Annotated in this window: 56 protein-coding genes, 1 other RNA gene and 1 other annotated feature (2 of these 58 only partly in view); of the genes, 4 read left to right on the forward strand and 53 right to left on the reverse strand. The window is 39.8% G+C overall.

Going from position 1 to position 57671, the window contains the following annotated elements; translation table 11 throughout:
• The 5 genes from M3Z76_RS02510 to M3Z76_RS02530 all read right to left on the reverse strand — a co-directional run.
• A protein-coding gene (locus M3Z76_RS02510; RefSeq protein ID WP_293920617.1) for a PTS sugar transporter subunit IIC crosses the window boundary here: on the reverse strand, nucleotides 1-355 show its 5' end (the start). The gene continues 905 nt to the left of window position 1, outside the view; only the first 355 of its 1260 coding nucleotides appear in the window; its start codon is at nucleotides 353-355; its stop codon lies beyond the left edge, outside the window.
• 102 nt (nucleotides 356-457) lie between these two features.
• Nucleotides 458-778, reverse strand: a complete 321-nt coding sequence (locus tag M3Z76_RS02515; RefSeq protein WP_293920620.1) for a PTS lactose/cellobiose transporter subunit IIA — start codon at nucleotides 776-778, stop codon at nucleotides 458-460.
• 12 nt (nucleotides 779-790) lie between these two features.
• On the reverse strand, nucleotides 791-1102 hold the full coding sequence (locus M3Z76_RS02520) for a PTS sugar transporter subunit IIB (RefSeq protein ID WP_293920623.1): 312 nt from the start codon (nucleotides 1100-1102) through the stop codon (nucleotides 791-793).
• Nucleotides 1103-1377: 275 nt separating this feature from the next.
• Nucleotides 1378-2556, reverse strand: coding sequence for a GNAT family N-acetyltransferase (locus M3Z76_RS02525; RefSeq protein ID WP_293920624.1), 1179 nt, complete (start codon nucleotides 2554-2556; stop codon nucleotides 1378-1380).
• 18 nt (nucleotides 2557-2574) lie between these two features.
• Nucleotides 2575-3297 carry a GntR family transcriptional regulator gene (locus M3Z76_RS02530; protein WP_293920625.1) on the reverse strand — a complete coding sequence of 241 codons (723 nt, stop codon included), beginning with the start codon at nucleotides 3295-3297 and terminating at the stop codon, nucleotides 2575-2577.
• A gap of 168 nt (nucleotides 3298-3465) precedes the next feature.
• On the opposite strand from M3Z76_RS02530, the gene M3Z76_RS02535 reads away from it, so the two are divergent.
• Nucleotides 3466-4290 carry a hypothetical protein gene (locus M3Z76_RS02535; RefSeq protein ID WP_293920626.1) on the forward strand — a complete coding sequence of 275 codons (825 nt, stop codon included), beginning with the start codon at nucleotides 3466-3468 and terminating at the stop codon, nucleotides 4288-4290.
• Between the two features lie 29 nt (nucleotides 4291-4319).
• Here M3Z76_RS02535 and M3Z76_RS02540 read toward each other — a convergent pair whose 3' ends face one another.
• From M3Z76_RS02540 to M3Z76_RS02625, 18 genes are all read right to left on the reverse strand, one after another.
• On the reverse strand, nucleotides 4320-4658 hold the full coding sequence (locus tag M3Z76_RS02540) for a YpoC family protein (RefSeq protein WP_293920629.1): 339 nt from the start codon (nucleotides 4656-4658) through the stop codon (nucleotides 4320-4322).
• Nucleotides 4655-5314: an endonuclease III gene (gene nth, locus M3Z76_RS02545; RefSeq protein WP_293920632.1), complete on the reverse strand. Its 660-nt coding sequence runs from the start codon at nucleotides 5312-5314 to the stop codon at nucleotides 4655-4657. Before nth ends, M3Z76_RS02540 begins: the two co-directional genes overlap by 4 nt.
• A gap of 12 nt (nucleotides 5315-5326) precedes the next feature.
• Entirely contained in the window at nucleotides 5327-6028 is a 702-nt protein-coding gene (locus tag M3Z76_RS02550; RefSeq protein ID WP_363319823.1) for a DnaD domain-containing protein, read from the reverse strand.
• Nucleotides 6029-6138: 110 nt separating this feature from the next.
• Entirely contained in the window at nucleotides 6139-7434 is a 1296-nt protein-coding gene (gene asnS / locus M3Z76_RS02555; RefSeq protein WP_293920634.1) for an asparagine--tRNA ligase, read from the reverse strand.
• A 27-nt stretch (nucleotides 7435-7461) separates the two neighbouring features.
• Nucleotides 7462-8652 carry a pyridoxal phosphate-dependent aminotransferase gene (locus tag M3Z76_RS02560; protein ID WP_293920637.1) on the reverse strand — a complete coding sequence of 397 codons (1191 nt, stop codon included), beginning with the start codon at nucleotides 8650-8652 and terminating at the stop codon, nucleotides 7462-7464.
• Nucleotides 8653-8667: 15 nt separating this feature from the next.
• Entirely contained in the window at nucleotides 8668-9150 is a 483-nt protein-coding gene (locus M3Z76_RS02565) for a cell wall elongation regulator TseB-like domain-containing protein (RefSeq protein WP_293920640.1), read from the reverse strand.
• Between the two features lie 8 nt (nucleotides 9151-9158).
• A complete protein-coding gene (locus M3Z76_RS02570) occupies nucleotides 9159-9329 on the reverse strand; it encodes a YpmA family protein (protein ID WP_074432957.1) in 171 nt (56 codons plus the stop codon).
• A gap of 19 nt (nucleotides 9330-9348) precedes the next feature.
• The gene (dinG, locus tag M3Z76_RS02575; RefSeq protein ID WP_293920647.1) at nucleotides 9349-12132 is read right to left on the reverse strand and encodes an ATP-dependent DNA helicase DinG; all 2784 of its coding nucleotides are present in this window, start codon (nucleotides 12130-12132) and stop codon (nucleotides 9349-9351) included.
• A gap of 452 nt (nucleotides 12133-12584) precedes the next feature.
• On the reverse strand, nucleotides 12585-13124 hold the full coding sequence (locus tag M3Z76_RS02580) for a GNAT family N-acetyltransferase (protein ID WP_293920649.1): 540 nt from the start codon (nucleotides 13122-13124) through the stop codon (nucleotides 12585-12587).
• Nucleotides 13121-13528, reverse strand: a complete 408-nt coding sequence (locus tag M3Z76_RS02585; RefSeq protein ID WP_293920651.1) for an aminopeptidase — start codon at nucleotides 13526-13528, stop codon at nucleotides 13121-13123. The genes M3Z76_RS02580 and M3Z76_RS02585 overlap by 4 nt, the downstream gene beginning before the upstream one ends.
• 113 nt (nucleotides 13529-13641) lie before the next feature.
• Entirely contained in the window at nucleotides 13642-14817 is a 1176-nt protein-coding gene (locus tag M3Z76_RS02590) for an amidohydrolase (RefSeq protein ID WP_293920654.1), read from the reverse strand.
• A 40-nt stretch (nucleotides 14818-14857) separates the two neighbouring features.
• Nucleotides 14858-16036: a M24 family metallopeptidase gene (locus M3Z76_RS02595; protein WP_293920686.1), complete on the reverse strand. Its 1179-nt coding sequence runs from the start codon at nucleotides 16034-16036 to the stop codon at nucleotides 14858-14860.
• Entirely contained in the window at nucleotides 16033-17022 is a 990-nt protein-coding gene (locus M3Z76_RS02600; RefSeq protein WP_293920687.1) for an ABC transporter ATP-binding protein, read from the reverse strand. The genes M3Z76_RS02595 and M3Z76_RS02600 overlap by 4 nt, the downstream gene beginning before the upstream one ends.
• A complete protein-coding gene (locus M3Z76_RS02605) occupies nucleotides 17015-17995 on the reverse strand; it encodes an ABC transporter ATP-binding protein (protein WP_293920688.1) in 981 nt (326 codons plus the stop codon). The genes M3Z76_RS02600 and M3Z76_RS02605 overlap by 8 nt, the downstream gene beginning before the upstream one ends.
• Nucleotides 17996-18003: 8 nt before the next feature.
• The gene (locus M3Z76_RS02610; protein ID WP_293920689.1) at nucleotides 18004-18897 is read right to left on the reverse strand and encodes an ABC transporter permease; all 894 of its coding nucleotides are present in this window, start codon (nucleotides 18895-18897) and stop codon (nucleotides 18004-18006) included.
• A gap of 9 nt (nucleotides 18898-18906) precedes the next feature.
• On the reverse strand, nucleotides 18907-19824 hold the full coding sequence (locus M3Z76_RS02615) for an ABC transporter permease (RefSeq protein ID WP_293920690.1): 918 nt from the start codon (nucleotides 19822-19824) through the stop codon (nucleotides 18907-18909).
• Between the two features lie 164 nt (nucleotides 19825-19988).
• Nucleotides 19989-21563, reverse strand: a complete 1575-nt coding sequence (locus tag M3Z76_RS02620) for an ABC transporter substrate-binding protein (protein WP_293920692.1) — start codon at nucleotides 21561-21563, stop codon at nucleotides 19989-19991.
• 12 nt (nucleotides 21564-21575) lie between these two features.
• Complete coding sequence (locus M3Z76_RS02625) at nucleotides 21576-22010, reverse strand: MarR family winged helix-turn-helix transcriptional regulator (protein ID WP_293920694.1); 435 nt, start codon at nucleotides 22008-22010, stop codon at nucleotides 21576-21578.
• A 295-nt stretch (nucleotides 22011-22305) separates the two neighbouring features.
• Between M3Z76_RS02625 and M3Z76_RS02630 the strand changes: the two genes are divergently transcribed.
• Nucleotides 22306-22638, forward strand: a complete 333-nt coding sequence (locus tag M3Z76_RS02630; RefSeq protein WP_293920695.1) for a DUF4288 domain-containing protein — start codon at nucleotides 22306-22308, stop codon at nucleotides 22636-22638.
• A 46-nt stretch (nucleotides 22639-22684) separates the two neighbouring features.
• On the opposite strand, the gene M3Z76_RS02635 is transcribed toward M3Z76_RS02630, so the two are convergent.
• From M3Z76_RS02635 to hisS, 10 genes are all read right to left on the reverse strand, one after another.
• Complete coding sequence (locus M3Z76_RS02635) at nucleotides 22685-23446, reverse strand: tRNA threonylcarbamoyladenosine dehydratase (protein WP_293920698.1); 762 nt, start codon at nucleotides 23444-23446, stop codon at nucleotides 22685-22687.
• A 130-nt stretch (nucleotides 23447-23576) separates the two neighbouring features.
• Entirely contained in the window at nucleotides 23577-24281 is a 705-nt protein-coding gene (locus M3Z76_RS02640) for a glucosamine-6-phosphate deaminase (protein WP_293920701.1), read from the reverse strand.
• Nucleotides 24282-24297: 16 nt separating this feature from the next.
• Nucleotides 24298-26001, reverse strand: a complete 1704-nt coding sequence (gene ptsP / locus M3Z76_RS02645) for a phosphoenolpyruvate--protein phosphotransferase (RefSeq protein ID WP_293920703.1) — start codon at nucleotides 25999-26001, stop codon at nucleotides 24298-24300.
• A 1-nt stretch (nucleotide 26002) separates the two neighbouring features.
• Nucleotides 26003-26266 (reverse strand): HPr family phosphocarrier protein, encoded by a 264-nt coding sequence (locus M3Z76_RS02650; RefSeq protein WP_293920706.1) that lies wholly within the window; start codon nucleotides 26264-26266, stop codon nucleotides 26003-26005.
• A gap of 12 nt (nucleotides 26267-26278) precedes the next feature.
• Entirely contained in the window at nucleotides 26279-26995 is a 717-nt protein-coding gene (locus M3Z76_RS02655; protein ID WP_293920708.1) for a sugar isomerase domain-containing protein, read from the reverse strand.
• A 146-nt stretch (nucleotides 26996-27141) separates the two neighbouring features.
• The gene (gene nagA, locus M3Z76_RS02660) at nucleotides 27142-28281 is read right to left on the reverse strand and encodes an N-acetylglucosamine-6-phosphate deacetylase (protein WP_293920710.1); all 1140 of its coding nucleotides are present in this window, start codon (nucleotides 28279-28281) and stop codon (nucleotides 27142-27144) included.
• Nucleotides 28282-28293: 12 nt separating this feature from the next.
• Nucleotides 28294-30192 (reverse strand): N-acetylglucosamine-specific PTS transporter subunit IIBC, encoded by a 1899-nt coding sequence (gene nagE / locus M3Z76_RS02665; RefSeq protein WP_293920713.1) that lies wholly within the window; start codon nucleotides 30190-30192, stop codon nucleotides 28294-28296.
• Nucleotides 30193-30321: 129 nt separating this feature from the next.
• Nucleotides 30322-30516: non-coding RNA, 6S RNA (gene ssrS / locus M3Z76_RS02670), on the reverse strand.
• A 174-nt stretch (nucleotides 30517-30690) separates the two neighbouring features.
• Nucleotides 30691-32463: an aspartate--tRNA ligase gene (gene aspS, locus M3Z76_RS02675; RefSeq protein ID WP_293920714.1), complete on the reverse strand. Its 1773-nt coding sequence runs from the start codon at nucleotides 32461-32463 to the stop codon at nucleotides 30691-30693.
• A gap of 17 nt (nucleotides 32464-32480) precedes the next feature.
• Nucleotides 32481-33749 carry a histidine--tRNA ligase gene (gene hisS / locus M3Z76_RS02680; protein ID WP_293920715.1) on the reverse strand — a complete coding sequence of 423 codons (1269 nt, stop codon included), beginning with the start codon at nucleotides 33747-33749 and terminating at the stop codon, nucleotides 32481-32483.
• A gap of 56 nt (nucleotides 33750-33805) precedes the next feature.
• Nucleotides 33806-34047, reverse strand: a binding site (T-box leader).
• Between the two features lie 137 nt (nucleotides 34048-34184).
• Here hisS and M3Z76_RS02685 point away from each other — a divergent pair.
• Complete coding sequence (locus M3Z76_RS02685; RefSeq protein WP_293920717.1) at nucleotides 34185-35750, forward strand: N-acetylmuramoyl-L-alanine amidase family protein; 1566 nt, start codon at nucleotides 34185-34187, stop codon at nucleotides 35748-35750.
• 183 nt (nucleotides 35751-35933) lie between these two features.
• On the opposite strand, the gene M3Z76_RS02690 is transcribed toward M3Z76_RS02685, so the two are convergent.
• The 11 genes from M3Z76_RS02690 to M3Z76_RS02740 all read right to left on the reverse strand — a co-directional run bounded on the left by M3Z76_RS02690 (nucleotide 35934) and on the right by M3Z76_RS02740 (nucleotide 49094).
• Nucleotides 35934-36509 carry a hypothetical protein gene (locus M3Z76_RS02690; protein WP_293920720.1) on the reverse strand — a complete coding sequence of 192 codons (576 nt, stop codon included), beginning with the start codon at nucleotides 36507-36509 and terminating at the stop codon, nucleotides 35934-35936.
• The gene (locus M3Z76_RS02695) at nucleotides 36502-37743 is read right to left on the reverse strand and encodes an AAA family ATPase (protein ID WP_293920722.1); all 1242 of its coding nucleotides are present in this window, start codon (nucleotides 37741-37743) and stop codon (nucleotides 36502-36504) included. The genes M3Z76_RS02690 and M3Z76_RS02695 overlap by 8 nt, the downstream gene beginning before the upstream one ends.
• Before the next feature lie 141 nt (nucleotides 37744-37884).
• Nucleotides 37885-38325 (reverse strand): D-aminoacyl-tRNA deacylase, encoded by a 441-nt coding sequence (gene dtd, locus M3Z76_RS02700; protein WP_293920723.1) that lies wholly within the window; start codon nucleotides 38323-38325, stop codon nucleotides 37885-37887.
• Nucleotides 38326-38338: 13 nt separating this feature from the next.
• Nucleotides 38339-40528 (reverse strand): RelA/SpoT family protein, encoded by a 2190-nt coding sequence (locus tag M3Z76_RS02705; protein ID WP_293920724.1) that lies wholly within the window; start codon nucleotides 40526-40528, stop codon nucleotides 38339-38341.
• Nucleotides 40529-40701: 173 nt separating this feature from the next.
• The gene (gene lepB / locus M3Z76_RS02710) at nucleotides 40702-41358 is read right to left on the reverse strand and encodes a signal peptidase I (RefSeq protein WP_293920725.1); all 657 of its coding nucleotides are present in this window, start codon (nucleotides 41356-41358) and stop codon (nucleotides 40702-40704) included.
• A gap of 229 nt (nucleotides 41359-41587) precedes the next feature.
• Complete coding sequence (locus M3Z76_RS02715) at nucleotides 41588-42100, reverse strand: adenine phosphoribosyltransferase (protein ID WP_293920727.1); 513 nt, start codon at nucleotides 42098-42100, stop codon at nucleotides 41588-41590.
• A gap of 3 nt (nucleotides 42101-42103) precedes the next feature.
• A complete protein-coding gene (gene recJ / locus M3Z76_RS02720) occupies nucleotides 42104-44404 on the reverse strand; it encodes a single-stranded-DNA-specific exonuclease RecJ (protein ID WP_293920729.1) in 2301 nt (766 codons plus the stop codon).
• A gap of 91 nt (nucleotides 44405-44495) precedes the next feature.
• On the reverse strand, nucleotides 44496-44900 hold the full coding sequence (locus M3Z76_RS02725) for a LapA family protein (RefSeq protein ID WP_293920730.1): 405 nt from the start codon (nucleotides 44898-44900) through the stop codon (nucleotides 44496-44498).
• Between the two features lie 113 nt (nucleotides 44901-45013).
• Entirely contained in the window at nucleotides 45014-46069 is a 1056-nt protein-coding gene (locus M3Z76_RS02730; protein WP_293920731.1) for an SMI1/KNR4 family protein, read from the reverse strand.
• A gap of 83 nt (nucleotides 46070-46152) precedes the next feature.
• Nucleotides 46153-48417: a protein translocase subunit SecDF gene (secDF, locus tag M3Z76_RS02735; protein ID WP_293920732.1), complete on the reverse strand. Its 2265-nt coding sequence runs from the start codon at nucleotides 48415-48417 to the stop codon at nucleotides 46153-46155.
• A 371-nt stretch (nucleotides 48418-48788) separates the two neighbouring features.
• Nucleotides 48789-49094: a post-transcriptional regulator gene (locus M3Z76_RS02740; protein ID WP_293920734.1), complete on the reverse strand. Its 306-nt coding sequence runs from the start codon at nucleotides 49092-49094 to the stop codon at nucleotides 48789-48791.
• A gap of 82 nt (nucleotides 49095-49176) precedes the next feature.
• Between M3Z76_RS02740 and M3Z76_RS02745 the strand changes: the two genes are divergently transcribed.
• Nucleotides 49177-50679 (forward strand): putative polysaccharide biosynthesis protein, encoded by a 1503-nt coding sequence (locus M3Z76_RS02745; protein ID WP_363319825.1) that lies wholly within the window; start codon nucleotides 49177-49179, stop codon nucleotides 50677-50679.
• On the opposite strand, the gene M3Z76_RS02750 is transcribed toward M3Z76_RS02745, so the two are convergent.
• The 9 genes from M3Z76_RS02750 to M3Z76_RS02790 form a co-directional block, all read right to left on the reverse strand.
• Nucleotides 50653-51300: a DUF421 domain-containing protein gene (locus tag M3Z76_RS02750; protein ID WP_293920739.1), complete on the reverse strand. Its 648-nt coding sequence runs from the start codon at nucleotides 51298-51300 to the stop codon at nucleotides 50653-50655. The two genes, M3Z76_RS02745 and M3Z76_RS02750, sit on opposite strands and share 27 nt — an antisense overlap.
• Before the next feature lie 76 nt (nucleotides 51301-51376).
• Entirely contained in the window at nucleotides 51377-52186 is an 810-nt protein-coding gene (locus tag M3Z76_RS02755; RefSeq protein WP_293920740.1) for an SH3 domain-containing protein, read from the reverse strand.
• 168 nt (nucleotides 52187-52354) lie between these two features.
• Entirely contained in the window at nucleotides 52355-52603 is a 249-nt protein-coding gene (yajC, locus tag M3Z76_RS02760) for a preprotein translocase subunit YajC (protein ID WP_293920785.1), read from the reverse strand.
• A gap of 126 nt (nucleotides 52604-52729) precedes the next feature.
• Nucleotides 52730-53875 carry a tRNA guanosine(34) transglycosylase Tgt gene (gene tgt, locus M3Z76_RS02765; protein WP_293920741.1) on the reverse strand — a complete coding sequence of 382 codons (1146 nt, stop codon included), beginning with the start codon at nucleotides 53873-53875 and terminating at the stop codon, nucleotides 52730-52732.
• A gap of 105 nt (nucleotides 53876-53980) precedes the next feature.
• Nucleotides 53981-55018: a tRNA preQ1(34) S-adenosylmethionine ribosyltransferase-isomerase QueA gene (queA, locus tag M3Z76_RS02770; RefSeq protein ID WP_293920742.1), complete on the reverse strand. Its 1038-nt coding sequence runs from the start codon at nucleotides 55016-55018 to the stop codon at nucleotides 53981-53983.
• Nucleotides 55019-55034: 16 nt separating this feature from the next.
• The gene (ruvB, locus tag M3Z76_RS02775) at nucleotides 55035-56036 is read right to left on the reverse strand and encodes a Holliday junction branch migration DNA helicase RuvB (RefSeq protein ID WP_293920744.1); all 1002 of its coding nucleotides are present in this window, start codon (nucleotides 56034-56036) and stop codon (nucleotides 55035-55037) included.
• A gap of 12 nt (nucleotides 56037-56048) precedes the next feature.
• Entirely contained in the window at nucleotides 56049-56669 is a 621-nt protein-coding gene (gene ruvA / locus M3Z76_RS02780; protein ID WP_293920746.1) for a Holliday junction branch migration protein RuvA, read from the reverse strand.
• Between the two features lie 109 nt (nucleotides 56670-56778).
• Nucleotides 56779-57603: a phosphotransferase gene (locus tag M3Z76_RS02785; RefSeq protein ID WP_293920749.1), complete on the reverse strand. Its 825-nt coding sequence runs from the start codon at nucleotides 57601-57603 to the stop codon at nucleotides 56779-56781.
• Nucleotide 57604: 1 nt separating this feature from the next.
• A protein-coding gene (locus M3Z76_RS02790) for a LysM peptidoglycan-binding domain-containing protein (RefSeq protein WP_293920751.1) crosses the window boundary here: on the reverse strand, nucleotides 57605-57671 show its end. The gene runs 809 nt beyond the window's last position; 67 of the gene's 876 nt are visible here — the last part of the coding sequence; its start codon lies beyond the right edge, outside the window; it ends in the stop codon at nucleotides 57605-57607.

The raw sequence follows: 57671 nt of genomic DNA on the forward strand, positions 1-57671 counted from the left end.
CATACGTTGCGAATGTCATATAACTCGCAAGACCGATTGCCCCACCTGCTAATGCATCTTTCCCATAGCTTTTGGTTAAGTTGTAGGCGATTGTAAATGAGATTAATAGTGATACAATGGCAAATGTAGCACCCCATACGTTGCCGCCCCATTGCTTCCAAGTATCGCCGCCAAATATAGCATTCATTGCATCTTGATAAAAATTAATTGGCAAGTTGTTTATTAAAATCGCTAATGACCCCATAATTACCAATGGCATAATGGCGATAAAGCCATCACGAATTGCGACTAAATGGCGTTGGTTCCCGACTCTAGATGCAACAGGAACAAATTTCTCCTCTAAAAATTTGAACATTTTAATACACTCCCCTTTTTATGTTTTTAGTGAATGATGCCCCGAAAGGCTTTATCTTAATTCAAGTGAGTGCTTGCACCCACTTGAATAAAAACCAATGTCTTACTTCCCCTTTATTTGTTCATGAACTTCTACTAGCTCTTGTGCTAAATCACGGAATGTAATCGCATTCATTAAATGGTCTTGTGCGTGAATTAACAATAAAGAAACTTCTACTTTTTGACCTTGTGCTTCTTGTTGCAATAAAGCTGTTTGTGCATGATGTGCTTCGATAATCGCCTCATGTGCAAGCTTCATTTTGTCCTGTGCTGCTTGGAAGTCCCCTGCTTTCGCGAATTGGATAGCCTCCATGCATTCACTTTTTGCATTTCCACTATGCATAATTAATCCCATAATGGACTGTAATAAAGCTTCTTGTTCCATAGTTGACACCTCTTATTTCATTAAGCTATACGCATGTTTTAATACGTTTGCGCCATTCATCATGCCGTAATCTGTCATATTGATTACATCGATTGGAAGGTTTTTCTCTTTGTACTTCGCTTCAAATGAACCTTTTAAGTAACGAACTTGCGGTCCTAGCAGCAAAACATCTACCGATTTTTCTGCCAATACTTTATCAACTTCCCCTTCAGGAATAGCAAAAATATCCGCTTCCAAATTTTGTTCCTCTGCCGCCTGTTTCATTTTCGATACAAGCAAGCTTGTGCTCATTCCTGCTACACAAACTAACATGATGTTTTTCATAAGTGCACTCCCTTTACTTTTCTTTATCATTTTATTTTTGAAATCGTTTTCTTAAAAAGAGAATATCATTGGTTGGTATATACCACAATACCCTTTTTTTCATTTTTCACTTTTTTAAAATGGATAAAATATACTGGACTATATGATATTCTCACTATTAATCTAGCATCTAAAGGACTGGTATAGTCCAAAAAAAATTTAAAAAAATTTTTTATTATGATAAATTACATAGGCTTTTTTGAATATTAGCTACAACTAAACTAAATACCTATAATTTAAAAATATTCATAAAATGCAGGCTTGCCAATTTGTAGTGCCTGCTGCCAGCGCTCAATGATTGCTCGTGCTACCGGCTGCTGTGCATACATAACTGCCTCTTGAACAGATAAATAGCCTACCATCATTGCTGAAAATAAATTGATTGGCAATACTAGTACTTGCTGTGCATCCACAGCATCCACCTCTATAACGGCTACTTCCCCGTTATGACGAACCTCAAATATTTGCTCATTCCATGCGCAAAATTGATCTTCTAAACGCACATATAAAGGCGTCTCAATGTGATTCCATTCATATTGCTGCAGAAAGGCTTGCGCATCTACAATTCGCACCATAATATCTTGCACAACCTCACGCTTAAATTGCGGCTCTGCAAAATAATAGCCAAAGCGACTATGATTTGCTGTAACTCCTTTAATTTCAGTAATGCTTGCTGCATGCGCTGTCACAAAGCGCCAAATCGCCTGCTCTGCCGCCATATCTTGCGCTACAAAATCGTGAATCATAAATGATGTTCCTGCTACTTCATAGCGAAGATAGGCAGCTACTTGATTGTCTTCATAATATAAAGCAAAATGACTATCAGGATGCCTGCTCGCTAAGCGATTCCACCATGCTTCGTCCCTTTGCATACTGCCGCTCGTTACGGCTGCTTGCTCATTATGAAACGCTTTCACCTGCTCAAATAGCTCTTCATCAAGCCATTCAAAGCTTGTGCGCTTAATCGTATCCAGCTTTTTGCCTAATGCAGGGAATTTTTCTGGTAAAATCGTATAATTTAATTTCTCAAAAAATAGCTCCCAGCCAAAATAGCGGTAAAATGACACGGAAAAAGGCGCCAATACAGAAATCGTTTGTCCATTTGCTCGCATTTGATTGAGCGATTCAATCATTAGCTTTTTAACAATACCTTGCTGACGATACTCAGGATAAGAAGCAACAAATGCGATGCCACCCATTTTATAGTTTTTACGATGAATCGTCATATTTAATGGCAAAACAAGCACTTGCCCAACGACTTTACTACCATCATATGCCCCTAAAGTCGTACTATGCTGAACCCAGTGATGAAAATCTTTTCTACGTGCCTCGCTATATTTGTTAGGAAAGCAGTAATCTCGTAGACGATGAATCTGCCAATAATCCTTTTCTTCCACATTATGAATTTGTATCATGTCATCAATCCCTATCCATTACCTTGAAATTTGGCTAATAAATTTATAACGATCCGCTCTGTAAACACTGCGTACAAGCTCAAAAGGTGCGCCATTTGATAAGTAGCTAATTCGTTTAATGATAAGAACTGGCGCTACTTGATTAATTTGTAAAAGCTTGCTGTCCTCCTTCGAAACAATCGCTGCCTCCATTTGCTGAATGGCATTGCCAATTTTTTGATGGAAAGCGGTTTCAATTAATGAGTACAAAGAGCCCGTTAACTTACTTGCATCTAATTCAGGATAAATTTTCACTGGGATATATGTTCGCTCCACTGCCATCGGAATTCCATCTGCATTACGAATTCGGATCACAAAAAATACTTCCTCGCCCAGCTCTAATTGCAAATCTCTTGCCACATCAACAGACGGAATAATCTTTTCGAAACGCACAACTTTACTGCTTGGCACCATATTTCTTGCACGCATATCTTCGGTAAAGCTCGTTAAGCCTTGTAACGGCTGTTCCAGCTTTGGATTTGCTACAAATGTTCCCCGCCCTTTTTCTCGATAAAGCATGCCATCATTCACTAAATTCGTAATCGATTGCCTCACAGTCATACGACTTACATCAAATTGAACTGAAAGCTCTCGCTCTGATGGTATCGCCTCACCAATTTTATATTCATTTGAAAGTATTCTCTGTTTAATTATTTCTTCAATTTGTATATAGATTGGTATATACGAATTTTTATCTAACAATCTGATCCCCCCTTATCATTCTGTACAACTCCTATTTTGAGGTATAGTTGTCTATACTAATTATAAATGAATATTTTGAAAATACAAAGGATTATTTTTGAAGTAAGTGCCGTTTTCTTTATTTACCAAAAATAGTCGTGTACGATCAATAAAAAGGAGATGTTTACAATGAGCGTTAGGGGAGAAAGCCGAACAACTGAAATTCATCTAAATCCTAAGTATATTATAAATAGAGATAAAAATTCCTTCCAAACAGATAAAAAAGGAACGATAGAAGGATTTATTTGGTATAAATATTCGACAACAGAAGAAAACCAACTCGCTGTTTTTGCCTTTCTAGAAAATGATGCTACACCGGTAAAAATCGAGATGAATGGAACTGTTGCCCCTTATCATATGATTGATATACCAAAAGAAGGCGGTAAAAAAGTGCCGTTCACTATCACCAATTTGCCACATGGTAATCACACACTCTATATCATAAGTGAAAAAGTGCTGAGCAACACAATCAGTGATCCTTTAGAAATATATGATACACAGAGAACTGTTGCTCGAAACTTCCTTTCAATCAAAGTTCACAATGAGCAAACAGAAACATCTACAATTCCAAATAATTATGCAGCAGTAGAGAAAATACAAGACTTAAAAAATGAAACTTCTGTTATTATGCAAATGTATGAAGATGCCGATTTAACAAAAGAAGTAGATACAATCAATAGTATGGACGATTATTTCTTAACAATAGAAAATCAATACGATTTTGAAATGAAGGCTCATTTAAAGCTAATTGCTGACTATGAAACTTTGGAGCTACAGCAAATACTTATACCAGCTAATGCCAAAGTAATTGTACCTACTAATTTCCAAGCTTTTCAGATAGATAAAAGCGCCAGAATTATTATGGTTGCTGCCCCTTCCGAAAAACTAGATATTCCCTACGCATTGCGAGTAGTTAAAACCACCAAACGCTTTCCAATAGAAAACAAGCGGTAGTGAAAGCTGAAAACTTTCTCTACCGCTCCTTATATGCGCAATCTTGCACAGCGCTTTTTTGTTTCTTTATATAGCTCATCTAGCTGGCGATAGCTCGCATATTGTGCTGGATTCCCTTGCACAAAGGCTAACCGCTCACCGCTGTTTAATGGTAGTAGCTCATAGCTTTGCTGTGCATCGTAGCGTTCTATCTCCGATGCCTTGCATAAAAAATCAATAAAATGAGCTATGCCTTCTAGCATGAATTGCCCTGCCTGCCCATTTCGTGTAGCATGCGCCTCATGGATTTGCGAGGATAGCTTGTCCCATTTCGCATACCAGTCATCGACAGCTATCTGCGAAATCAATTGTTTATTCACCGCAATCATTTTTTGACAAGTCCTTTTTTCAAGCGCTTTTGCCCCTCTCGGCAATCATCTAACAAAGGGCATATATGACAGCCTGGATTTTGCGCTTTGCAATGGTAACGTCCAAAGAAAATCATTTGGTGATGGGCTTTTGACCATTTTTCAATTGGCGTTTTTTTCATAATTGTTTCTTCTACTTCTAAGACGCTATCTTTCCAGCGACAAAGCCCTAAGCGCTTCGCAATGCGCTCGACATGTGTATCAACTGCCATCGCAGGTACATCGAAAGCGACTGATAGCACAACATTAGCCGTTTTGCGTCCAACGCCTGGTAATGTGACAAGCTCCTCGCGATTTGCTGGTATTTCACCATTGTATTCCGTTATTAAGCGCTGACACAATAATTGAATATTTTTTGCTTTATTGCGATATAGTCCAATGGAGCGAATATCATCCTGTAATTCTTCCAATGAAACGGCTAAATAATCTTCTGGTGTTTTATATTTTTGGAATAAGCTTTTCGTTACTTTATTGACGAGCACATCTGTACATTGCGCAGATAATAATGTGGCAATTGTCAGCTCAAACGGATTATCGTGTACAAGCTCACAATGTGCATCTGGAAACATTTTATCCATCTCATCCAAAAAATGCAGCCACTGCTTTTTCGTTAACATCTGACCACCTCACTATTCTTTTTCTTCCAACCAATTGTACATCACGCGCTTCGGTTTTTTTTCCGTTTGCGGCTGTGTAATGGTGCGCTTGCGGAATTGCTCAGCATGCTGCTCCACTTGCTTGACCGTTGTGAAATTTTTCTTTTTCCATTCAAATAAGATGCGATCAATATAACGAAGTGACAGCTTTCCTGCTAATACGGCTTCCTTTAAAGCTGCCTTTATTAGCTCTGGGGAATGCTTATCAATATCAAGCCATGCGTTAATATTTTCAAGCTCCATCGGTGATAAAAGGCGACCAAATTCCTGCTCAAATATGGAAAAAATCGCGCCCTCTTCTCTTTTTTGCTGCTCATCGCTCGTGGCAATCGTATTTGCCTCTAATAGCATAATAATACGATTCCATAATGGATAAAGTGAATATTTTTCATAAATTTTCCCATCGCTATCGATATCATGTGTTATTTCAATAAAGCCTTTTTGTAAAAAACGCTGTATTTTCGTTGAAATTTCATTTTGTACAAAAGAGGTTCTTGCCATCAAATCACCTGGTGTCGGAAAGTCATTTCCCTCTTCATGAAACGCTAATAAATGGAGCAGCAACATTGCATCATCATCGTTAATTTGTAGTGCTTTATAATGCTGAAAAAATAGCTGTGGAATCGTCATATGCTTTTGCTCTAACCATATGCGAAGTTGCTCATTGCTTGTCATGATTGGCACGAATCCTTTCCTAGCTTTAGTCATAGCAGAGGGCTGTCAAGAAAGTCAACAGCACTTCCAAGCAGCCCCCTGAATTTATTTAAATGTAGCTTTCTTTCCTATTATGGGTATAGACGGTTTAATAAACGTGGGAATGGAATTGTTTCACGAATATGCTCCGTGCCTGAAATCCAAGCAACTGTACGCTCTAAACCTAAGCCGAAGCCTGAGTGTGGTACAGAACCATATTTACATAATTCCAAATACCAAGCATATGCACCCATATCTAAATTATGCTCTTCTAGGCGAGTTTTTAATAAATCATAGTCATGGATACGCTCAGAGCCACCAATAATTTCACCATAGCCCTCTGGTGCAATTAAGTCTGCGCAAAGCACTACATCGTCGCGCTCTGGGTGCGGCTGCATGTAGAATGGCTTAATGCCAACAGGGTAGCATGTGATAAATACAGGCTTATCATAATGGTTGGCAATTGCTGTTTCATGCGGTGCACCGAAATCATCGCCCCATTCAATATCATCAAAGCCTTGCTCATGTAAAAACTTAATCGCATCATCATATGAAATGCGTGGGAATGGTGCTGTAATATTTTCAAGCTTCGATGTATCGCGACCAAGACGCTCTAAGTCAAGCTTGCAGTTCGCTAATACCGACTGCACGATATGCGCTACATATTGCTCTTGAATTTCTAGATTTTCATCAAACTCTACGAATGCCATCTCTGGCTCAATCATCCAAAACTCAATTAAGTGGCGACGTGTTTTTGATTTTTCAGCACGGAAGGTTGGACCGAATGAGAATACGCGTCCTAATGCCATTGCTGCAGCTTCCATATATAGCTGACCTGATTGTGAAAGGTATGCATCTTCATCAAAATATTTTGTTGCGAAAAGCTCAGATGTTCCTTCAGGTGCAGAGCCAGTTAAAATTGGTGGGTCCATTTTTGTGAAGCCATTGTTATTGAAAAACTCGTATGTTGAACGAATAATTTCGTTACGGATATTCATAATGGCATGCTGTCTGCGTGAACGTAGCCATAAATGGCGGTTATCCATTAAAAATTCTGTGCCATGCTCTTTCGGTGTAATTGGGAAGTCTACTGCTTCGTGCAATACTTCAATACCCGTTACATTTAGCTCACAGCCGAATGTAGAGCGCTCATCAGCCTTCACTTCACCGACAATATACATCGATGTTTCTTGCGTTAAGCCCTTTGCTGTAGCAAAAATTTCTTCGCCAACCTCTTCTTTTACAACAACGCCCTGCACGAAGCCTGTGCCATCACGTAATTGTAAAAAGGCGATTTTACCGCTTGAACGCTTATTGGCAAGCCATGCGCCTAATTTTACTGTTTCGCCGATATGCTGTGGCATATCTTTAATCATAATTTTCTTCATAATATCCTCCAACTACAAAAGCAATTGTTATTGCCATTTTGATTTTACAAATTTGTCCATGCGACGTACTGCTTCCTCTAATAAATCATATGCAATGGCATATGACAAGCGAATTGTCGTATTTGTACCGAAGCCTGAGCCTGGTATTACAGCTACATTTGCCTCCGTTAATAACGCTTCTGCAAAGGCATCGACATTATCATAACCTGTTTTCTCCATTGCTTCAGCTACATCTGGTAGCAAGTAAAAAGCACCTTCTGGCTTTAATAGCTTAAAGCCTGGAATCGCCGCAATTTGCGGATAAATTTTTTGTAAGCGCTCCTCAAATGCTTGACGCATTTCTTCTACTGCATCCTGTGGACCGTTGTATGCTTCAATCGCTGCATATTGCGCTGTTGTTGTTGCATTTGATGTAGAATGAGATGCTAAATCCGTCATCGCATTAATAATGTCTGCATCACCTGCTGCATAACCGATGCGCCAGCCCGTCATCGAATGCGATTTTGCTAAGCCGTTAATAACGATTGTGCGCGCTTTAATCGCTGGTGAAATTTGCGCAATTGAAAAATGCTTATTGCCATTGTATAAAAGCTTTTCATAAATTTCATCTGATACGATTAAAATATCATGTTTTTCAGCAACTTCAGCTAATGCTTTTAACTCCTCTGGGCTATAAACCATGCCAGAAGGATTTGACGGCGAGTTAATAATAACAGCTTTTGTTTTTTCTGTAATAGCAGCAGCTAATTGCTGTGCTGTAATTTTATATTGCTGCTCACTCGTTCCCTCGACATACACTGGTACACCACCTGCTAGCTTCACTTGCTCAGGATACGATACCCAGTATGGAATTGGGATGATAACCTCATCACCCTCATTTAAAATAACTTGGAACAATGTGTAAAGCACATGCTTTGCTCCAACGCCTACGATAACCTCATTTGCCTTATACGTCAGCTCATTATCGCGCTGTAATTTTGCAATAATTGCTTGCTTTAATGCTGGCAAGCCACCTGCTGGCGTATATTTTGTGAAGCCTTGTTCCATTGACTTTGTCGCTGCATCTAAAATATTTTTAGGCGTATTAAAATCAGGCTCACCTGCACCTAATCCAATAACATCAATACCTTGCTCTTTCAATTCCTTCGCCTTTGCTGTAATTGCCAGAGTCGAAGAAGGCGTTAAAGTTTTTACACGGTTTGCTAACAGCTGTTTCAAATGAGATCTACTCCTCTACAAATTCAAAATACGTTTCCACCATTGCCCATCTTCAAACAAAATATAAACATAATTTAGCTGGTCTGTGTTATTCAAATAAGTAATTTCCCACACCGCACCTTGCTCCTCATAGCCTAATTTTGTATGAAGTATTTTTTTTACTGTCGCTTCATCATGCAACACTGCTAGCGCTTGTTCTTCCGTTATTCCGTCCTGCAAAAATACTTCCTGAATCGCATTTTCTTCTAAAGTGATTGGAACAAAAATTGCTTTTTCCTTACCATATTCGTCTACCCCGAATACGGTAACATACGGCTTATTGCCATTATAGGTATAAGAGTCCGAAACAATTGCGAGCGATTTTGTGACGAGCGCTAATTGCTCAGCCTTTTCCTCCATTTCATTAAATGGAGCATCGGCTTTCCAGAGTACTAAGATGGAGATGACAAGTGACAAAGAGACGAGAAAGACTGTACTAAAAATTATCCACTTTTTCATTCAATCACCTAAGTGCGATAAATTGTGAAAATCGCTTTTTCTTGATCTTCGCGATCTAGCGCTAAGCCAAACATTAAATTTTGCTCTTTCAATGTTCGATTTAATGTATCAACGACCTTATACAGATCAGATTGATAGTTTATTTTCACAACCGATAATACTTCGACTTTACTTTCCATGATTGTCAACCTGCTTTCTTTACTCATGTCTGTTATTATACCAATTTCCGAGCGCTTGTACCATATGTTCTAGCGATAGTTTTTGAATAGAAATCGGTGGCAATGCAGAAAGGAATTCTTTCCCATAGGATTTCGTATCAATACGACGATCTAAAATAATAAATGCACCGCTGTCCGTTGATGAGCGAATTAAACGTCCAAAGCCTTGTTTAAAACGTAAAGTTGCCTCTGGTAAAGCAAGCTCTGTAAAGGCATTATGTCCTTGTGCTTGTAGCATTTGCGATTTTGCTTTGAAGGTTGGCTCGTTCGGTGCAGAAAATGGTAGGCGCACAACGATAACAGCCGCAAGCCCATCCCCTGGCACATCGACACCTTCCCAAAAGCTGTTTGTGCCAAATAACACAGAATGACTAAATTTCTGAAATGATTTTAATAGACGCATTCGACTGCCAGCCGTTACACCTTGTGCAAATAGCATATAGTCATCTAACAATTTCGTTTCTTGAATTAACAGGACAGTTTTACGCAGCATATCTTGGGACGTAAACAGCACAAAGCAGCGCCCCTCTGTTGTGCGCACAATTCTCGTAATCGCATAAGCCATTTCCTCGATATAGTCATGCTGCGAAACGGCTTGAATATCGGGCATATCTGTCACGATAAAGCAGCGCGCCCCTTGATAATAGCTGGACGATGCCTGTAAACGATGAATCGGAACATCCGCTGCAATACCAAGCTGGTCTGCGATGAAACGCTCATTATTTGGCACTGTTAACGTGCCAGATGTCCAAACAATCGCTGCCTGCTGTCGCATCGGCACAAATAATCGTTCAATGCTCGCTGTCACTTGGAGCGGCTTTTTCAATAATTGCAAGCTGCCTGGTATACTGCGTTTATCGAGTTCAAACCATGCAAAATAATCCGCCTGCCTTAGGACAAATAATTCATCCCATTCTGCCACTTTTATTTTAAATTCATGAATCCAGTACTGCCATTCATCTAAAATATATTGCTGTGCAATGGAAATTTCCTCCTGATGCTCATAAAACATATACAACACTTGCTCTGCACTATCTATCCAATTTTGCATAAACGTAGATAGCTGTGTGCAACGTTGTACATCAATTGTCAGCTCTGTTAACATAACTGCTTGCTTCGCTTCATGTCGGTGTGATTGTCGCAGTATATGCTGAAGCTGCTCAATAAGCGTGTGCATCACATAATCAAATGCTGTCACTAATCGCTGAAAATTTTGCGCTGTCTTTTTCAACAGCTGTCTTGGTACACGTCCTGTCGCCATAGCTATATGCTGCAATTTATCAAAAAGCTGGTCTTCTCCAGGTGTGCCAATTCGCCCAAATAAATATTTCCAAGCTGTATAAGAAAAAACCTTTTCATCCTGTTGAACAGCAGCTTGAATAAACTGGTGGGCTTCATCAATAATCCAGCCACCAACATTATCAAATAATTGCTCTTGTCGCACTAGGTCAGCAAGTAGCATCGCATGGTTGGTCATCAATATATCCGCATGTTGACTTTGTTCGATAGCATAGCTATAAAAATCAAATTGCTGAACCTTTTGCCATTTCAGCTTACGAATTTTTTCTAAAAATAGCTGACCACCGCCCGACATATTGAGCTCGTTTAAATCACCTGTTTCTGTTTTGGCAAGCCATGTAATGACTTGTGCAATTGCTAACGTTTCATCGTAAGATTCATCATCAACCTTCAAAATTTTAGCGAAACGTCCAATATCAATATAATTTTGCATACCTTTTAATACAGCAACTCGCACACGTTCACCTGTAATTTGTTCCAGCTTTACAAGCTCCTCGTATAATAGCTGGTCAAGTAAATTTGATGTGTATGTGCTAATGCCAATTTTTTTCCCACTGTGCTTAGCGTAGTAAAAGGCTGGCAATAAATACGCTAACGTTTTACCAATACCTGTAGAAGCCTCAATCATTGCTTCTTGCTTGTCATGAAAGCTATGCCAAATAATGTCCATCATTTGAAATTGCTGTGGCCGCTCTTCAAAGGCTGGGATTTCCTTTTGCAAAAGTGCCAGCTTTTCTTTACGTGTTTTTGGGTAGATACTGTCCGTCACCGTTTTTGACTGAATAGCAGGCGGCTGCTTAATCGCCAGTTGATAGGCATAAATAAACCCTTGCTGTTCTTTTACTGTGCTTCTTTTTAGATGCAGTGCGGCAAATAGCAGGTGTGAAATATCTGATTTTAATTGGAACGAGCGCTTATGTAATTGCTCGATTGTCGCTTGTGGCAGCGCCTTCAATTCCTCCCAACAAGCCTTTAACAATTGCGCTGTCGCTTTCGCATCATCATCCGCTCGATGTGCCTGCTCAAGTGGAATATGCAATTCCTGTGCTAAGTCACCTAATTTATAGCTTAATGCCATTGGAAAAACAATTTTCGCCAGTTCTACTGTATCAAGCTTTTTCCCTTGCCATGCTGGTAAGCCTGCTTTGCGTAATTCTGCTTGTAAAAAAGCTAAATCGAAGTCTGCATTATGGGCAACAAAAACGGCATCCTGCAATAAATCGTAAATTGTTTGCCCATACGCCGCAAAAGGCTTTGCACTTGCTACATCCTCATCCGTTATATTCGTTAAACCTTGAATAAATAACGGAATTGATTTTTCTGGATGGATAAAAGTTGTAAATGTTCTTTCAATATACCAATCCTTCATGATCACAATCGCGATTTGAATGATGCGATCACCGCCTGCAAACGAATGACCTGTCGTTTCCAAATCGACAATTGCATATTTTTGACTTTCCATCATTATCAACTCACTGTTCATCAATTCGAATAGATCAATTACGCCTTGGCGTAATTGCGTCGGGATTTTGCATTATGCTTGCACTTAGTAGAAGTTAACCTAAAAGCGTCACTTCCTGTGACAACGGTTAACTGACCTGCGTCGTGCAGGTCTCCTTTCAAAACCCCTGACATCCACCGGAGGCTTTATTAGGATTCAGTGGGTGTTTTGACACTCACTGAATGAAAGGGAATCTAAGTATTCATCGCACCGCCTATAGAGGGAGCGTTTTCTACTGAATCATGATAAATTTTATCATAGAAAGACTTGTTTGGTCATGTGGCTACTCTACTATCAATTACGCCTCAGCGTAATTGCGTCCAGATTTTTTCAAGCTTGCTTGCAGTAGAAGTTCACCTAAAGCCGTCACTTCCTGTGACAACGGTGAACTGACCTGCATCGTGCAGGCCTCCTTTTCAAAATCTGTGACATCCACTGAACCAAGATAAATATTCCTCTGCTAAAATGGCATAATAGTACTCATCCCACCAACCATCCTTTGTTGGAATACATTTTTTAAAATAGCCTTCTTTACGCATACCTATTTTCTCCATAATGCGCCAAGAAGCAGTATTTTCAGGCTGACATGTGGCAATAATACGATGCAGCTTACATTCAGTAAAGCCATAATGTATGACTGCCTGTGCAGCTTCTGTTGCATAGCCCTTTTGATAGTGTTTCGGATTAAATACCCAGCCAATTTCATATGTATGCTCACCAAAATAGCGGAAGAAGGCAATATGCCCAATTAGCTCGTCTGTTGCCTTTAACACTACTGCAAATTTTTCCGCATTCTCGCCTTGATTCTCCTGTACAAATTGCTGTGCCTCCTTTTCTGTAAATGCATCCTCTGGCAAATAGTGCATCACCATCGGATCAGCAGTATATTCATAAAGCGCCTGCCAATCGCTTTCCTTAAAATTTCTAATGCATAAACGCTCTGTTTGTATATTCATGTTGATTTTCCCTTTCTAATATATGGTGGATAAAAATTAGCTTGTTGTAAGGCTTCGTCATTCCATGTGATTAAGCTGGCAACTTTATTTTTAGTGAAAGACCCATTTTCATATGTTTTTACCACATCGGCAAGCCCATAAAAATGCCATGTAATGCTATTAATCCATTGCTGAAGTGATTCGACCTCTGCTTTCATATAACGCTTTTGATAAAGCACTTGTGCCATTTTCAAAAAGCCTTCCGATAGCTCGTCCTGCTTTTTGGTAAAATGATAGGTGGGCGCAACAGCCATATTGTCATCTACAATATGAATCGTGACTGCCTCCACATCGAATGCGACTTCCACCGAGCTAATTTCATCAAATATATTCAATCCACGATACTCCATTTTAATTAAACGCATTGAGCTCAACCCCTTCCACGTAAAATCGTACCACAGCAGCTCATCTTGCGGGCGAATCTGGACTTTTATACTAAAAAAAAGCGAAACCACCAAAGCGGTTTCACTTTCTCTCACTAAGACTGTTGTAAATAAGATAATGTTGCATGTCCAAGGGTATTTGCTGCAATTAATAGCGCTCTCTCATCGATATCAAATCTCGGATGATGATGTGGATAGGCGATTTCCCACTCGGGATTTTTCGCCCCTGTGAAATAAAACGTGCCTGGCACCTTTTCTAAATAGTAGGCAAAATCTTCTCCACCCATCGCTAAGTCTGCTACTACTAATTTTTCTACTTTCGGTACAGCCGTTACTTCTTCCATAAAGCGGCGCGTTGTTTCCGCATCGTTGATAACAGGCGAGTAGCCACGATTATATGTGTACGTATAGTCAGCACCATATAATAAGCAGGCTGATTTCACGACTTCCTCCAGCTCTTTTTCGATTTGGTCGCGCACGTCTGCATCAAACGTACGAACTGTTCCTCTTAGTACAGCTGAATCAGCAATTACGTTAAATGGATTGACCGCTTCAAAGTGACAGACAGAGACAACGGCTGGTCGCACAGGATTGACGCGTCGACCTACTACTTGCTGTGCTGACACAACAAATTGTGAGCCAATCATTACGGCATCCTTTGTATCATGTGGAGACGCCCCATGACCACCTTTTCCGTGAATCGTAATTTCAAAGCCATCTGCTGCTGCCATTAAATGACCTTCTTTTACTAAAATTGTTCCTAGCGGCACGCCTGCCGATAAATGCGTGCCATAAATAACATCGACACCATCTAAGCAGCCGTCCTCAATCATAGGCAATGCGCCACCCGGTGTTACTTCCTCACCAAATTGATGAATAAAGACTACCGTGCCTGCAATTTCCTCTTGTAGTTTATTTAATACTTTCGCTAACACCATCAATGTTGCTGTATGGCCATCATGACCACATGCATGCATTTTGCCATCAATTTTTGATTTATAGGAAAATGTATTTTGCTCCTGAATCGCTAACGCATCAAAATCGGCACGTAGCGCAACCGTTTTGCCCGGCTTTGCACCATGTAATTTCGCTACAACGCCTCGTCCACCAACAAATTCTCGTACCTCATGTCCTAAAGCGCGGTGGTACTCCGCAATATATTTTGGTGTCTCTACTTCCTCATGAGATAATTCTGGATTTTCGTGTAAATGTCTACGAATTTCAACCATTTCATCATAATGCTGCTCTAATAGTTCATACAGATTGTTCATTTTATTGCCTCCCAAAACTATTGTCTAACTATTTTAAATATTAGCAAATTAAAGAAGCTAAGTCACGAGGATAATAAGTTAACATTTCAATACCATCCTTTGTGACCACAACTGTATCAGAGTGTCTAAAGCCACCTAAACCTGGCACGTAAATACCTGGCTCCACTGTGAATACCATGCCCTCCTCAATAACCGTTGTATCACCTAAGTCTAAAAATGGCCCTTCATGCCCTAAAATCCCAATATTATGTCCTGTATGGTGACGCGTTAACTGTGTAATACCTTGCTCGATAAAGTATTGCTGAACAGCCTCTTCCACTTCACGACATTCTACACCTGGTTTAATATGGTTGAAAGCAACGTCCTGTGCCTCATACATATAGTTGAAATATTTTTCTTGGTCTGCCGATGCTTCTTCTACAAACATCGTGCGCTCTAGCTCGCTCTTATAGCCAAAAATATCAGCGCCTGCGCCTGTTACAAGCGTATCCCCTTTTTTCAGGATAATATTTTGTGTTACCGCATGTGGGAAGGCAGATTCCGGCCCAATTTGCCCCCTGAAAATGGCATGTGCAGGTGAACCATGTGGCTTATAGCCTCCGCCTAAAGTCTCAACCATTGCAGCAGTTGCCTCGGAAGATGCCCGTGTTGTAATTTCAATTTCGCTTGCGCCTGCTTTTGAATATTTTTGTAGAAGGCGATGTGCTAAATTGCCCCAACGGCATGATTCTTTAATTAATTCGATTTCATTGGCAGATTTCACATAGCGCATTTCTTCAATTAACCATTTCAACGAGACAAATTCCTTTACTTGTAAAAATGTATCCATCGTTGGCCCACGATAGCCCATGGAAGAGCCATAGCCCATTGCATCAAAGCCAATCGCTTTATTTTCAAAGCCATGTGCAATCAACACCTCTTTAAAATATTCCATTGGATGCTTGATGCCCGGATATTCTGGGTATGAATACACTTTGCTAATCACTGCATATTCCTCTGCATGCTCCACCTCTAAGGCAGGTACAAATAAATGAAACTCCGCTTGGCTATCTACAAATAACGCAATCGGTCTCTCTGTTGGATGAAAATGAAAGCCTGTTAAATAGAAAATATCTGCTACTGCATAAATAACGGCAGCTTCACAGCCCTTCTCCTGCATTTTTTTAACAAATTTCTGTTGACGCTCTTTAAATTCATAATTGGGAATAGATAAAATCATTGCTGTTGTTCCTCCTCAGTATTATATAAATGACAAGTAGCCTTATGCGTATCGGAAAATGCTACAGCGCTTGGCGCAATTTGTTTACAAATATCGCTTGCGAAGCGGCAGCGCGGATGGAATGTGCAACCACTTGGTGGATTGGCAGGGCTTGGTACATCACCCTCCAGCACAATTCGCTCTCGCTTTTCCATTGGATGGCTAATTGGTACTGCTGATAATAATGCTTGTGTATATGGATGCTTAGGGCTATCAAATAGCTCCTCTGTCGTCGCAATTTCGACAATTCTTCCTAAGTACATAACCGCTACTCGGTCCGTCATATGCTGAATCACACTTAAATCATGTGAAATGAATAAATAAGTAAGCTGGAGCTTTTTTTGAATTTCCAGCATTAAATTAATCACTTGCGATTGGACTGAAACATCTAGGGCAGAAACAGGTTCATCCGCTACGATAAAATCAGGGTTTAAAATAACCGCCCTTGCAATCCCGATACGCTGTCTTTGACCACCAGAAAACTCATGTGGATAGCGATGTAAATGCGCTTCAGACAAGCCAACCACTTTTAAAATCTCTATAATTTTTTGCAATCTTTCCTGTGGCTCAAACTTTTTATGAACAGCTAGCGGCTCCATTAAAATTTGCTGAATTGTTTTTTTAGGATTTAATGAAGCATAAGGATCTTGAAACACCATTTGCATTTGACTGCGTAATCTCCGCATTGCTTCATAGGATAAATTAGCAATATTTTGCCCTTTAAATAACACTTCTCCTGCTGTTGGCTCCGTTAATTTTAAGATCGTTCTGCCTGTTGTTGATTTGCCACAGCCGGATTCACCAACAAGCGCAAAGGTTTCCCCTTTGTAAATATCAAAGGAAACATCATCCACTGCCTTGACAACAATTTTAGGCTTAAACATGCCTTGACTAATTTCAAAATACTTTTTTAAGCCTGTTACTGATAGCAATTGCTCTTTACTCATCGTTGTCACCCCCTGCTAAAAGCCAGCATTTTGCTTTATGCTGATCGATTTCAAAGACAGGTGGCTCTGCTGTCAAGCAACGCTCTGTCGCAAACTCACAGCGGTTAGCAAAAGCACAGCCTTGTCCAAGCTCATCTGGCTTCGGCACTTGACCAGCAATAGAGTATAATGTCGACTTCCGTTCATTTTGACTTGGCAGTGATTTCAGTAGCCCCTTCGTATATGGATGTAATGGATTATCAAAAAGCTCCTCCACCGAGGCTTCCTCTACAACACTCCCTGCATACATAACGACAACTCGATGGCATATTTCCGCAATCACTCCTAAATCATGGGTAATCAGCATCATGCTCATATTTGTTTCAGCAATAATACACTTTAGCAATTCTAAAATTTGCGCTTGAATTGTTACATCTAAAGCAGTTGTTGGCTCATCCGCAATTAATAATTTCGGCTCACATAAAAGGGCAAGGGAAATCATTACTCTTTGTCGCATACCGCCTGATAGCTGATGTGGATACTCATCAATAATTTGCTCCGCGCGTGGAATACCTACTTGCTTTAGCACTTCAACAATGCGTTCTCTGCGCTGCCCTTTCGTTAAGCTTTTATGTTGCTTTAAAGGCTCCATTAGCTGCTGACCTATCGTAAAAACAGGATTCAATGAGGTCATAGGCTCTTGAAAAATCATCGACATGTCATTCCCGCGTAAATTTTGCAGCTGCTTCTCTGTCATTTTTTCAATATGCTGTTCGTTGAAAATAATTTCTCCACCCGTAATTTCACTCGATTTTGGAGGCAGCAGTCCCATAACCGCCATCGATGTTACGCTTTTACCGCAGCCTGATTCGCCAACTATGCCTAATATTTCGCCACGTTGCACGAAAAAATTAATATTGCGTATTGGCTGAGTAATGACTTTCCCATTGCGAAAACAAATATTCAAATTATTCACTTCTAATAAATTCGTCATCACATCACCTACTCTACAAACTCTGGATCTAATGTATCTCTTAGCCAATCACCAAATAAATTGACACCTAATGCTGTTATTAAAATTGCAATACCTGGGAATGTAATGAGCCACCAAGAGCTAAAAATATAATCCTTGCCCTCACTCAGCATATTGCCCCAAGCTGGTGTAGGTGGCTGCACACCGAAGCCTAAAAAGCTAATCGATGCTTCGGCAATAATATATGTAGCGATTTGCAATGAGCCTAAAATAATAATTGGTGTTACTAAGTTAGGCAAAATATGCTTAAACAAAATATGTGAGCGCTTTACGCCTGTCGCAACACATGCTGTAATAAATTCCTTTTCTCGAATAGCCAAAACTTCACTGCGAATAACGCGGGCAAAAATGACCCATCCCCCTATTGCTAAGGAAATAATAATATTTCGTAAGCCTGTTCCTGTAATAGCGCTGACAACAAGCACTAACAGAATAAATGGAAAGCTCAGCTGTACATCAACAATTCGCATTAAGACAACGTCAATCCAGCCTCTAAAATAGCCTGAAATAATGCCAATAATTGTGCCAAATGTACCTGCAACTAATACGGTAATAAGCCCAATAATGACAGATACTCGCGCACCTACAATTATGCGTGACAGAACGTCTCTCCCTAGCTGGTCCGTGCCAAGCAAATGCCCTTCCGTTAAAGGTGGCAGTAATTTTTTAGCAAAGTCTGTATACATCGGGTCATATGGGGCAATTTGTTTTCCGAAAATACTGATAATTAACAACAAAAAAATAATGACAAATCCTATAAAGCCACTCCAATTTCCTAATAGCTTTTTAAAAAAGCTTGTAATTTTCAACTTTTTCCCACGGCTATTTCCTTTTACTACATTTATTTCACTATTTATAGTCATTACACTCACCTACTTCACTCGAATTTGTGGATTCACGTATGCGTATAAAATATCTGCAATAAAGTTGACGATTGAATAAATAAACGCAATGATAAATACGCCCGCTAGCACAATCGGAAAATCACGATTTAGCAATGATTGCAATAACAATCTACCAACTCCTGGCCAAGCAAACACCATTTCTACAACTACTGCACCACCTAGTAATGTCCCTAAATCAAGCGCTACTAGCGTAATGATAGGAATTAACGAATTTTTTAAAGCATATTTCAAAACTAACCTACCTGTCGGTGCACCAGAAGCCTTGGCTGTCCGAATATAATCTTTTCGCAATACGTCTAGCATCGTAGAGCGTGTAAATCGAGTAAAGCGTGCAATGCTATATGTCGCCAATGTCACACTAGGTAATATTAAATGCATAATGCTGCCACCTCCGCTCGATGGTAGCAATGAAAAGCTTACAGCAAATGTATAAATTAATAACAGCCCTAGCCAAAAGCTTGGAATCGCCTGCCCGACGACCGTTGCGGCAACTGCTATTCTATCAAATATGGAATTTCGTTTATAGGCCGCCAAGACGCCAAGTGGGATTGCTACAAGTAAAGAAATAAATAAGGCAGAAAAAGCTAATTGAAAGGTTGCAGGTAAGCGTGCTAAGACAAGTCCTAATGCACTATCACCTGAACGTAAAGATTGTCCAAAATCCCCTTGAATGGCATTGCCAACAAATTCACCATATTGCACATATAAAGGGCGATTAAACCCTAAAAGCTCTCGATATTCTTCAATTTGCTCTCGTGATGTGTCTGGTGGTAAAAATAATGCTGTTGGATCACCAGAAAGCCGAATGAGAAAAAAAACAGCCGTTAAAGCTAAAAAAACAACGATAATAACTTGTAGTGAACGCTTTACGACAAAATCTAGCATAAAATCCCTCCTGTAGGCAAAGTGCATTCGTTAGAGGCTATGTTTTACCTTTACTCATACAGCACAAAGTGGGACTTCCTCTCCAGTGAGTAAAGAGGAGGCTGCCCACTATGCTGCTTTAGTTTAATCGCTTTTTACTATACAGCTGATGTAATGGATTTCTTTTATTCCCAAGACATCTCAAATACTTTTATTTCCTCATCTACACGAGGCTCAAATTTCAGATTTGCGCGCACTGCATATAAGTCTCCTTGCTGCCATAATGGAACCCATGCCGCTGTATCTACTAATAAATGTTGAATATGATTGTATGCCTCTTTACGCTCTGCATTGTCAAAAATCTTTGTTGCTGCTACAATTTCTTGTTCGATTGCCTCATCGTAGAAGCTACTATATGGAGCATTTTGCGTAAATAAATCGAATATCGTAGAGTCTGGCTCAAATGCTGGTCCCCATCCTAAAATATACATATCCTTCATTTCTCGGTTACGAATTTTTTCTAAATGCGTACCCCACTCATTTACTTGTACATTCACTTTAATACCAATGCGCTGAAGCTGTGCAGCAATCGCCTGTGCAACTTGTGCATCCATAGGATAGCGTCCATTTGGTGTATCCAATGTCAATGTAATATCCTCTGGTGCATAGCCTGCTTCTTTTAATAATGCAATCGCTTTATCTGCATCATAGCTATAGTCAGTTGTTTCTGTGTAGTTGGAATTAATTTTTGATAATGGACCCGTCATTTTTGTCGCATGTCCATTTAAAATGGCTGAAATTAATTCATCAACATCAACAGCATAATTAATAGCTAAACGTACCTTTTCATCTTGTAATGGGCCTTCATAATGTGTATTTAGCGCTAAATAGTTAATTCGTGATGAAGATACTTCTTCAATTTTCGAGTTAGCATCAGCCTCTACACTTTGCACTGAATCAACTGGAATATTTTTAAACAAATCAATTTCTCCACTTAAAAATGCTGATAATCGCGAGCTGAATTCAGGAATGTAGCGGAATTCTACTTGCTTAATTGAAGGTGCACCATTCCAATACTCCTCAAATGCTTCTAATTTCAAATAATTATCACGTGACCATTCTACAAATTGATAAGGGCCTGTACCCACTGGCTTTTTAGCAGCCTCATCGTTCCCGACCTGTGCTACATAGCCTGGTTCTAAAATTAATAAATCGCCTGTAATACGCTCAATCAAGCCTGGGAATGGTACTGATGTGCGAATTTCGACCTCTGTTGGAGATAGCACAACGACCTCACTAATATTAGCCCAGCGTGAGCGGTAGAATGAGCCGTTATTTTCATCTAATATATAATCAATGCTGAATTTTACAGACTCTGCATTGAAATCTGCACCATTATGGAATTTCACACCTTCTTTTAATGTCAATCTCCATGTTAGCTCATCAATGCTTTCCCAAGATTCAGCTAGGAAAGGTATGTACTTACCTGTTTGACTGTCTCGTGTAATTAATGGATCGTATATATTACGAATTTGCGCATCTGTTGCATAGTTCACATCGGTATTGGCAATTAATGTACCCGCATCTGCCTCGAATCCGATGACGATGCTATCTTTCTTACTTTCTTCATTATTACTTGAAGAGTTTGTTGTTGAATCGTTATTGTTAGATTTTGATGGTTGCTCTGAAGTGCCTTCTGTACATGCAGTTAAAACAAATAAAACAACAAGTAACAAAATGGGTACGAAATATTTTTTCATTGTTTGTCCTCCCTATTCAAGCTGTTTCTTCATAATTCTTTCTATAACCTTCATTGCTTCTAATAACTCGGCTGCTTCTGCATCTGATACACCATGTACGACATTGCCTACAATTTTACTTGCTTCAGATGCTAAGTGATTCAAGACACCCTCTCCTTCTTCTGTTAAAAAAAGTATTTGAACACGCTTATCTTGCTCATTTACTTTTTTGTTTACGAGTGAATTTTTTAATAACTTACTTAATGCTTTACTGATAGTACTTTTATCTAACTGAAAATATTCAGATAAATAACTAGCTGTGCAATTTTCCGTGTTTTTAATTTCGTACAGAATCATTGCTTCTGTGGCAGAATATTTACTCGAGCTTCCATATAAGTTAAATATCCCAATTGCTCTTGTGTAAAAACGGTTAAAATGCTTTACGTCCTCTATTAATTGAATTTTCATAATTTTTAATCTTCCTTTCCTCTACAATATTCAAATTAGTTGAATATGTCAACTATTTTTTCACTTCAAATTTTCCCTTTCCTCTTTCACCTCTTACAGAAAAAAAAGCGAAAACTACCCTATCGTCACAGTCCACGCTAGGAGTTTTCGCTCTATATATTAGTTTAACAAATCTATTTTATTGTTACTAGCTCTAGATGAAAAAACATTACTCACTTTTAGTCATGACATTGCTATCAGTAATATTAAGGTATACAATTATTGGAATGAAATAGCTACTGAAGGGGATGATATCATGAAAATTTATTCAGTAAAAATCTTACTAGAATCGATTGTTGTGCCTAATCCAGATGGTGGAAAAACATTTGAGGAAACGATTCGGTTAGTTAAGGCATTTACTAAAGAGGAACTTGAGCAAAAAGTGCGAAATTATTTTGTAGATGAAACATATGAAAATGCATTAGGTGGTCAAACAACTTGGCGATTTGTCACGATCTTAGATATATTCGAATTGATTGATGACTTTGCAGGAGACATTGATTTCAAAGAGGTGTATAGCCGCTTTTTACCGTTTGAGCAGCTAATTACAGCAAATGAAGTGATTGAGCTATATTCACTTGCTAAATGAAAAAAGTTGATGCAGATTCAATCAATCATCTACATCAACTTGTTATTTAGTCACTCACGCGCGCAATATGAATATCTTTGACGATTGTATTAACAACCCAGCTCGCTGCGATTAAGCCTGCAACAGATGGAACAAAGGCGTTCGATGCTGGTGGCATTTTTGCTTTGCGAATTGTAGCATCAGGCTTGCCAACATGCTGTACAACATCCTCACGTACAACGACAGGTGATTCATCTGAAAAGACAACCATTACCCCTTTTTTGATACCCTCTTTACGCAATTTCGTGCGGATAATTTTCGCTAACGGGTCTGTATGTGTTTTCGAAATATCAGCAATTTGGAAGCGTGTAGGGTCCATTTTATTAGCTGCCCCCATGCTTGAAATAATCGGGATATTACGCTTTAAGCATTCTTTCATTAGATGAATTTTATACATTACTGTATCACTTGCATCAATAACATAGTCGATGCCCTGTGCGAAAAATTGCTCATATGTTTCTTCTGTATAGAACATATGCATATCGATGACTTCACACTCTGGATTAATGTCAGCAATACGTTCCTTCATGACAGCTGATTTCGATTTACCAACAGTTGATAAATAAGCAACTAATTGTCGGTTGACATTTGTAATATCTACATTGTCCTTATCCACTAAAATAATGCGGCCAATACCACTTCGGGCACATGCTTCTGCTGCAAAGGAGCCTACGCCACCAACGCCTAAAATCGCCACTGTTGTATTTTTTAAAAGCGCTAAGCCCTCACTGCCTATTGCGAGCTCATTGCGCGAAAATTGATGTAACATTTTTAATCACTCCATATCGATTTTGTAAAAAAAGGTAGAGAGGGACAACCCACCCCTCTCTACCTCTATTATTCCGAGTACTATACTTAGAAAAGATGAATACTTGAAAAATATATACAAAAAAACACGATTACGCAAGTGAAATATTTAGATCTGTTAAAACAACTACATTTCCATGCTGCTGCAATACTGTAATTGGTGAATCAATTGTTACTTCACCGTGTACTAAAGATTCTAAAGCTGCACGTTTTTTCTCACCAACAGCAATTAATAAAATCTCTTTCGCTTCTAAAATATTCGCAATACCCATCGTAATAGCCTTTTCAGGCACTTCAGCAATTGAATTGAAGAAGCGTGCATTTGCTTCACGTGTTGACTCAGTTAATGTCACTGCATGCACTTTTTCAGAAAACGGTGTGCCTGGCTCATTGAAGCCAATATGACCGTTTTCTCCTACACCTAATAATTGCACATCAATTGGATTTTGTGCAAGCAGCTCATTGTAATGTGCTACTTCTGCATCAATATCCTCAGCTAAACCATTCGGTAAATAGCTTTTGCTAAATGGCTTATGCTCAAAAAGCTCCTTTTGCATATATGTAAAGTAACTTTCTGGATGCTCGATTGGTAAGCCAATATATTCATCTAAGTTAAAGCTTGTACAACCCGAGAAATCCACATCACTTTGACGCAAAACTTGATAAAGAGGCTGCATTGTTCCACCTGTTGCTAAACCGAACGTCTTGGCACCGTCCTTTACTTTTTGTTGTAAAAATTGTGCCGCGAAGTTGTATAGTTCATCGGTATTTTCAAATGTTTTTAGCTGTAATGCCACAACGTTTTCCCCCTTATTAATTGTACACCTGCTGCGCCCAGTCTTTTACTTGCTCAGCTGAATCGCATGCTAACAGCTTATCTACTTGCTGTTGCAATGCTTTTTTATTTAATTTAGATAAATTTTCTCTTGTACGTAACACAGCGCTTGAGCTCATAGATAGCTCATCTAACCCTAATGCTAACAAAACTGGTAATGCTAGTGGCTCACCAGCCATTTCGCCACACATCCCTGCCCAGATGCCATGCTTACGTGCACTTGATGCCACATTTTCAATCAAGCGAATGATTGCTGGATGGAATGGCTCGTATAAATAAGATGTCGCCTCATTCATACGGTCTGATGCAAATGTATATTGAATTAAATCATTTGTACCGATTGAGAAGAAATCAACTTCACGTGCTAATACATCTGCTAAAATTGCGGCAGATGGCACCTCGATCATAATTCCTACTTCGTATTTGCCAATTGCTACACCTTCAGCTACTAGTGCATCATGCTGTCGTTGTAAAATCGCTTTTGCCTGATGTAATTCTTGCATTGTCGCAATCATTGGGAACATGATTTTTAAATTGCCATACTGACTTGCACGCAATAATGCACGCAATTGTGTGATGAATATGTCTTCATTTGCTAGAGAAAGTCGAATTGCACGCTGCCCTAAAAATGGATTTTCCTCTTTTGGTAGCTGCCAATATTCTAAATGCTTGTCGCCACCGATATCTAATGTACGTACAACGACAGGCTTGTTATTCATTTTTTCAAGCACTGCTTTATAAAGCTCAAATTGCTGCTCTTCCGTTGGTAATGAAGTGCTGTCCATATATAAAAACTCTGTACGGAATAAGCCCACACCATCTGCCCCAACTTTCAACACAGCTTCAACATCTTGCACGCTACCAATGTTAGCAGCAAGCTCGATATGTGCGCCGTCTGCTGTTACGCTCTCTTTATCCACAAATTGCTGCAATTGCTTTTCGCGTTCTGCTTGCGCTGTCATGCGCTCTTTTGCTTCAAGCTGTGTTTCTTCTGATGGATTGATAATTAATTGACCTGTAGCACCATCTAGTAGCACGATTTCACCATGCTCAATTGTTTCGGCTTCTTTGACACCAACAACAGCTGGAATTTGCAAAGTTCTTGCTAAAATGGCTGTATGTGATGTACGTCCACCAATCGTTGTAATGAAGCCTTTTACAAATTGCTTATTCAATTGCGCCGTAACAGAAGGCGATAAATCATAGGCAATTAATACAACTTCCTCATCAATTTGTGATACGTCAGGCAATACTTTACCTAATAAGCAAGCTAAAATACGGCGTGATACATCTTCAATATCTGCTGCACGTTGACGCATATATTCATTATCCATTTGATTGAATAAATCGATAAACTGCTGTGCTATTTTTTGCAATGCTTTTTCAGCTTGTACATGTTGATCGATTTCACCTTCAATTGCTACATGGAAATCAGGGTCCTGTAAAACGAGTAAATGGGCAGAAAAAATTTCTGCCTCCTCCTCGCCAACCATTGTAATAGCATAATCGCGGATTTTCTCAAGCTGTGTTTTAGCATTGGCAATTGCATCGTGAAAGCGTTGTTTTTCGGCAGATGGCTCTATACCATCATGCTCGATAATGGATAAATCGGGCTCTGCTAAACGGTATGCCTTCGCAACAGCCACTCCTTCTGATACAGCGATCCCTTGCAATTGTCTCATATTATTGCCCAATACCTTGTGATTTGATAACATCTTCTACTTTTGCAATTGCTGCTGCTGCATCGTCGCCTTCAGCTTTTACTGAAATCTTACCACCTGATGGAATCGCTAACGCCATTACACCCATAATTGATTTTAAGTTTGCTTCACGACCGTTATAAGAAATCGTTACATTTGATTGGAATGCAGAAACCCCTTGCACTAATAATGTACATGGACGCGCATGTAATCCTTCTGCTGCTGTAATTGTGAATGTTTTTTCCATAATAAATTCCTCCTAGTTAAATGTAATTCTGTCTTCAAATTGTTTGCAGTACTTGTCGTTTTTAGAGGAAGACTCGTTAATATTATTGCTAACAAAAACAGGTGCCTCTTGCTGCACTGCTAAAAGCTGCTCAATCACCATACTAACAAGTGCATTAAGCATTGCTGCACCAACAATCGTAGAGCTTGCCCCATATTGATAATCGCCACTATGTAATACACCATCACCAATTGGTACAGACGTATTTAATACGATATCTACAACTTCTTCTAAACGCTTGCCACTACTATGTGTGCTGTCTTGTTCAGTATAACATAATGATTGCAAAGAAATAACAAATGCCCCTCGTTCTTTTGCTTCAAATGCCATTTCAATCGGTGCCGCATTACGACCTGATGTCGAAATAATAATCACCGTATCTTCGGGACGAATATCAAGCAAATGGCGATGGGCTGGTACAACACCTTCTGTACGCTCATTGCGAGAAGATGTTACAGGTCCTGCTGCAAGCATTAACGACTCAATATAAATCGGCTTCACTGGTACGAGCCCGCCAGCACGATAAAATTGCTCCTCAGCTAACAAAAAAGAGTGCCCTGCACCGAATAATTGTATAATACCACCTTTTGCAATTTTTGTTGCAATCATTTCAGCAACTTCTTGTAATTGTTGCTCCTGCTGTTCTACTTGATTCAGCAACTGCTGAATATTTTTAAAAAATTGATGCATTTACTCACCCGCATTCTTCAGTCATTATCAACTATTTTACTACCTTCGCTAACTTTTTACAAAGAGCGCTTCCTCCCAAGACTACGAACGTAGCATGAGGTGAGCGCCCTTCTTTCATAAATCAAGTGCTTTCATACTGTATTTCATTATGCGGAGTAAACGATTTTTCCATTCACAATCGTATATTTTACTTGTAAATTTTCATCAACGATCACTAAATCTGCATCTTTTCCAGCTTCAATATAGCCTTTTTGCGATAATTTTAATTGTGTCGCTGCATTAAAGGATGACATTTGCACAAGCTCTTGCCAAGCTGCCCCTGTTGCTTGGCGCATATTGCGTAACGCATCGTTCATTTTCAAAACACTGCCAGCAAGTGCGCCGTTTGCTAAATGGGCACCGTTCTCAGTTACAGTTACCTCCTGACCACCTAAATCATATTTCCCATATGCTAGCCCTTTTGCGCGCATCGCATCTGTAATTAAAATGATTTTGTCAGGGCCCTTTAAACGGTATGCTAAATCAACCATTTCAGGGTGGATATGAATGAAATCAACAATCATTTCAACATATACATCCTTTTCTAATAGCACCGTTCCTACAACGCCTGGCTCGCGGTGATGCATTGCTCTCATTTGGTTATAAAGATGCGTGCCTTGTGTCACACCTTGTACAACAGCTGCTTGCGTTTCTTTCGCCGTTGCATTGGAATGACCAATTGACACAACTACACCTAATCCCTTTGCATATGAAACGAGTTCAATGCCCTGTTCTGGTGCCATCGTTATTTGTTTAATTTGGTTGCCACTCATTTCATGCCATTGCTGGTATTTTTCAATAGATGGCGGCTGAATATGCTCTATTGGCTGAGCCCCCGCACATTGTGCTGAAATAAAAGGTCCTTCCAAATGAACACCTACTAAATTAGCTTCCCCTTCGCCTTGCTGAAATGCAGCTATATTTTGTAATGCAGCTGCAATTGCTTCTTCACTTTGTGTCATCGTTGTCGCTAAGAAACTAGTTGTTCCTTCCGCTACAAGCGCTGCAGCGAACTGATGGAGCGACGCAGCTGTCGCATCCATCGTATCTACACCGTCCGCTCCATGAATATGCATATCAATAAAGCCTGGTAAACAATAGTAGCCCGTACAGTCTATCCCCGTGCCCATTGCATTATTTTCTGTAACAGCTGCAATTTGTGCCCCTTCAATCGCAACATTACGATGCGCTGTTAGCGCATCGTAATTCACCACTGTGACATTTTCTAAAATCAATGGCTTTGTCATTTTGATCAGTCCTTACTTAATTTCAATAGTAATGGATTCTCCATTTTTTAATGTGCCGCTATTCGTTACATTAATTTCTTTACCTTGTAGGTTTGTAAATACAATCGGTGTCACAATAGACGGTGCTGCTGCGCTTACCGCTTGCAAATCAACCTTTAATAGTGGATCGCCTTTTTTCACTGTTTGCCCTTGTGCAACGAATGCTTCAAAGCCTTCACCATTTAATTTTACCGTATCTAACCCAACGTGAATTAATAGCTCTAAGCCATCCTTTGTCATTAAACCAACCGCATGCTTCGTTGGGAAGACCATTGCAACTTCACCATCAACTGGCGATACGAAAATGCCATCAGTTGGATTTATCGCAAAGCCAGGTCCCATCATACCAGTTGAGAATACTTGATCTGGTACAGCTGTTAAAGGTAATAGCTCACCTGTTGCAGGCATTGCTACAGTGATAGAACGATCTACTTGCACATTTTGTTGCGTTGCTTCTTCTACTACGACTTCATTTTTTAATGCTGGATGCCCTTTTTTCAATCTTTCTTTCATTGCATCGCCTAAAAACTCTACAGATGGTCCAATAACAACTTGTGCTGCCGTCTTGTTCATGCGCATTACGCCTTTTGCACCGTAGCGCTTTAACAATGCTTCATCAATAACTGTTGTATCTTTTAAAGACATGCGTAAACGTGTTGCACAATAGTCTACTTCATTAATATTCGTTGGTCCACCAAGACCTTCAATCATATAAAACGCTTTCGTGTCTAATACTTCATCCGCTGAGCCTTCAAGTGCCGCTTCATCTTCATCATCTTCACGACCAGGTGTTTTTAAATCCAACGCTTTGATTAAGAAGTAGAACACGACAAAGTAAATGGCACCAAATACCAGACCAAGCACAAGTATTAATGCTGGCTTTGTTGCAATACCAAAGTTCAGTAAATAGTCAATTAAGCCGGCTGAGAAGCCAAAGCCATGTAATACGCCTAATGCCTCTGTAACATATAATGAAATACCTGTTAACACTGCATGCACAGCGTATAATACTGGCGATAAGAACATAAATGTAAACTCAATTGGCTCTGTTACCCCTGTAACAAAGGCTGTTAATCCAATTGATAGGAACATCCCACCAACTGCCGCACGTTTCTCTTTTTTCGCTGCGAAATACATTGCTAAACATGCTGCTGGTAAACCGAACATCATAATTGGGAAGAAACCAGCTAAAAACGTTCCTGCTGTTGGGTCACCTTTTAAGAAGCGGTTAATATCCCCTTTAACAACTTCACCTGCTGCTGTTGTAAATGTACCAAAGTCAAACCAAATAATCGTATTCATTACATGGTGTAAGCCTACTGGAATTAATAAACGGTTTAAGAAGCCATATACCCCTACACCTAGACCACCTGCGCCTAAAATCCAATCTGCACCACTATCAAGAACACCTTGAATCGGTGGCCAAATGATACCAAATACAAACACTAACGCAGTCATTATGAGAGCTGTAATAATCGGTACGAATCGTCTACCACCGAAAAATGAGAGCCATTCAGGGAATTTTACATTATAAAATTTGTTATAAAGTAGACCTGCAATTACCCCTGCAATAATCCCACCAAATACGCCCATATTAATTGTTTCATCATAGGCACCTAAACCTTTTGTTAAAACAAGATAAGCAATCGCCCCTGCTAGTGCAGCACCACCGCTTGTATCAAAGGCAAAGCCCATTGCAATACCAATCGCAAAGATAATTGGTAAGTTTCCTAAAATACCATCGCCTGCTGCTGCAATGACTGGCAAATCTAGCATATCTGGTTGGCCAAAGCGCACTAATAATGCTGCTGCTGGCAATGTCGCAATTGGAAACATTAAAGATTTACCGATTTTTTGTAAAAAAGCTAACATTCAAGTATCCCCCTTAATTTTCATTTTGGACTAGTTGTCTATACAAGTATACATAAAATGAAAACGCTTTTCTATATGATTTTAAAAAAAAGAACAAAAGTATTTCATAGACAGCTAGTCAAAAAAAGGACGAATCCCGAATGTGCCGTTATATTGTTAAAAGTTTTGAACCCGCTCGCTAGCAGGTGGGTGCCCGCTTCACTACATTAAACGTCCCACTTTATTTGAGAGGGCATGTTTGCCGCAATGAAATGAGGGCTCCCATTCATTTAATGTTCGGTCAAAACATAGATTAACAACGAAAAACGAACACTTCAGGATTCGTATTAAGCATATTTTAGCACGAATAATCTGAATATTCAAGTTAATGAGAGTAAGATTTTTGAAGCGTTTTCATTTGAATGCCAATATTTTTATGTTTTAAAGTAGGAATTCCCTCGTGAATTCCTAATAAAAATGCCATTTGACCGTAGTATCGATCAAATGGCATTTTATTCATTATTTTTCTTTCGTCGCTGTTACAGCTAAATGCAATTCTGTTAATTGCGCATCTGCCACTTGTGACGGAGCATCTGTCAACAGACAGCTTGCTGATGCTGTTTTTGGGAAGGCAATTGTGTCGCGTAAGTTTGTACGACCAGCTAATAGCATAACAAAACGGTCAAGACCGAACGCTAAGCCACCGTGTGGCGGAACACCGTATTCAAATGCTTCTAATAGGAAGCCGAATTGCGCGCGTGCCTCTTCTTGTGTAAAGCCTAAAAGCTCAAACATTTTTTCCTGTAAGTCACGCTCATAAATACGCAATGAACCGCCGCCTAGCTCATAGCCATTTAACACGATATCGTATGCTTGTGCACGCACTTCTTTAGGATTTGTCTCCATCAACGCCATATCTTCATCGAAAGGACGTGTGAATGGATGGTGCGCTGCGTAATAGCGACCTTCTTCCTCATCATATTCGAATAATGGCCAATCAACAACCCATAAAAAGGCGAATTTTGACTCGTCGATTAAATTCAATTCTTTGCCTAGTTTTAAACGTAATGCACCAAGTGCATCTGCAACAACAGAGGCTTTGTCTGCTACAAATAATAATAAGTCGCCCGCTTCTGCTTCTGTTGCACCTATAATTGCCTGTGCTGCATCGCCTTCAAAGAATTTAGCAATCGGTCCGTTTAATCCTTCTGCTGTTACTTTTAACCAAGCAAGCCCTTTTGCACCGTAGCGCCCTGCAAACTCGCCTAATGCATCGATATCTTTACGTGAGTAGTTATCTGCTGCACCTTTAACGTTGATTGCCTTTACTTCACCACCTGCTTTTACTGCGTTAGCAAATACACCGAAAGCTGAATCTTTAACAATGTCAGATAGCTGCTTTAATTCTAAGCCAAAACGTACGTCTGGTTTATCTGAGCCATAACGTGCCATCGCCTCTTGATAGCTCATGCGCTGGAATGGCGCTTCCACTTCCACACCTTTCACATCGCGCATTACTTGTTGAATTAAGCGTTCATTCATTGCGATAATTTCATCCATTGTCATAAACGATGTTTCGATATCGACTTGCGTAAATTCTGGCTGACGGTCTGCACGTAAATCTTCATCGCGGAAGCAACGTGCAATTTGGAAATACTTCTCGAAGCCTGATACCATCAATAATTGCTTAAATAGCTGTGGGGATTGTGGCAATGCATAGAATTCACCTTCATGCACACGAGACGGTACTAAATAGTCGCGTGCTCCCTCTGGTGTTGATTTTGTTAAAATTGGCGTTTCTACTTCTAAAAAGCCTTCATTTTGTAAAAAGTTTCGAATTGTACGCGTTACATCTGAGCGCATTTTAAATGTATCGAACATTGCAGGGCGACGTAAATCTAAATAACGATACTTTAAGCGTAAATCCTCTGAAATTTCTACTTTGTCATCAATCGCAAATGGCGGTGTTTTCGCTTCATTAATAATTGTTAACGAAGACGCGATAACTTCAATTTTGCCTGTTTTAATATTTGGGTTAACTTGCCCTTCTTGACGAAGGACTACCTTTCCAGTCACTTCGATGACAAATTCACTGCGAATTTTTTCAGCAATTGCTAACGCTTCAGGTGCCTCATCGCCAAATACGACTTGGACAATCCCTTCACGGTCACGCATATCAACAAAAATTAATCCACCTAAATCGCGGCGCTTTTGCACCCAACCTTTTAATACAACTTCCTGACCTTGCTGCTGTTCATTTACTTCACCACAAGCATGTGTTCTTTGTGCCATTATCGATTCCTCCAAATTTATTTCTGCTCTAATAAGTAGTTCACTAAATCATGGAACGCGACTTTTTGCTGATCGCCTGTTGCCATTGTTTTCACATTCACTGCCGCTTCGGCTAGCTCCGTTTCACCTAACACTAATACAAATTTTGCACCTAGGCGATCTGCTGCCTTCATTTGTGCTTTCATTTTGCGATCGATGTAATCCATATCAGCAGAGATGCCTTTTGCACGGAAGGAGCTAATTAATTCCGCTGCCTTCACCTTCGCCGTATCATCAAGCGCTACGACAAATACGTCAAGCTCATCTTTTACATCAAGCTCCACACCCTCTGCCTCAAGAGCTAGCAATAAACGCTCAATGGAAAGTGCAAAGCCGATACCTGGCATATCAGGTCCGCCAATATCTTCTACTAATCCGTTATAGCGACCACCACCGCAAAGTGTTGTAATCGCACCAAAGCCTGCCGCTGTTGACATGATTTCAAATGTTGTGTGGTTATAATAATCAAGCCCACGCACTAAATTTGGATCAATTTCATAGGCAATACCGAGCGTATCTAAATACATTTTTACTTTCTCAAAATACGCTGCTGATTCCTCTGTTAAATAATTTGGTAATGCAGGTGCTGAAGCCATTAATGGATGCTCCCGATCTACTTTACAGTCCAAAATACGCAGTGGATTTTTTTCTAAACGCTTTTGGCAATCTGTACAAAACTCGCCAATGCTTGGCTGGAAGTGCTCGATTAATGCCTGACGGTGCGCATCTCGCGTTTCTTTATCGCCTAATGAATTGAGCACAAGCTTAATGTCCTTTAAACCAACTGTGCTGTAAATATCCATGACTAACGCAATCACTTCTGCATCAATCGCTGGGTCTGCAGAGCCAATCGCCTCTACGCCAAACTGTACGAATTGGCGATAACGACCAGCTTGTTGACGCTCATAGCGGAACATTGGTCCCATATAAGAAAGCTTCACAGGCTGGTCTGGCTGCCCGAACATTTTGTGCTCAACATAGGCACGCACTGCTGAAGCTGTTCCTTCCGGGCGAAGCGTTAAAGAACGACCACCGCGATCCTCAAATGTATACATTTCCTTTTGCACGATATCTGTCGTATCACCAACCCCACGTTGGAAAAGCTCTGTCGCTTCAAACATCGGTGTGCGAATTTCTTTATAGCGATAAAGATGACATAGCTCACGAATTTTCTCTTCAATTAACTGCCATTTCTCTGATTGTCCAGGTAAAATATCCTGTGTCCCTCTTGGTACTTTAAAGCTCATTTCAAATGCCTCCTTTTTTCAAAAAACAAAAAAGCCCTCGTCTCTTGCATAGCTATGCAAGGGACGAAAGCTTGTATCCATACTTCCGCGGTTCCACCCTAGTTGATGTAAAAAGTTACACCCTCTCGATATTCGGATAACGGCCGATTCCGTTTTTCCCTACTATGCATAAGCATTTCGAGAAAAAGCCTCTCAAGTGTTATTCGCAATGAACGTACTGTAGGAAAAATTGCAGCCGATGTTTTTCCCTCTCTGTGTCAGCCCTAGTTATTGCTACTTGCTTGGTCGCTGGCGATTTGTTCTTTAATTTATACTTTATCATAATGATGTATACGGGACTTGTCAACCATTTTCAAAAAAACTATAGATTTTCGTATCGAAATGCTTTTACAATATGAATAGCGTAGCCTTTAGCATTTGAAAGGAGTTGCTATAGTGAGAAAAGCGTTTATTTTATGGTTGATTTGCATCATGCTTGTAACAACGATGCTGCCAGCTACAGTGCACGATGTCAAGGCTGCTAAAGATGATTACATAGTCAATGCGGAAATTTTATATTTACGTGAAGGCCCTGGCTTATCGTATCCTATTTTAGAAACATTAAAAGAAGGCCAATTGCTTTCCTCAATTGAAGGGCAAGGTGACTGGATGCATGTGACAGTGGATGGCCAAGAGGGCTGGGTAGCCAAATGGTTGATTAAACAAGCTACCGCAGAGAGACAGCAAAGCACCGACCAACAAATAGTCATTACACAGGTGGACAAGCTCAATGTTCGTTCAGAGCCTTCATTATCTGCAACCGTCCTAACACAGCTTCCATTAGGTGCGGAGGCACAGCTACTTCAGCAGCAGCAGGACTGGGCAGAAATCCAATATGGTAATGTCGTAGGGTGGGTTTCTACATTGTACATTACGATAAATGAAAAACCGTCAACACCTGTCACAGAGCAACCAGCTCAAGAGGAAGAGCAACCAGCTACTGAGACAGTTGAAAATGATCCAAACACCTTTACAGTTGTTGTCGATAAAGTTAATATCCGAAAAAAGGCAAATACCACATCGAAAATATTAGGTGTCGCAACAAAAGGACAGCAATTCAAAGTATTAAGCAGAAATAATAATTGGGTGGAAATTCAATATTCCAAAAAGAAATCAGGCTGGATTTATAGCTTTTACGGCACATTTACTGTCCAGCAAGAGGCACCAGCTGACCCATTAACACCTATTACGGAAAGCGTCACAATTATTTATAATGGGACAAATTTACGTGAGCAAGCTTCTACCTCATCAGCCGTTGTCCACCGTGCAGATGCTGGACAACAATATTCCATCATCGCTAAGGAAGGTGAATGGTATAAAGTAGCCGTTGATGACAAAGAGGCATATGTAGCAAACTGGGTTGTGTCAGCTTCACAGGACGAAGCTACGAAAGCTACTACGGCACCGTCACGCAAAAATGGAACGTTGCAAGGACTAACAATTGTTATCGACCCTGGACATGGTGGAAATGATCCTGGTACGACAGGCGTGCGTGGCACATATGAAAAAGGCTTAACATTGCAGACAGCCGAATTGCTAAAATCGAAATTACGTGCAGCAGGGGCAAATGTTGAGCTCACACGTGAAGCTGATGTTTTTGTTGATTTGCGTAAGCGCATCGCTGTTGGGCATCAGGCAAATGCAGACGCCTTCATTAGCTTACACTATGATGCCAATGAGGTAAGCTCGGTTACAGGCTTTACAACGTATTACTATGGCGATACAAATAAAAAGCTTGCTGAAACTGTACAGCAAGGGCTTGAAGGTACCGTAAATTTACGCAGCCGTGGGGCACAATTTGGCAATTACTTAGTACTGCGCGAAAATCGCCAAAATGCCATTTTAATTGAGCTTGGCTATTTAAGTAATGCCGCAGAGGAAGCAACAATTACAACCGACTATTACCGCGAGCAAGCAACGCTCGGTATTTATCAAGGGTTGTTAGATTATTTTAATCAATGAAAAAGATTGTCCGAAAAGCAGTACGTTAGACTGCTTTTCGGACAATCACATGCTTTTAGATTAGATAGTTCACTGTGAAAAAGTGATAGCGTTCTTTGATAAGGTTGAAAACACTGAAACTGAACATCAGTACTTTTGCTTTCACTTTTAAACTAAATTAAGAGGGAATTCGCTTTTGTTTTACTACAGAAGATTGACAAAATGTTTCTCAAATTCTTCCTCTGTGTAAGTATGGACTTTTCTGAAATATAGCTTTTGAAATCGTTCTAAGTCAAATCGAATAAGTTCTTGCTTTCCTTTCGCTAAAAAATATTTAGCAATAGCATCTCTTGATTTAGAGTCTGCGATACTGTTCTTCTCTTGATTCGATACTGGATTTTTCTGTTGATTATATACCAAAATAAAATCAACTTTCTCACGTGTATCAGCAATTTTTGTGTTTGTTAAATCACAAAAAATCAATAAGCTATCTTTAATTTTACTTTTCACATTCGCTTTCGCATTCTTCATATTACCATTTTTAAACTCAATAAACGTAACATGACTTGTATGATAAGTGATAGCATCACAAGAGGATGCAACCTCCTCTGACAAGCCTAATCCATTCGCATACTGCGTCTTTACTTGATCAAAATCTACTGCTAGCATCTCAGAGTTTGTCATATAAACAATATTCGCCTTATCGCTGTTATCTTTAGATAACTCTTTTAAGGGGAAAAGATGATTTTGAAAAATAGGGAAACCTTCAATATTAATCATCCTGATACCTCTCATTTTCTAAATCTTGAAGAGGTCTTGCTAATTTGCTATAAATGATCTCAATATTATCAGATACATCCTCAATAAAAGAAGTCTCTTCCTTCACTGTTGCCAAATAATATTTGCATTTGTTCGCGATGCCATGTTTGGCTGAATACACTTCAATCGCATTTAAGAAATAAGGGCTGTGGGTAGTCAATAAAATATGCATGCCAAATTCTTTTTGAATCAACACAATCAACTCCGCAAATAATAATTGCCACTCTGGATGTAAATGAATTTCAGGCTCATCCAAAATAATCGTGCCATTCGGCTTTAATACATCATTTGTCAATAAAGTTTTTAAAATAATAAATGTTTTTAAGCCAGATGAGAGGTTTCGTACATCTAATATTTTATCTGATTTACCTTTTTTATAACCAATACCTAAATGATCAATTTTAACAACATCCCCACTACAAACGGCATTAATCTTATTATAAATATGCTCAAATTTATTTGTTGCAATAATTTTGTTAATGACCTTCCCCTCATTATGTTCTATCGTAAGTTTGTCTCTTAAATGATCGCGGTGATTATTATAACTACGAGAAAACCATACACGCTGAACTTGATCTAATACAAACGGGTCATCAATATAAATAGCTTCTGTTTTAAGTGAAATACTATCTTTAACCTCCTTAACCACATTATTAGTTAGGGAAATTGACATAATAGATTCTTTAATTGCTAGGTGAATTAATCCCCTATCGTCTGCAAAAACATTATTAATTTGACCGTTAAATTCTAAATCTAATTTTTTATTTAAAATAGCCTTGATAATCTCTCCACTGGATACATTTAACACCGCTAAAATATCTTTACAAGCCTCATCCAAGCTTTCATCGTCTATACTATTTTTGTATAAAGAATAGAATTCTTTTGTTAAGATTGCTGGGTCAGATAAATATCTTTCAATATTATCAACAATTTTTTTTGCTGGCATTTTTGTATATTCAATAAGAAATAATGTTTGACTTTGATTTTTATATAAACTACCTAGTATCTCTTCAACACTTCCAATACGTTCCTCCCTAATCTGCTCCTCAATCTGATAAAAACTATTGAACACCGCAAACAATGTTTTCCCAACTGTACTTTTCCCTGTATCATTTTCCCCTGCAATTACTGTTATTCCTTTTATTTCAATGGATGCTTCTTTAATTTTCCCTATATTTTTTAAGGATAATTTCATCTTTTTACATCCTTTCTTTCTCCATTTACATACAATTATTCTATGTTTTCTCTTCTTATTATAGCACGAGAACTAAATGTTCATACAGTAATGGCTGTCACAAAAGTCTCGCTTTAAGCAAACTTTTATAACAGCCACTTTTCATTTAGACTCCACAATAATCGTCACAGGACCATCGTTCACTAAGGCGACATCCATCATGGCACCGAAAATGCCTGTTTCAACTTGCAAGCCGTATGTGCTTAGCTCCTCGTTGAAGGCTTGCCATAAACCTTCTGCATAATCAGGACGTGCCGCCTCGATAAAGCTTGGGCGACGCCCCTTTTTGACATCCGCATAGAGCGTAAATTGCGAGACAGATAAAATCGCCCCACCTTCTTCTAAAATCGAGCGATTCATCTTGCCGTTTTCATCTTCATAAATACGCAATTCTGCAATCTTTTTTGCTACATAGTGAATATCTTCTAGCGTATCTGTATGCGTAATACCGACTAGTAGCACATAGCCTTTGTCGATTGCTCCAGTTATGCTGCCATCCACTGTAACGGAAGCGTTTTTTGCACGTTGTAGCACAACTTTCATAAAAATCCCTCCGTTAGTTGATTACACGCTGCACTGAATAAACATCAGGCAATTGTTTAATTTTATCGACAACTTTATTTAATTCATTAATGCTTGAAATCGAAATTGTTAAATGCAATGTCGCCATTTTTTCTCGGTCTGCGCGTCCTGCAACAGCTAAAATATTCGTCTTTGACTCGCTAACGACCTGCATAACATCGTTTAAAATGCCGTGACGGTCATATGCAGAAATTTCAATATCAACAGGATATTGCTTGCGTTCTATTGCACCAGCTTCCCATTCTACAGCAATTAAACGCTCTTTATCATCATCTTGAATATTCGGACAATCTGCTCTGTGTACAGAAACACCGCGTCCTTTTGTAATAAAGCCAACGATTTCATCCCCTGGCACAGGCGTACAGCAGCGTGATAAGCGAATAAGTAAATTATCAATTCCTTTAACAATAACACCTGACTCTGTTGTGCGCTTTGGCTTCGGATTTTGCATTTCCTTAACGATTTTTTCAAGCGCTTCCTCTTGCTCGCGCTCCTTGCGCATTTTTTCCGCTAGGCGGTTGACGATTTGCTGTGCAGTGATGCCACCTACTCCGACAGCAGCATAAATATCATCTTCATGCGTATAATTGAATTTTTCAATAACGCGCTTCATATTTTCTGATGTTAGCACTTCTTTTACATCAAATTCCTGCGCTTTAATTTCCTTATCAATTAATTCTTTACCTTTGATAATGCTATCCTCACGCAAGTTTTTCTTGAAATACTGCTTAATTTTATTTTTTGCCTGTGAGCTTTGCGCAATTTTAATCCAATCGCGGCTTGGGCCAAACGATTGCTTTGATGTTAATACTTCAATAATATCGCCTGTTTTCAGCGGCGTATCGAGCGGTACCATTTTGCCATTTACCTTTGCTCCGATTGTCTTATTGCCGACCTCTGAGTGGACGCGATAGGCGAAGTCAATCGGCACAGAGCCTGCTGGCAATTCAATGACATCGCCCTTTGGTGTAAAGACGTAAACCATGTCTGAAAATAAGTCGAACTTTAACGATTCCATAAATTCTTCGGCATTGGATGATTCATTTTGGAATTCTAAAATTTCACGGAACCAGCTTAATTTTTGGTCAATGCTTTCTTTATGGCGTTCCACCGTTTTGCCTTCTTTATATGCCCAGTGTGCCGCAATCCCGTACTCAGCAATTTTATGCATTTCCTTCGTGCGAATTTGCACCTCTAATGGGTCACCATACGGACCGATAACTGTCGTATGTAACGATTGGTATAAGTTTTGCTTCGGCATGGCAATATAGTCTTTAAAACGACCTGGCATCGGCTTCCATAGCGTATGCACAATGCCGAGCACCGCATAACAATCTTTAATGCTATCAACTAAAATGCGCACAGCTAATAAATCGTAAATTTCATTGAATTGCTTTTTTTGCAGTACCATTTTGCGATAAATGCTATAAATGTGCTTTGGTCGTCCATAAATATCTGCGTCAATCTCAATGTCATCTAGCTGTGATTTAATTTCATCCATGACATTATCTAAATACGCTTCACGCTCATCGCGCTTTTTCTTCATTAAACTGACGATACGATAATATTGCTGCGGATTTAAATAGCGGAGTGCTGTATCCTCCAGCTCCCACTTTACTGTGGAAATTCCTAAACGGTGGGCAAGTGGTGCAAAAATTTCTAGAGTTTCGTTGGAAATACGACGCTGCTTTTCACTAGGTAAATGCTTTAATGTACGCATATTATGCAAACGGTCTGCTAGCTTAATTAAAATAACGCGAATATCCTGTGCCATTGCAACAAACATTTTACGATGATTTTCTGCTTGTTGCTCCTCTTTCGACATATATTTAATTTTCCCGAGCTTTGTCACACCATCGACAAGCAAAGCAACTTCTTCGCTAAATTCCCGCACTAAATCTTCACGTGTCATTGTGGTATCTTCAACCACATCATGTAAAAAGCCTGCTGCAACAGTTGCTGGGTCCATTTGCAGCTCAGCCAATATGCCTGCTACTTGTACAGGGTGAATAATGTATGGTTCTCCTGAGCTACGGAACTGCTCTTTATGCGCTTCCTTTGCCACCTCATATGCTTTTTTCACAAAGTCAACGTGTTCATTATTCATATACGATTTAACGAGCTCGAAAACATCTTCGGGCGCTAAAATTTGTTCTTTCGCCATTGTATATCCACCTTGTCCATAGATTTTCACGATTCATGTATAAACTCCATTTTATAAAAAAGAGATGTATGTTGTAAAGGTGCGTTATGCATGAAATTTTTCGTAACAGCAATCTTGGCAAGCAAAAAAGACTGCTTAGCAGGAAAATTCCCTTTCTAAGCAGCCTCTATTTTTTATGACTCTTCATACCCAAGCACAATCCCCTTCACTGTCTCTACTGGAATTAAACCGAAATAACTACTATCATACCCACGCCACCAAGCATCCACTAAAACGAAAATAGTTCCTTCCTCTACTGTAACAGTTGGCATTGCTAAATTATAATATGCCTCCGTTTGTTGCTCCTGCTCTTTCGTTTGCTTTCTTTTATTTTCTCTAGCATACCACTGCTCTTTATTCATTCCATACTTTGTGGCTTCACCATAAAACGCATCGAGGCGTTGGTCATTTATATATACTTTACCCTTTTTAATTTCCACGGTTTCTCCTGGTAAGCCAACTACCCTACCTAGAGTAGGCGATAACAAGTTAGGATTTTCTTTTAAGAATTGTGGTGGCACTTCATAATACACAATCAGCCCTCTTTGTAGCTCTGACACATTTGAAGAAACAACGAGCATACCGTGCACTTGCGTATACAAATCATGATCCCCTCTATCCATCGAATCTGCACGCCATTCTACTAAAAAGGTATCTGCCGTTTGTGCTACAGGTGTAAGCTTTTCAGGTGTTGTCGTATCTACAAGCACAGCTTCTTTGCGCAGGACAACAAACATAACAATAGCAACAGCAAGCACAATCAGCCCAACAATGGTATAGCTTTTTCTCATCTAGCATCCCTCTTTCTATGAATTGGTAAATTTACTTCATTTTAAAAATACCATAAAAACACATTAATGTTTAATAATTTAGAGTTTGTATGTGAAGCAAACTCTAGATATTGCTCTAACCTCCGTTAGAATGGATAAACTAGGCTATACGAACTGCACAACTAGGAAACACTTCAACAAAAAATAGGCGAGAAACGCAGATTTCAGCCTGCATTTCCCGCCTTTCCTCTTAATATTCAATCAATGTTTTAATTGGGTAGCTACCAATTTTGTCACGTCCGCTTAATTCTGTTAGCTCAATTAAAAATGCACAGCCTACAACGATACCGCCAAGTTGCTCAATTAGACGAATTGTTGCTTCTACTGTACCGCCAGTCGCTAATAAATCATCGCAAATCATTACTTTTTGACCTGGTTTAATCGCATCACGGTGCATCGTTAACGTGTCTTGTCCATATTCTAAGCCGTAATCCACGCTCACTACCTCACGTGGTAATTTACCTGGCTTACGCACTGGTGCAAAGCCGATTTCTAGCGCATATGCTACTGGGCAGCCAATAATAAAGCCGCGCGCCTCTGGTCCTACAATCACTTCTGCGCCTAATTCCTTCGCATATGTCACAATTTGATCTGTTGCATATTTATAGGCTTGACCATTATCCATAATCGTTGTAATATCTTTAAAACTTATTCCTTCTTTTGGCCAATTTTCGACCGTTGTTACGTATTGCTTTAAATCCATTTCCTAGTCCTCCCTAGACATTTGTCCATCTAACCATTGCTTTAGCTCACTATATGTTGCATATAACAGCTTTTGCTCTAATTGTATTTGTGCTGAACGTTCTTTGTATGACGGAGCTGTCTCCAATGCCTGTTTGGGTGCACTTTCAACGACTGTCGTCAGACCATTCTCTATTGTAACAAATCCTAACTCAAAAAACACCTTTGTCATAAAATTAATTACGTCAATATTTAGCCCAATATGCTTCGCAAGTGGCTCGATATGCTGCTGTAAAGCAAAGTTCGGGCGCTTCTTTAAAAAGCTGTAATACCAGCTAAAATGCTGACGCGTTGGCATACCGCTAAAATACTGTGACGATGCTGTATAAAAGTGAGCATAAATGCGCTGTGGCTGTAAGCGTTGCAGTAGCTCTGCTAAGCGCTCCTCATTAGGCGGTAAATCAAGCACCGCTACATATGGTTTTTGTCCCACTATTTGCTCCGCAAGTGTTACTGGCACATGCTGTTCGAAATAAGGCACGAGCTGCTCATCAAAAACAACAAATAGCGTTTCTTCCTGTGGAATATTCACGAGCTGCTTTTTCCCGCGTAAATCGAATAATTGCCATTCGTTTGATTGCACATCCTGTACCATAAATTGTGGCTTTTTGCGGTTTTGCCATTCATTAATTTGTAAATCACCAACAAAGGATAAGGCGACACCATAGGATATTTCATTAAATAAATAGCCTTTGTTAAAGCCAACTGCATCCATTGTACAATAGCCATCATCCAGCTCTAATTTTAAATGATTTTCATTTGCGCCAATTTTACGCATAGCACTTACCTTTACTTGCTCTAACGCGAAAACAGGCTTTGGAAAATCTGTACCGAATGGACCGAGCTGCCCGATTTCTTCAATTGCCTCTACTGTGATCTCACTTAACTCTAGAGGAATATCAATTGTGAGCTTCGGAATGAGCTGTTCCTCTGTTAAACAAGCCTTTGCCTGCTCATTTAAACGCATTTGTAGCTGCTCTACATGCGCTGCTGCTAAGGTCATACCTGCTGCCATTGGATGCCCCCCGAAATGTGGCAAGATATCGCGATTTTTTGCTAGCTCGTTGAATAAATGGAAGCCCTCGATACTGCGGGCTGAGCCTTTCGCTGTCCCCTTCTCTGTATCAAGTGATAGCACAATTGTTGGTCGATAGTATTGTTCAACAAGCCTTGAAGCAACAATTCCTACAACACCTGGATTCCAGCCTTCTTGTGCCACAACTAACACATGCGCATTTTTTAGCTTGTCATCTGACTCAATCATAGCAACTGCTTCTTCCGTAATAGTCGCAACAATATTTTTACGCTCCGCATTTTTACTATTTAGCAGCTCAGCTAGCTCCTTTGCTGTTTCCGCATCTTCACTCATCATAAAGTGGACACCTGGCATTGCATCTCCAAGACGCCCAATGGCATTCAAGCGTGGACCAAAATAAAAGCCAATCGTTTCCTCGTTAATTTCTGCTTGCTTCGCACTTGCCACTTTACAAAAAGCCTCAACCCACGGGCTTTGTGACTGGCGTAAATGCTTAATTCCTTGCTTAACGATATAGCGATTTTCATCGACTAAAGGAACTAAGTCGGCAATTGTTCCTATTGCTGCTAGCTCATATAAATGCGTAGGTATTTCTCCATATAAGGCATGTGCCACTTTCAAGGCAACGCCAACACCTGCAAGCTCACCGAAAGGATAATGCCCCTCTGGTACACGTGGATGGATAATCACATCTGCAGGTGGTAACACTTCTCCTGCCTCATGGTGATCTGTCACAATGACATCCATACCTAGCTCCTTCGCTACACGAATCGGCTCAATACCGCTAATGCCGTTATCGACGGTAATAATTAATTGCACACCATTGTCATACGCCTCACGGAATAATTGCTCATTTGGGCCATAGCCATGCGCAAAGCGATTTGGTATAACAAAATCGACATCTGCTCCTAAGTCCAGCAATGTATGGAGCATGACGGTCGTACTCGTAATACCATCGGCGTCATAGTCACCGTAAATTAATATTTTTTCTCCAGCTTCAAGCGCCTGTTCAATGCGCGCAACTGCTTTGTCCATATTATGTAATAAAAATGGATCATGTATGGCCTGTTCATCCATTGATAATATTTTTTGTGCTTGCTCAACCGTTTGGCAGCCACGTGCTACTAAAATTTTTGCCGCGATTGGCGATAGCTTTAATTGCTTTTGCAAATGCTCTACATGCTGTTCATTCGGGCGTTGGATTACCCATTTTTTGTTTATACTCGCCATTTCATTCACTTCCTTTAACGTTCTCATTATACCAATAATAAAGTAAAAGAACCCTTTGAAAAGCAAAATACTTTTTCAAGGGCTCTCTCCATTATTGCTCTTCGGCTGGTATAATTTCTTGCTCTACGTTTGGCAATTGCACATGTTGTTGTTTCGTTAATTGCTTTTCTTTCGCATGCAAATCTTTTTCTAACTGTTGTATTTCCTCACTTTTTTGCTCTACATCTTTTGTCAATTGCTCAATTTGCTGGTCTCGTTGCTCTACATCTTTTGTTAAATGCTTAATTTGACGCGTCTTGCTAAACAAATTGAAAAAGACGAACGATGCTGAGATCACAGCGCCAATCAAGGCTGAGCCTAAAATAACAAGGATCAGCGGCCAATATGCCTCCCCAAAAATATAGTTAACAGGCACTTGGTCCACATTGACAACCGCAAAGATGGCGATGATAATGGCAAAAACTAAGCCGATTAATAATGTCCATTGGTTTTTCATAAATACACTACCTCCTCTATTCTCTCTATTTTATCCTGTATTTGGTTATGCGTAAATCAAATTCAGCCTATTGATATATTAATGAATGGCTAAAAAGATAGCTTCTATACATTTTATTCTCCGTATCCTCCAAAAGCTCCTTCCTCTATTATAAATTGATACTTCTCCTTGCCCTCTTTATAAATAAGCTCAATTTCTGCTTGAATTAAGTCTTCTAAAGAATTCGCTACGACAAGGCGTTGCCATGATTCATTTTGTAGCTCTATAATTTGTCCGTATGTTCCTGTTGGGCTTGGGTCGGTATCGATTAATAAATAATCGCCATTGCGCCCTTCCGCAAAAGGAATCCACTTCGAATTACAATAGCCATCTATCTTTAGCTTATTAGAAAATATATCACTTGGCTCTGGCTCTATCTCCATATTTAATAATTGTCGTTCTTTCACAATATTTTGAAATGGTAAAAGATCATATTGCCATCCATTAATCGAGAAGCAAAATGCAGAGGTAACTGGATGCCATTTCACATTATGTATTTTATAAAAATTGGTTAACGCTGCTGGCAGTGCTAATTGTCGTGTAGCTTCTTCTAGCTGTTGCGCTGTAATACCCTGTGTCAAATTATAGTAATCATTATTTTCTTGCATCATGCTACGAAGTGCCTCTTGCCATTGATTCCATAACGCAATCAAATGCGTGTATTGTTCATCTACAGGTAATGGTTCAATATGTGGTTGCTCTACAGCATGATATTTCTCTATTGAAATGCCCTGTATCTTGCCTTGCTCCAAGTCAAACCATGCGCTAATCCCATTCATAATAAAGGCGCCACCTCGATCGCCATCAAATAGTTTTATTCGTTCATCTTGATGCTGTGCAAAATAGCTGTGAGCTTCTGTATCATTTATGAGGAATTGCCCATCAAATGGATGATTTGGTGCATAATCGTATATTTCTAGCGTAAAATACACATTTAGGCTTTCGACAATCTGACCATTTTTAGAAAAGGCACAAATCCCCAAGCTTGACCATGTGTAGACGTGATTGTATTTTTTTATCGTCAAATGTGCAGGTCCTAAAATCTCCTCTAGCTGAGTAATCGCAATCGGCAGCATAATGTCTACTGCATTTATTTGAAACTTACCCGGATTCAATGTAATATGCGTCATATGAAGCTCCCTTCTATTTTAGAAAAAACAAAAAGGCTGTTGAGAAAGACAGATATACATCCACTTTTTCAACAACCAATAGCTTATACAACAGGCTCGTCTGTACCCCATTGTTTTTTCTCTTTTTTCACGACAGCGCCGCCTGTTTTATTCATTTCACGTACTTTTAATGAATACCAGATTTGCGCTGCGATACAGATAGATGAATACATACCTGTCACAAGACCGATTAATAAGGCGATAGAGAAGTTTTGAATCGATGGTGCTCCTAAGAAAATCAATGCCACAACAACGATAATTACCGTTAAGACTGTATTGACAGAGCGTCCCATCGTTTGACGAAGCGATTTGTTGACAATATTCGCCAGCTCTTCCTTCGTCTCAATCTTCCCTGCATGGTCGACATTTTCACGAATACGGTCAAATGTGACGATCGTATCGTTAATGGAATAACCAACAATTGTTAATACTGCGGCAATAAACGTAATTTCTACCTCTAAGCGCAGCAAGCTGAAAATCGCTACGATAAAGAATACGTCATGTAGTAAGGATACAATCGTTCCAATTCCCATGCGCCATTCAAAGCGAATCGCTACATAAATAATGATACCAATCGTCGAAATGATTAATGCTTTAATGGCATTTTTCACAAGCTCTTTTCCGACTGTTGAGGACACCGCACTTACACTTGGCTCATGTCCAAAGTCCTCTTTGATTTTTGCCTTTAAATCTAAAATTTCCTGCTGTGAAAATTCTACTTTATAACGAGCGACTGCAATATTTTGCTCTTCACCCGAAATCACAACATCTTCATTGGCAATGCCAATTTTATCGAAATATGCCACCATTTCCTCTTGCGTAACCGCACGGTCTGCTAAAACTTCCACACGTGTACCACTTGAGAAATCGATGCCTAAATTTAAGCGGAAAATACCGATAATGGCGATACCTACAACTAAAATAATTACTGAGAAAGCATAAAACTTACGACGATGCCCTACAAAGTCAAGGCGATCAAATTTCGTTGTTAAATCAAGCGCTTTATAGCCCTCTTCTAATTTATGCTGCTTCGATTTTGCAATGCCATACCAAGCAGGGTTATCAAAGTAGCCGCTATTGACAAGTAAGCCTATCAGCATGCGAGAGCCCCAAACAGCTGTCACGAAGCTTAATAAAATCGTAATAATTAATGTTGTCGCAAAGCCTTTTACAGAGCTTGTCCCAAAATAGAACAAAACGATGGCTACAAGCAATGTTGTTAACTGTGCATCGACAATCGCAGATAGTGATTGCTTTGAACCGAGTCGGAATGCTTCTTTCGCATCATGACCAACACGCAATTCCTCACGAATACGCTCAGCCGTTAAAATGTTGGCATCAACAGCCATCCCAATCCCAAGCACAACCGCAGCAATCCCTGGTAACGTTAATACCGCATTAATACCGTTGAAAACAACGAGGACAAGATACGTAAAGACCGTTAATGTCACAATCGCAATGATACCTGGTAAACGGTAATACAGCAGCATGAATACGAAAATAATAAGTACCCCTACTACACCTGCAAATACCGTGCTTGTTAATGCTTTTTCACCGAATTGTGCCCCAACAGAAGTTGAGTAAATTTCTGTTAATTTTACAGGCAATGAGCCTGAGTTTAAAATGGATGCAAGAGTTTTCGTCTCATCTACTGAGAAGTTCCCTTGAATCATTACATTTGTTGTATTTAATACTTGATCTACTGTTGCAGCAGAGGCAAATTTAGGATTTTCCTTCCCTGCTTCTGCTTCATAAGAGTCTACACCTTCTTCAAAGTCTAGCCAAACAACCAGTAGATTTTTACCTGGTCCTTTTTCTAGCACTTTTTGAGTTGCTTCTGCAAATTTCGATGCATCCTTCAATGTTAATGTCACAATCGGCTGGTTACGATCGCCAAATGTTGCGTTTGCACCATTTTCTTTTAAATCCGTGCCGTCCAATAAAATATTATCGTCCACATCGCGGAATGTTAAGTTTGCCGTACTTGATAAAAGCTCACGAGCAGATGATTGGTCATCTAAGCCAGCTAGCTGTACACGAATACGGTTTTCCCCTTCTACTGCAATGGAAGGCTCACTCACACCAAAGGCATTGACACGTCGGTTTAACGCAGCATTCGTATCAGCTAAAACAGCTGGTGTCACCGTTGATCCATCCAATGTTTCCACTTTGTATAATACTTCAAAGCCACCTTGTAAATCCAAGCCGAGTTTTACTTTGTCTAAAACTCCTTGAACCGTTGTACCCATACCTGTAAATAGCAATAAAACAATTAGTGTAAAGGTAATAATACGGTTTGCTAATTTCATTGTAAATCCTCCTCTAAACTTAACGCACGAATTTGTGCATAATCAATTACGCCTTGGCATAATTGCGTCTGGATTTTTTCGAGCAAGCTCTTAACTGACCTGCATCATGCAGGTCTTCTCTTCAAAATCCGTGACATCCGCTGGGGCCTTTCTCTTGGTTCAGTTAATATTTGGACATTCATTAAACCATGAGAAAAAGCGCCTATGCGCCATGTTCTCCGTTCACTTATGTAGCGGCTACATGATGCAGCCTTAAAAAGCCATTCTAAAAAACGAATGCACACAATATGCTTATTATGAAACACGATTGGCTAGCTGTCAAATATTGAATAACACATTTCTCTTCATCTAGCTTATCTTTTTATTACTGTTCACAGACTATTACTTTTTGCGTGAAATAGCACGGCAGCTAGCTCGCTTTGTAAATCCAATGCTTGATGAGATACGAATCGATGATAATTTAATACTTCCGATGGTGTTAAATCAAAAACTGTTGCTACTATCTCTGCAATAGGTAAGCTTTCAATTTCTTTTTTACGCCATTTCCGGTCGATGCAATAATTCCAAAGCTCCTCCTCTGTTAGTGATCGATATTGAAGAAAACGAAATTCTTCTATCTTGCTTTGAAGCACAACATACACATGGTCAAAAAGCTCGTTATAACGAATCGTCATCATAGCCCACCTCTGTTTGAAAGTTGTAATCACTACTCGTCCTGCATACAAATAGTGTATATCAAAAAAGATAAATTGAGAAGGGATGGCGCTAGTGGCATCATTTATCAAAGGTACAATTTTTTTAATCGTTGTCATTTTTTTATCGAAATGCTTCGGCTTTCTTTATCGCATGCAATTTATGCGTGTTGCAGGAGAAGAAGCAGTCGGTATTTATATGACCGCTTATCCAACCTTTATTTTTTTCATTTCTATCGCCCAGCTCGGCTTGCCAATTGCTGTAGCAAAGCTGACAGCAGAGCTTCGAGCAAAAAAGCGCGATGCCGATGTACAAGCCGTTATGGCAAAGGCTATTTTTATTTCCACAATTGCCATTATCATCTTATTGCCGCCGCTTTATTTTTCATTGCCATGGCTAGCGCGCACATTGCTGCAAAATGAAGCGATTGCCCTTACATTAAAGGTATCACTGCTAACGGTGCCAATCGTTGTTTATGCAAGCTTAATTAAAGCGTATTTGCAAGGCTTAGCAAAAATTACACCTACCGCTTGGGCACAATTACTTGAGCAAGTATTACGCATCGCGCTCGTTACGCTGCTTTTGCCCTACTTTGTTCATACAGATGCGAGTCTTACCGCAGCAGGTGCTATGCTTATTACATTGCTCGGTGAAATTTTCTCCTTGCTATTTTTAGCCTTTCATTATGCTAAGGAGAAATATAGTCAAAAGACAAATAGTTATCCCGCTGCACCACTGTTTCGCATTGCCCTGCCTTCTGCTGGTAGTAAAATGTTTGGCACCTTTACATGGTTTTTAGAGCCGATTATTTTTTTAAAAGCATTGACCGTTTCGGGGCTTGCTGCCACCGCCGCCACTACGCTGTATGGTGTTATTTCTGGTGTGCATATTCCATTACTGCTATTTCCATCGTTCATACCAAATGCGTTAGCTATCGTCCTGATTCCAGCCGTTAGCGATGCTGTTGCACGCAATAATACCGCGGTACTAACCGAGCGTGTCGCTGTTTCCTTGCGCCTTTCTTCTATTATCGGCTGCTTCGCCGCCACCTATTTTTTCATTTATGGTGACGAGCTTGCAATGAAGCTTTTTCACTTAGAGGAAAATCGGGGCTTTATGAAAATTTTGGCACCTATTTTTTACTTTTATTATGTGCAAAGTCCTTTGCACTCCATTTTACAGGCTGTTGATGAGGCACGTGCCGCAATGATGAATTCTGTCTATGGCGGTTTAGCCAAGCTCTTTATTTTATTTGCGCTCGCCTCCCAGCCATTTATCCAAGAAAAGGGAGCAATTATTGCGATTGGCTTTGGTGTATTAATTACATCATTTTTACATATCGCTACATTGCGTCAGCATCCTCGCATCGGTGTCGGCTATCAAATTTTTGTTGTACCTTATGGGATATTTATCGTCGTCGCGACGTTTCAATCATTTATTTCATTGACAGGGCATTTTTGGATTGATAATGCGATCACATTGCTCATGGTGACATTTTTACTTATCATTATGCGCCAAATTCGCTGGACAGATTTGCGTTATTTACGAGCTATTTTTTCGCGACTTTAATTGCACATACAATTGTCCTCCCTCATAAGAGGCATAAAAAACACGCTTTACCGAATAAACGCCTTGTGCACGTAGCTCATCCTCCAGCCACTCTTCTGTTTTGCCAATTAAACGTAAGTGCTTTTTATCCAAATAACCATCGACAATAATTGGCAAAACGAAGGCTGGTCCATCTTTCATATAAATGGATAGCTTTCCTGATTGCTCTAAAAAAGCAAAGGCAATCGATTGCACAGAGCTGATGCCTTGCTCACGCATTTGCTGAAATAAATCATCTAAATTATAACGCTGCTTCACCATCGCATTTTCTAAAATCACCCCATCGCGTACAACAATCGTTGGATCTCCGTCAATTACATCACGCAAGCGCTTATTTTTTAAAATAAAAATGGCATTTATATATTGAATAGCAAACAGTAGTATAATTGGTAAAACAGATTTAAAAAATGGCTTATCCACGTCTTCAAGCGCCAGGGCAGCAACTTCCGCAATTAGTACATATACCGCTACATCCAAAATACTTAATTCACCTAATTCACGCTTGCCCATAATGCGAAAGACAAACAGCACAAGGAAATAAAGAAAAATTGTTCGCGCAATAATTAATAAATACTCTTCCATACGCAAAAACCCTCTTTTTGCTTATTGTGAGCAGAAAGAGGGTTTTTATACTATTTTCTAACCATTTTGATAAGCTTTATTTAATTGAAATTAACTCTGCAATAATATTACCTTTTCCATCTGTTGATTTAATAAGCCCTACTCCCTTCACAAAATAGTGGCGGTAATTATTTGGATGCTTTAAAATAACAACATTATGGAAAGTGCCTGCTTTTACTGTTATTGTCTTCGATGTACTTTCTACAAAAATTTTATCTAATTCCCTTTCTTCCCCTATATTTACCGACCAGCCATATGTATATGTTCCCTCTTTCATTGGATACATATAAATATACCATGGTACCGTTCCTGTACCAATCCATAGTTCTTTTGCCGTTGAGCCTTTCCGAACAACATCTACAATCGAGATGTCCGCGTAACTATCACCAACATTCGAATATAAACCAACGTTAGAACTGAATGTTTTATCTGAGGCATATTGAGGTTTGTCCTCGCCAAGAGTATAGTACTTGCTCTTAACATTCCCTAAAATATCTGGAATATATACAAGTTCAAGTCCTACTTTAGGATATAATCCACCTGTCACAACAGGCGCTTCTTTTTTATTCGGATTTTTCGCAGATAAAGCCGAAGAATATACATAGCCTTTTTGCTTACCAACTTGAATATGTGACCATTCCTTTGTTGTACCTAAAACTGTGACCGCTGTTTTATTTTTTACTGTACTCAATTGCTTAGCGTCTTTTGCCGGTTTATCACGTAAAATAATATCGCTTTTAGCATTGACATACATCATTTTGCCCGTAGCTTCGATTTTGTCACTTGGATAGACGGTACCTAATACTACCAATAAAAGTGCTATCATTACAATAATAATTCGCTTCATACTTTTCTCTCCTTTATGCTAAGAGGATTTAAAAAATCATACCATTTCCCTAACAAAATAAGCAATATATAGTGGAGTAGAAAAAACCTTTAACTTTGTGAGGCTCTAGTAAATAAAAAAACTGCTAGAAAAGTAGCATTTCCTACTTTTCTAACAGCTTCTAGTCAATTAGTCTACTACAACGCGACCAATTGCTTGTCTTTCAAATTTCACACGTACGTTATCTGCAATGATTAAATATACAAATGCATCTTCAATCGCATCTACTTCACCATGTAAGCCACCAATTGTCACAACGCGATCACCGCGTTTAATGCTGTTTTGCATTTCTGCCGTCGCTTTTTGTCTTTTTTGTGCTGGACGGATTAAAATAAACCACATCGCAACAAACATGATTAAAATTGGTACTAGTTGCATTAATGTGCCACTCAAAGTATTTCCCCCTTTCAAAATCTCACTTTTTAAGTATAGTATAAACGATACTAAAAAAGCGATTAGAAAACTATTTTTTTCTGAAATTTTCTACTTTCGTCACTTTTTCGCTTAGAAGTTTTTCGGATTCGGCACATTATAGCCATATTTCTCGAAAAATTCTTCCTTAAAGTCTCCTAAACGGTCTTCACGAATTGCTTGACGTACATCTTCCATTAATTTAATTAAGAAGCGTAAGTTATGGTAAGACGTTAAACGTAAGCCGAACGTTTCCTCTGTGCGCAGTAAATGACGTACATAAGCACGCGTATAGTTTTTACATGTGTAGCAATCACAGTTTTCATCAATTGGACGGAAATCGCGTGCGTATTTTGCATTTTTAATGACCATACGCCCTTCCGATGTCATTAATGTACCATTGCGGGCGATACGTGTTGGTAATACGCAGTCAAACATATCGATACCACGAATCGCGCCATCAATCAGAGAGTCTGGTGAGCCAACGCCCATTAAATAACGCGGCTTGTTTTCAGGCATTAATGGTGCAGTAAATTCGAGTACACGGTTCATGATATCTTTTGGTTCACCTACAGATAAACCACCGATTGCATAGCCTGGGAAATCTAATTCAACAAGTGCCTCTGCGGAACGACGGCGCAAGTCCTCGTATTCCCCTCCTTGAATAATACCAAATAAGCCTTGCTCCTCTGGACGTGCATGTGCTTCTTTACAGCGCTTTGCCCAACGCGTTGTGCGATCAACAGATTGCAGCATATAATCATATGTTGCTGGATATGGTGGACATTCATCAAAAGCCATCATAATATCTGAGCCTAAATCATTTTGAATTTCCATCGCCTTTTCAGGGCTTAAAAATAGCTTATCACCATTTAAATGGTTGCGGAAATAAACGCCCTCTTCCTCAATTTTACGGAATTTGCTTAAAGAAAATACTTGGAAGCCGCCTGAATCCGTTAAAATTGGGCGATCCCAGTTCATAAATTTATGCAAACCCCCCGCCTCTTTGACGATATCATTACCTGGACGTAACCATAAATGATACGTGTTTGATAAAATAATGCCTGCATCCATTTCCTTTAGTTCTTCTGGTGACATTGCTTTCACCGTTGCCTGTGTTCCAACAGGCATAAATGTTGGCGTTTCAAACGAGCCATGTGGCGTATGCACGATACCTAAGCGTGCTCCTGTTTGCTTACATGTTTTAATTAATTCATAGCGTATTGCTGGTTGTGTCATTGAAAAAAATCCCTCTCTCTTAAAGGTAAAAACAGTACCTCGGATTTAACTATGTGACGATGCACACAAAAATTTATTTTATAATGTGTTGCTATAAATAGCAATTTATTTTGCTGGACGAATAAACATCGCATCGCCGAAGCTAAAGAAGCGATATTTTTCGTCTACAGCCTCTTTATAGGCATGCAAAATCGTTTCCTTACCTGCTAAAGCGCTCACTAGCATCACCAAGGTCGATTTTGGCAAATGGAAGTTCGTAATCAAGCCGTCCACCGCCTTAAATTCGTAGCCAGGATAAATGAAAATAGCTGTCCAGCCTTGCTCTGCAACGATTTTTCCATCATGCTTTGAGGCAACTGTTTCGAGTGTACGTGTCGATGTTGTACCGACAGCAATCACTTTGCCACCATTCGCTTTTGTGCGGTTAATAATAGCAGCCGTTTCTTCAGATACGCTATAAAATTCGGAATGCATATCATGGTCTTCAATTGATTCAACGCTAACAGGGCGGAATGTACCTAGACCTACATGCAATGTGACGAAAGCAATTTCCACGCCTTTTGCGCGAATCGCCTCTAGCAATGGCTCTGTAAAATGCAAGCCTGCTGTTGGTGCAGCGGCTGAGCCGCGCTCCTTTGCATACACCGTTTGGTAGCGCTCCTGATCGTCAAGCTTTTCACGAATATATGGCGGTAAAGGCATTTCCCCTAAGCGCTCTAAAATTTCATAAAAAATACCTTCGTATTGGAATTTAAAAATGCGTCCACCATGGTCAAGCTCCCCAATGCACTCCGCACGTAATAAGCCTTCACCAAACGTCACAATCGTACCGATTTTCACACGTTTAGCAGGCTTCACTAACGTTTCCCATTCATCGTCATTCGTTTGCTTTAATAGCAATAGCTCAATATTTGCACCTGTATCCTCCTTGACACCCATTAAGCGTGCAGGTAATACGCGCGTATCATTCAAGACAAGGCAATCCCCTGCATGCAATTCATCTACAATATGCGCAAATTGATGATGCTCTAGCTCCGTAGAATGGGGGTTAACGACTAATAGACGACTTGCAGTGCGGTCTAATAGCGGTGTTTGGGCAATTAATTGTTCTGGTAAATCAAAATCAAAATCTTCTACTTTCATAACAAACGTCCTTTATTTAAGATTGTTGTGGCGCTATGCCAAAATGTTCATATGCAAGTGCTGTCGCAATGCGTCCGCGTGGCGTTCGTTGGACAAAGCCAATTTGCAGTAAATAGGGCTCGTACACATCTTCAATCGTCACGCGCTCCTCGCCGATAGATGCTGCAATCGTATCTAAACCAACAGGACCGCCACGGAAGCGCTCTAGCATTGCAAGCATCAGCTTATGGTCAATATGGTCTAAGCCGAGCGGATCGACTTGCAGTAATTCAAGTGCCTGCTGTGCAAGCGACAGCGAAATTTGCCCGTTACCAATGACCTGTGCATAATCACGTACTCGCTTTAATAAACGATTCGCTATACGAGGTGTTCCTCTTGAGCGACGAGCAATTTCATAGGCGGCAGTTTCGTCCATTTCCACATCGAAAAGCTGCCCACTGCGCATGACAATTTGAGCTAATGCATCCTCATCGTAAAATTCAAGACGCAATAGGACACCAAAGCGATCGCGTAATGGGGCTGATAATGCACCTGCACGCGTTGTCGCACCAACTAATGTAAACGGGGGCAAGTCCAAGCGAATGGAGCGTGCTTCTGGTCCTTTGCCGACAACGATATCTAAGCAAAAATCCTCCATCGCAGGATACAGCACTTCCTCAATCGCACGTGGCAGGCGATGAATTTCATCAATAAATAATACATCGCCAGGCTCTAGGCTGCTCACAATTGCCGCTAAATCACCTGGGCGCTCAATCGCTGGTCCACTTGTCATACGCACTTGTACACCCATCTCATTGGCAATGACTGTAGCTAATGTCGTTTTCCCAAGCCCTGGTGGTCCGTAAAGTAGCACATGGTCTAAGCATTCCTGTCGCTGCTTCGCCGCTTCTATGAAAATTTTCAAGTTATCCTTCACTTGATGCTGCCCAATATATTGTGCAAGTGACTGCGGGCGTAAAGAATACTCGAGCTGTTCCTCCGCCGCATTCGCTTCGCTCGAAATCACTCGATCTGCCATTGTTAATTCCTCCTACTTTAATTTCAATAGTAGCTGTAATGCCTGTTTCATATAAGCATCCGTCGTCGTTAATGTCTCATCCGCTTCAAGCTGAGGCTGTATCTTTGCTAACTCACGCTCTGCATAACCAAGTGCTGTTAATGCTAATAGTGCCTCTTCTAGCTCATGCTTATACGGATTAGCGCCGAATAATGGCAGCTCTTCCTCTGCGCTCGGTAGCTCCACATTATCTAACAGCGCTCCAAGCTTTCCTTTTAAATCTAAAATCATTTGGCGTGCCGTTTTTTTACCAACGCCTGGGAATTTAACTAAAAAGGACTCGTCCTCCATTTCAATCGCTTGAATAACTTGCACAGGGTTGCCTGTCGCTAAAATCGCCAAGGCGCCCTTTGGTCCGATTCCTGAAACTTGGATGAGCTTGCGGAATAATTCACGCTGATCTAAGCTTGTAAATCCATATAAAAATTGCGCATCCTCACGCACATGCATATGTAAAAAAACTTGTTGCTCATTCGCTGTTTTTTGAAAGGCAAATGGATTCGGTGTAAACAATCGCCAGCCAATTCCTTGCTGCTCTATGACGATGTATTCAGGCGTTATACGCGTCACCTGTCCTTTTAAATAATCATACATCTTTCATCCCTCACAATCATGCATTCATTATAGCATATTTGTTCGGCATTTCTGTACAACGAACTAGCAAATGTCTGAAAAGCACGCACAATGCTTTTCAGACATCTTTCTAGTATTGCTCGATTTGTGCAATTAATTTTGGCCAATGTCGTAATGCTTTTTTAGTAAACGGTATTAAGTAATCTAAAAAAGGCTCGCGCTCTTCCTTATCTAACTGCAAAATATATAGCCATTCTCGCAACAACTCATTAGGATAGTAAATATAAGAGAGCTGCGTCTTACAAATCTCTGTATAAGGATGCTCCTTTAAAAGCAATGCTACATCATAATCGACATTTGGGAGCGCTCGGTGCATCCATAAAATCATCTCATCAATTGGAGAGCCAAGCACCGCTAAATCAAAATCAATTAGCAGCATGCCGTGCTCTGTTTTCAAAAAATTATGATGCACTACATCGCCATGTAATAAGGTTGCTTCCCCTAATTGCATTGGAACTGGCTGCATATTGCGTAAGCCTTTATATGCCATTTGAATAATTGTTTCATAGTCATTTTTCAAATACTGTGTTAAGGCCTGTTCGTGCATTAAAAAGCGCTCAAATCGTGCACGCCATTTTCGCGGTAGGTGTTGACGTGGTAACGGCTCCAATTGCCAATTAATGCTTGTGCTCGTATCATGAAGTGCCTGTAAACAATTAACAGCCGCCAATCGCTCTTCCTTTTCTTGAAAGCGGGCGCTACGTCCCTCATGCCACTTTTGAATCACAAGCCCATCGTTGTTGTTCGCTATCGGAATATGATAAGGAAAATGGATATTAGCTAGTTTTTGATGAATATTTTTAACTTTTTTTTCAATTACTATATCATCATATTTTTTAACAAAAAATGCGCCTGCTGCCGTTTGCCATTTCCAGCAATTGTGCTTAATGTACATATTAATATTGCCATGGTGGGCATGGCATTGGCTGACATGGTAATGGCATCATTTGCGGGCATGGAGCA

The sequence above is a fragment of the Metasolibacillus sp. genome (assembly GCF_025291715.1).
In the GTDB taxonomy this organism is placed as follows: Bacteria; Bacillota; Bacilli; order Bacillales_A; family Planococcaceae; genus Metasolibacillus; species Metasolibacillus louembei.

What these genes read in the sequence shown, in the direction of transcription:
- M3Z76_RS02590 (WP_293920654.1), bottom strand. Translation starts at nt 14,817, where the DNA reads ATGAACAATCTGTATGAACTATTAGAGCAGCATTATGATGAAATGGTT.
- M3Z76_RS02520 (WP_293920623.1), bottom strand. Translation starts at nt 1,102, where the DNA reads ATGAAAAACATCATGTTAGTTTGTGTAGCAGGAATGAGCACAAGCTTG.
- ptsP (WP_293920703.1), bottom strand. Translation starts at nt 26,001, where the DNA reads ATGAGACAATTGCAAGGGATCGCTGTATCAGAAGGAGTGGCTGTTGCG.
- queA (WP_293920742.1), bottom strand. Translation starts at nt 55,018, where the DNA reads ATGAAAGTAGAAGATTTTGATTTTGATTTACCAGAACAATTAATTGCC.
- M3Z76_RS02755 (WP_293920740.1), bottom strand. Translation starts at nt 52,186, where the DNA reads ATGAAGCGAATTATTATTGTAATGATAGCACTTTTATTGGTAGTATTA.
- asnS (WP_293920634.1), bottom strand. Translation starts at nt 7,434, where the DNA reads ATGAAGAAAATTATGATTAAAGATATGCCACAGCATATCGGCGAAACA.
- M3Z76_RS02725 (WP_293920730.1), bottom strand. Translation starts at nt 44,900, where the DNA reads ATGAAAAACCAATGGACATTATTAATCGGCTTAGTTTTTGCCATTATC.
- ruvA (WP_293920746.1), bottom strand. Translation starts at nt 56,669, where the DNA reads ATGTATGATTATTTAAAAGGACAGGTGACGCGTATAACGCCTGAATAC.
- M3Z76_RS02625 (WP_293920694.1), bottom strand. Translation starts at nt 22,010, where the DNA reads ATGAAAATTCAATTAATAGAGGACGTAAAGCATTTTAACCGTTTTTAC.
- dtd (WP_293920723.1), bottom strand. Translation starts at nt 38,325, where the DNA reads ATGAAAGTTGTGCTACAACGTGCAAAAAACGCTTCCGTTACAGTGGAT.
- M3Z76_RS02605 (WP_293920688.1), bottom strand. Translation starts at nt 17,995, where the DNA reads ATGACGAATTTATTAGAAGTGAATAATTTGAATATTTGTTTTCGCAAT.
- hisS (WP_293920715.1), bottom strand. Translation starts at nt 33,749, where the DNA reads ATGAGCTTTAAAGTACCAAGAGGGACACAGGATATTTTACCTGGACAA.
- nth (WP_293920632.1), bottom strand. Translation starts at nt 5,314, where the DNA reads ATGTTAACGAAAAAGCAGTGGCTGCATTTTTTGGATGAGATGGATAAA.
- M3Z76_RS02730 (WP_293920731.1), bottom strand. Translation starts at nt 46,069, where the DNA reads ATGACGCATATTACATTGAATCCGGGTAAGTTTCAAATAAATGCAGTA.
- dinG (WP_293920647.1), bottom strand. Translation starts at nt 12,132, where the DNA reads ATGATGGAAAGTCAAAAATATGCAATTGTCGATTTGGAAACGACAGGT.
- M3Z76_RS02705 (WP_293920724.1), bottom strand. Translation starts at nt 40,528, where the DNA reads ATGGCGAAAGAACAAATTTTAGCGCCCGAAGATGTTTTCGAGCTCGTT.
- M3Z76_RS02535 (WP_293920626.1), top strand. Translation starts at nt 3,466, where the DNA reads ATGAGCGTTAGGGGAGAAAGCCGAACAACTGAAATTCATCTAAATCCT.
- M3Z76_RS02620 (WP_293920692.1), bottom strand. Translation starts at nt 21,563, where the DNA reads ATGAAAAAATATTTCGTACCCATTTTGTTACTTGTTGTTTTATTTGTT.
- tgt (WP_293920741.1), bottom strand. Translation starts at nt 53,875, where the DNA reads ATGACACAACCAGCAATACGCTATGAATTAATTAAAACATGTAAGCAA.
- M3Z76_RS02695 (WP_293920722.1), bottom strand. Translation starts at nt 37,743, where the DNA reads ATGAAATTATCCTTAAAAAATATAGGGAAAATTAAAGAAGCATCCATT.
- M3Z76_RS02650 (WP_293920706.1), bottom strand. Translation starts at nt 26,266, where the DNA reads ATGGAAAAAACATTCACAATTACAGCAGCAGAAGGATTACATGCGCGT.
- M3Z76_RS02715 (WP_293920727.1), bottom strand. Translation starts at nt 42,100, where the DNA reads ATGGATTTAAAGCAATACGTAACAACGGTCGAAAATTGGCCAAAAGAA.
- M3Z76_RS02525 (WP_293920624.1), bottom strand. Translation starts at nt 2,556, where the DNA reads ATGATACAAATTCATAATGTGGAAGAAAAGGATTATTGGCAGATTCAT.
- yajC (WP_293920785.1), bottom strand. Translation starts at nt 52,603, where the DNA reads ATGCAACTAGTACCAATTTTAATCATGTTTGTTGCGATGTGGTTTATT.
- secDF (WP_293920732.1), bottom strand. Translation starts at nt 48,417, where the DNA reads ATGAAATTAGCAAACCGTATTATTACCTTTACACTAATTGTTTTATTG.
- M3Z76_RS02630 (WP_293920695.1), top strand. Translation starts at nt 22,306, where the DNA reads ATGAAAATTTATTCAGTAAAAATCTTACTAGAATCGATTGTTGTGCCT.
- nagE (WP_293920713.1), bottom strand. Translation starts at nt 30,192, where the DNA reads ATGTTAGCTTTTTTACAAAAAATCGGTAAATCTTTAATGTTTCCAATT.
- M3Z76_RS02600 (WP_293920687.1), bottom strand. Translation starts at nt 17,022, where the DNA reads ATGAGTAAAGAGCAATTGCTATCAGTAACAGGCTTAAAAAAGTATTTT.
- M3Z76_RS02570 (WP_074432957.1), bottom strand. Translation starts at nt 9,329, where the DNA reads ATGGAAAGTAAAGTCGAAGTATTATCGGTTGTGAAAATAAACTATCAA.
- M3Z76_RS02610 (WP_293920689.1), bottom strand. Translation starts at nt 18,897, where the DNA reads ATGACTATAAATAGTGAAATAAATGTAGTAAAAGGAAATAGCCGTGGG.
- M3Z76_RS02565 (WP_293920640.1), bottom strand. Translation starts at nt 9,150, where the DNA reads ATGAAAAAGTGGATAATTTTTAGTACAGTCTTTCTCGTCTCTTTGTCA.
- M3Z76_RS02690 (WP_293920720.1), bottom strand. Translation starts at nt 36,509, where the DNA reads ATGATTAATATTGAAGGTTTCCCTATTTTTCAAAATCATCTTTTCCCC.
- M3Z76_RS02515 (WP_293920620.1), bottom strand. Translation starts at nt 778, where the DNA reads ATGGAACAAGAAGCTTTATTACAGTCCATTATGGGATTAATTATGCAT.
- lepB (WP_293920725.1), bottom strand. Translation starts at nt 41,358, where the DNA reads ATGAGAAAAAGCTATACCATTGTTGGGCTGATTGTGCTTGCTGTTGCT.
- aspS (WP_293920714.1), bottom strand. Translation starts at nt 32,463, where the DNA reads ATGGCACAAAGAACACATGCTTGTGGTGAAGTAAATGAACAGCAGCAA.
- M3Z76_RS02580 (WP_293920649.1), bottom strand. Translation starts at nt 13,124, where the DNA reads ATGAATATACAAACAGAGCGTTTATGCATTAGAAATTTTAAGGAAAGC.
- ruvB (WP_293920744.1), bottom strand. Translation starts at nt 56,036, where the DNA reads ATGGCAGATCGAGTGATTTCGAGCGAAGCGAATGCGGCGGAGGAACAG.
- M3Z76_RS02540 (WP_293920629.1), bottom strand. Translation starts at nt 4,658, where the DNA reads ATGATTGCGGTGAATAAACAATTGATTTCGCAGATAGCTGTCGATGAC.
- M3Z76_RS02740 (WP_293920734.1), bottom strand. Translation starts at nt 49,094, where the DNA reads ATGATGACGATTCGTTATAACGAGCTTTTTGACCATGTGTATGTTGTG.
- M3Z76_RS02785 (WP_293920749.1), bottom strand. Translation starts at nt 57,603, where the DNA reads ATGTACATTAAGCACAATTGCTGGAAATGGCAAACGGCAGCAGGCGCA.
- M3Z76_RS02745 (WP_363319825.1), top strand. Translation starts at nt 49,177, where the DNA reads ATGGCGCTAGTGGCATCATTTATCAAAGGTACAATTTTTTTAATCGTT.
- M3Z76_RS02550 (WP_363319823.1), bottom strand. Translation starts at nt 6,028, where the DNA reads ATGACAAGCAATGAGCAACTTCGCATATGGTTAGAGCAAAAGCATATG.
- recJ (WP_293920729.1), bottom strand. Translation starts at nt 44,404, where the DNA reads ATGGCGAGTATAAACAAAAAATGGGTAATCCAACGCCCGAATGAACAG.
- M3Z76_RS02615 (WP_293920690.1), bottom strand. Translation starts at nt 19,824, where the DNA reads ATGCTAGATTTTGTCGTAAAGCGTTCACTACAAGTTATTATCGTTGTT.
- M3Z76_RS02585 (WP_293920651.1), bottom strand. Translation starts at nt 13,528, where the DNA reads ATGCGTTTAATTAAAATGGAGTATCGTGGATTGAATATATTTGATGAA.
- nagA (WP_293920710.1), bottom strand. Translation starts at nt 28,281, where the DNA reads ATGACAAAGCCATTGATTTTAGAAAATGTCACAGTGGTGAATTACGAT.
- M3Z76_RS02655 (WP_293920708.1), bottom strand. Translation starts at nt 26,995, where the DNA reads ATGCATCAATTTTTTAAAAATATTCAGCAGTTGCTGAATCAAGTAGAA.
- M3Z76_RS02595 (WP_293920686.1), bottom strand. Translation starts at nt 16,036, where the DNA reads ATGATTTTATCTATTCCCAATTATGAATTTAAAGAGCGTCAACAGAAA.
- M3Z76_RS02750 (WP_293920739.1), bottom strand. Translation starts at nt 51,300, where the DNA reads ATGGAAGAGTATTTATTAATTATTGCGCGAACAATTTTTCTTTATTTC.
- M3Z76_RS02635 (WP_293920698.1), bottom strand. Translation starts at nt 23,446, where the DNA reads ATGTTACATCAATTTTCGCGCAATGAGCTCGCAATAGGCAGTGAGGGC.